Origin of the sequence: Phytohabitans houttuyneae (assembly GCF_011764425.1) — a bacterium.
Lineage (GTDB): Bacteria > Actinomycetota > Actinomycetes > Mycobacteriales > Micromonosporaceae > Phytohabitans > Phytohabitans houttuyneae.
The window spans coordinates 1,088,314-1,145,133 of record NZ_BLPF01000004.1; the positions used below are offsets into that span (position 1 = coordinate 1,088,314).

A 56,820-nucleotide genomic window follows, 5' to 3' on the forward strand; every position below is an offset into this window, starting at 1 on the left:
CCGCCACCGGCGCGGGCGCCACCGCGGTCAAACTCTTCCCGGCGTCGGTGGGCGGCCCGCCGTACCTGAAGGCGCTGCGCGACCCCTTCCCGGACGTGCCGTTCGTCCCGGTCGGCGGCGTCGACGCCGAGCTGGCGCGCGGCTACCTGGCCGCCGGTGCGGTCGCCGTCGGGTGGGCTCGCCCCTGCTGGGTGACGCGCCGCACGGCGGTGACGTGTCCGCGCTGCGCGAGCGGGTCAAGCGTTTCCTCGACGCGATCGGCGCGGCGTGAGCCCGGTCGACGTCCTCACGTTCGGCGAGACGATGGCCGCCCTCCGGGCGGGTGGGCCGCTGCGCCTCGGCGGCCAGCTGTCGCTCTCGATCGCGGGCGCGGAGGCCAACGTCGCCATCGGGCTGTCCCGGCTCGGACACTCGGCCCGCTGGGTGGGCGTGACCGGCGCCGACGAGCTGGGCGCGCTGGTGCTGCGCACGCTGCGGGCCGAGGGCGTGGACGTCTCGGCGTGCGCGGTGTCGCCGGACGCGCCGACCGGCCTGATCATCTTTGAGCCGCGCGTCGCCGACGTGACCCGGGTGACCTACTACCGCTCCGGCTCGGCCGGCGCCCAGCTGTCCGAGGCGGAGGTCGTGGCCGCCTTCGAGGCCGGCACACCGCGGGTGCTCCACATAACCGGCATCACGCCGGCTCTCGGCGACGGCCCGAGCGCCGCGGTGATGCGCGCGGTCGCCCTGGCCAAGGCGGCCGGCGCAAAGGTGTGCCTGGACGTCAACCACCGCGCCCGCCTCTGGAGCGTCGACCGCGCGGCGGCCGCCCTCCGGCCGCTGCTGCCGAGCGTCGACCTCGTGGTCGCCTCCGAGGACGAGCTGCCCGTGCTTGTCGACCCGGGCGCCGACCCGCTGACCACGCTCTTCGGCGCGGGCGTGGGCGAGGTCGTGGTCAAGCGCGGCGGGGACGGCGCCTCGGCGCACACGCCGAACCTGACCATCGACCGGCCGGCCCGCCGGGTGCCGGTGGTGGACACCGTCGGCGCGGGCGACGCGTTCGTCGCCGGCTACCTCTCCGGCCTGCTCGACGGCACCGACCTGACCGGGCGGCTGGACCGGGCGGTGACGACCGGTGCGTTCGCGGTGGCCGCGCGGGGCGACTGGGAAGGGCTGCCCACCCGCACCGAGCTTGCCCTGCTCGACGCGGTGCCCGGCAGCACCGTCAGGTAGACGGCTCCACCAGGTTGAGCGCCAGCTTGATCGTGTCCTGGTCCGGCCAGGTGACCTGCACGTCGCCGCGGGCTATCGCGTATGCGCCGGTGCCGCCGAGGATCGCGCCGACGGACGCGCGAGGGTAGGCGCCGAAGCGGTTGAGCAGCCTCTGGTAGTGGATCTCACCGTCGGCGAGCTGGAGCACGACCTGGCTGAGGATCACCGGCCCTTCCAGCGTGACGTCCACAATGGACGTCGATGCGGCGGCCACGCCGGCGCCCGCGCCGGCCGGGTCGGTCAGGTCGAACGTCGCGATGTACGTCAGGCCCGGAGTGGGCAGGTCGGGCAGGGTGATCTTCTTGCGCTTCGCCACGAGCTCGACGGCGGACCGCGCCCGAGCCGGTGACGGCGCGGCCAGCGCGCCGGCGACGAGGCCGAGCCCGAGGCCGGCCAGATGGTTGCGCCGTGTGTACATCGCCATCTCCTTCCATCACGTCGAACGGCCACGGCTCGCTTCGCTCGCCCGTAGCCGCTCCTAACTGAACTCGTCGAACCTGGCGAGGATCGCCAGGAACGCGTCCGGCCCCAGGCCGGTCGGACCGCTGAACGGGTGGCTCATCTCGTACGTCAGCCAGAGCGTGAACGCGAGCAGCACGGCCATCGCGGTGATCATCAGCAGCTGGGCGCGGAAGCGGCCGTAGCTGAAGAAGAAGGTGAAGCCGATCGTGATCACCGCGCCGGCGAGCAGGCCGATCCACATGACCGGCGGTACCGGCGAGCTGACCGCGCCGGTGCGCTCCCGCCGCGCGTCGACGAGCGCGTTGATGGCGTCGAGCGTCTGCCCCATGAGGATCTCCTCGCGGGCGTCCACCGGCCGCAGGGCGGCGGTCTCCGCGCGCATCCGGGCCACCTGCGCGCGGGCGTCGGCGCTGGTGCCGCCGTCCCGCATCGCCGGCCACTCGTCGTACGCCACGGTGTGCGCGTAGTCGCGGGCGAGCGCGGTGAGCCTGCTGCGCTGCGGCTCGGGCAGCGTGCGGGCGGTGAAGTAGATCTGTGAGACGTCGTTCGCCTCGGCCTGCACGTCGTCGTGCACCTTGCTGGAGAACTCCCAGACCACGATGACGACGAATGCCAGGAGGATCGCGTACAGCACGCCGACCATCGAGAAGACGGCGCCGGTACCGGGCTCGGACTCGGAGCTCATGTACGCCAGACGCGCCGCTGTGACCGGCCATGACGGCGAAACACCCGTTCGAAGTACCTGCAGGTCAGAGCCCTGTACGGGGTCAAATACGCGGTGTTAGCTTCCATCGCAGCGGCCCGTGCGCCGTCTCTTTCTCTCCCCCTTACGCCTTCAGCGATTGGTGGTGTGTGCGCAGTGACCGTGACCGAACCCATCGAGGACGCTCGACAAAACCAGAGCCTGAGCACGGCGGCGGCGCGGAACCTCGCGACGACGACGAAGTCGGTGCCGCAGATGCAGGGCATATCGTCGCGCTGGTTGCTCCGCGTCCTGCCCTGGGTGCAGGCGGCCGGCGGCGTGTACCGGGTCAACCGCCGCATGTCGTACGCGATCGGCGACGGCCGGGTGACGTTTACCAACACCGGCGCGCAGGTGCGCGTGGTGCCACAGGAGCTGCGGGAGCTGCCCGCGCTGCGCGGCCTGGAGGACGACGAGCTGCTGCTCGCGCTCGCGGAGCGCTTCGACCAGCACGAGTACGCGCCCGGCGACGTGATCGTCGAGTTCGGACACGAGGCCGATCACGTGTACCTGATCGCGCACGGCAAGGTGAGCAAGGTCGGCACCGGCCAGTACGGCGACCAGACCGTGCTCGGCACGCTCGCCGACGGTGACTACTTCGGCGACCAGTCCATCGTGGACGCCGCCGGCATCTGGGAGTACACCGTCAGGGCCGTAACCCCCTGCACCGTGCTGTCCCTGCCGCGATCGGACGTCGAACGCCTCGCCGACCAGTCCGAGCAGCTGCGCGCGCACATCGAACAGCTGCGCGCGAGCTCCGGCCTGCCGCAGAACCGGCACGGCGAAGCCGAGATCGAGGTCTCCTCGGGGCACACCGGCGAGCCCGTGCTGCCCGGCACGTTCGTGGATTACGAGCTGTCGCCGAGGGAGTACGAGCTTTCGGTGGCGCAGACGGTGTTGCGGGTGCATTCGCGGGTTGCTGATTTGTACAACCAGCCGATGGATCAGGTGGAGCAGCAGTTGCGGTTGACGGTGGAGGCGTTGCGGGAGCGGCAGGAGAACGAGTTGGTGAACAACCGTGAGTTCGGGTTGTTGCACAACGCGGACCTGAAGCAGCGGATACACACCCGCAACGGCCCACCCACGCCGGACGACATGGACGAGCTGCTCGCCACCGTCTGGAAGGACCCGACCGTCATGCTGGCCCACCCGCGCGCCATCGCGGCGTTCGGCCAGGAGTGCAGCCGTCGCGGCATCTACCCGCAGAGCGTCGACCTCGCCGGCCACCAGGTGCCGGCCTGGCGGGGCATCCCGCTGCTGCCGTGCAACAAGATCCCGATCAGCGACACCCGCACGACGTCCATCATGCTGCTGCGCACCGGCGAGGACCGGCAGGGCGTTATCGGGCTGCACCAGACCGGGCTGCCGGACGAGTACCAGCCGGGGCTGTCCGTGCGCTTCATGGGCATCAGCGACCAGGCGATCATCTCGTACCTGGTCAGCGCCTACTACTCCGCCGCCGTCCTGGTGCCCGACGCGCTCGGCGTCCTGGAGAACGTGGAGATCGGACGAGAGGGCTAACCCCGAACGACCCCGTGGTCCGGCCGTGCCCCCGGCGCGGCCGGACCGTCCCTCGCGTGAATGGTGGTGTGTGGTGACCCTGACCGAGTCCACATCGGACGTACGACCGAACCAGTCCCTGAGCGCGACGGCGGCGCGCAACCTCGCGACGACGACCAAGTCCGTGCCGCAGATGCAGGGCATCTCGCCGCGCTGGCTGCTGCGCATGCTGCCGTGGGAGGAGGCGCCGGGCGGCGCGTACCGCGTCAACCGCCGCCTGACCCTGACCCTCGGCGACGGGCGGGTGAGCTTCACCAACACCGGCGCCCGTGTGCGGGTGGTACCGCAGGAGCTGCGCGAGCTGCCGCTGCTGCGCGGGCTTACCGACGACGGTGTGCTGGCCGCGCTCGCCGACCGCTTCGAGCAGTGCGAGTACGCGCCGGGCGAGGTCATCGTCACCGCGGGACAGCCCGCCGAGCACGTCTACCTCGTGGCGCACGGCAAGCTGAGCCGGCTCGGCGCCGGCCGGTACGGCGACCCGACCGTGCTGGGCACGCTCGCCGGCGGCGACCACTTCGGCGACCAGGTGCTCGCCGGCGGCGAACGGACCTGGGACTTCGGCGTCAAGGCGCTCACGCCCTGCATCCTGCTCGCGCTGCCGCGACGCTCCCTTGTGGAGCTTGAAGAGGTGACCGCGCACGTGCGGAGCGTCCTTGCCCGCCCTCGGCAGCGCCGCAACCGGCAGGGGGAGGCGGCGATCGCGATGTCCGCCGGCCACACGGGCGAGCACCCCCTCCCCGGCGCCTTCGTGGATTACGAGCTGTCGCCGAGGGAGTACGAGCTTTCGGTGGCGCAGACGGTGTTGCGGGTGCATTCGCGGGTTGCTGATTTGTACAACCAGCCGATGGATCAGGTGGAGCAGCAGTTGCGGTTGACGGTGGAGGCGTTGCGGGAGCGGCAGGAGAACGAGTTGGTGAACAACCGTGAGTTCGGGTTGTTGCACAACGCGGACCTGAAGCAGCGGATACACACCCGCAACGGCCCACCCACGCCCGAGGACATGGACGACCTGCTGTGCCGCCGGCGCAGCACGAGGTTCTTCCTCGCCCACCCGCGCGCCATCGCCGCGTTCGGCCGCGAGTGCAGCCGGCGGGGCGTGTACCCGGCGCCGGTCGACGTGGACGGGCGCCAGGTGATGGGCTGGCGCGGCGTACCGGTGCTGCCTTGCGACAAGATCCCGATCGGGCCGGGTGGCATCACCTCGATCATGGCGATGCGCACCGGCAAGGACGAGAGCGGCGTGATCGGCCTGCGCGAGACCGGGCTGCCGGACGAGTACGAGCCCGGCCTGTCCGTGCGCTTCATGGGCATCGACGAGAAGGCGATCCGCTCGTACCTGGTCAGCGCCTACTACTCGGCCGCGGTGCTCGTGCCGGACGCGTTGGGGATCCTCGAGAACGTCGAGATTCAGCCCGGGGCGGCTGCGGGTGGGGAAAGGCAGTGACGGCCGTGTCCGAGACGGAGACGGCCAGCGGCCGGTCCGCGCCCGAGGTCCTCGCCTGGAGCCGTACCTGCGTCGACCCCGCCCTGCGCGCGGCCGTGGACACGCTCCCGGGCGCCCTGCGCCAGATAGCCGGCTACCACTTCGGCTGGTGGGACCGGGACGGGCAGGCGGTCGGCGCGGCCGGCGGCAAGGCGATCCGGCCGGCGCTGGTGCTGCTCAGCGCCGAGGCCGTCGGCGCTGACCCGACCACCGCGCTGCCCGCGGCGGTGGCGGTCGAGCTGGTGCACAACTTCTCGCTGCTGCACGACGACGTGATGGACGGCGACCGCACCCGCCGGCACCGGGACACCGCCTGGACCGTGTACGGGGTCGGCCCGGCGATCCTGGCCGGCGACGCGCTGCTCGCGCTCGCGTTCGACGTGCTTGCCGCGAGCGGTCACCCGGCCACCCACGAGGCCGGCCGGCTGCTGCACGGCGCGGTGCAGGACCTGCTCGACGGGCAGAGCGCCGACCTGGCGTTCGAGGCCCGCTCGGAGGTCGAGCTGCGTGAGTGCCTGGGCATGGCGCGGGGCAAGACCGGCGCGCTGCTCGGCTGCGCGTGCGCGCTCGGCGCGACGTTCGGCGGTGCGACATGGGAGCGGGTCGGCCGGTTCCGGGAGTTCGGCGAGCGGCTGGGGCTCGCGTTCCAGTTCGTCGACGACCTGCTCGGCATCTGGGGTGACCCGTCGGTGACCGGAAAGCCCGTGCACGCCGACCTCCGGCAGCGCAAGAAGTCACTGCCCGTGGTGGCCGCGCTGACCTCGGGCACACCGGCCGGGCGGGAGCTCGCCGCGCTCTACAGTGGAGAGCCGTCCGGCGCCGACCTGGTGCGGGCCGCCGAGCTTGTCGACCAGGCCGGTGGGCGGGACTGGAGCCAGGCACAGGCCGACGATCTGCTCGGCCAGGCGCTGCACCACCTGCGGTCGGCACACCCCGTCGCCGCGCCCGCCGCCGAGCTGGCCGGCCTGGCGGGGCTGGTGACGCGCCGGGATCGCTAGCTAATCGGCGGTTTCGCAGGATGCGCACGCGCGTGAACTGCACGTCCTCGGGGCGCGTGCCCTTGCATTAGGGCACGTTGTCTATGGACGGAGGCAACATGAACGTCAAGAGTGCGCGGCTGCTCGCCGTCGCGATCGTCACCCTCGTCGTCACCACGGCCGGCGGCAGCGCCGCGACCGCGGGCGGAGACGGCCCACGAGGCGGCAACGCCTTCCAGGAACGGCTTTCCGGGTACCAGGAGGATCCGCTCGTGCTGTCGACGACAGGCTCGGGACAGTTCCGCGCCCAGATCAACGACAGGACCGGTGAGATCGCGTACCGGCTCAGCTACACGGCCCTGGAAGGCAACATCACGCAGGCACACATCCACCTTGGGGGGAAAGCGCAAAGTGGCGGTATCAGCGTATTCCTCTGCACGAACCTCGGTAACGGGCCGGCCGGTACCCAGGCCTGCCCCGCCGCACCGGCGACTGTCACCGGCACCATCCGGGCGGCCGACGTGATCGGTCCGGTGGGCCAGGGGATCACGGCCGGGCAGTTCAGTGAACTCGTCGCCGCGATCCGCGCCGGCGCCACCTACGTGAACGTGCACAGCAGCCTCTACCCCGCCGGGGAGATCCGCGCCCAGCTGGGGCACGACCACCACTGACCGCACCGTTCGTGAACAGGGCGTTCATCCGGTCGCCGGCGCGACTTCGGGGGACGCCCTGATCACATCCCGGCACCAACCCGTACCGTAGAGCGATGAGCACGCTGGTCGATGAGGCGCGAGTGGCGGCCAACGGAGCCGCCGACCGCCTCGGGGTACAGGTCCTGGAGCTGTCCGAGGTGGACGACCAGCGGGCGGCCGCGGAGCTCTTACAGCGCGTCTGGGACGCCGACTCACCCGACCAGTTGGTCAACGCGGGCCTCATGCGTGCCTTCTCCCACTCCGGCAACTACGTCGTCGGCGCGTACCGGGGCGGCCAGCTGCTCGGCGCCGCTGTGGGCTTCATCGGCGCCGACCACCTGCACTCGCACATCGCGGGCGTGGAGCCGGGGCGGCAGGGCTCCGGCGTCGGGTACGCGATGAAGCTGCACCAGCGGGCGTGGGCGCTCGACCGGGGCTTTACGACGGTCTGCTGGACGTACGACCCGCTGGTGCGCCGCAACGCGTACTTCAACCTGTGCAAGCTCGGCGCCCGCGCCACGGCGTACCTGCCGGACTTCTACGGGCCGATGGACGTGGGCACCAACGCCGGCGGCCCGAGCGACCGCATGTACGTGCGCTGGGACCTCACCTCGCCCAGCGCGACCGCCGCGGCCAGCGGCGAGTGCCAGGAGGTCGACCCGGCCGGCGGGATCGTGGTGCTCGGGCGCGACGAGGAGGGCGGGCCGGCGCCGGTCGCCGAGGCGGGTGGCCGCCGGCTGCTGGTGGCCGCGCCGTCCGACGTCGAGGCGCTGCGCGGAGCCGACCCGTCGCTCGCCGGCCGTTGGCGGTACGCGCTGCGCGAGGCGGTGACCGTGGCGATGGAGCGCGGCTATAGCGTGGCGGGCGTGACGCGTGACGGCTGGTACGTGCTGGAAGACGCGTGATCGGGCCCGATACGGCGCCGGCCACCACGGCGCCGCCCGCGCGCGCGAAGGAAGGCACGGCATGAAGCTCACCGGGATCGAGCTGCGGCGGGTGGCGATGCCGCTGGTCGCGCCGTTCCGCACCTCGTTCGGCACCGAGTTCGCGCGCGACGTGCTGCTGGTCCGCGCGGTGACCGACGCGGCGGAGGGCTGGGGCGAGTGCGTGGCGATGTCCGAGCCGCGCTACTCCAGCGAGTTCGTGGACGGTGCCGCCGAGGTGGTCCGCCGCTTCCTCGCGCCGGCCGCCGCCGGGCTGCCGAGCGCCGACCCGGTCGCGGTGGAGCCGGTGTTCGCCGGGATCAAGGGCCACCCGATGGCCAAGGCGGCGGTACAGACCGCGCTGCTCGACGCCCAGCTGCGGGCGGCCGGGATCTCGTTCGGCGGCTACCTCGGCGCGGTGCGCGAGCGGGTGCCGGCCGGCGTCTCCGTCGGGATCATGGACTCGATCCCCGCGCTGCTGGACGCCGTCGACGGCTACCTCGGGCAGGGCTACCTGCGGATCAAGCTGAAGATCGAGCCCGGCTGGGACGTCGAGCCGGTGCGCGCGGTCCGCGAGCGCTTCGGCGACGAAGTGCTGCTCCAGGTCGACGCCAACACCGCGTACACGCTGGCGGACGCCCGGCACCTGGCCCGGCTCGACCCCTTCGACCTGCTGCTGATCGAGCAGCCGCTGCCCGAAGACGACGTGCGTGGGCACGCCGCGCTCGCCCGCCAGATCGGTACCCCCGTCTGCCTGGACGAGTCGATCACCTCGGCCCGCGCCGCGGCGGACGCGATCGCGCTCGGCGCCGCGGCGATCGTCAACGTCAAGCCCGGCCGCGTCGGTGGCTACCTGGAGGCCCGCCGGGTGCACGACGTGTGCGACGCGCACGGCGTGCCGGTGTGGTGCGGCGGCATGCTGGAGACCGGCCTCGGCCGCGCGGCCAACGTCGCGCTCGCCGCGCTGCCCAACTTCACGCTGCCCGGCGACACGTCCGCCTCCGACCGGTACTTCGCGCGGGACATCACGGCACCCTTCGTGCTGGAGGAGGGGCACGTGCGCGTGCCCACCGGCCCCGGCCTGGGCGTGGAGCCGGACGAGGACGCACTGCGGGACTGCACGACCGCGGCGGAGTGGCTCAAGCTCTGATCGACCCCTCCACGAAACCTGCTCGCAACATCCCCTTGACCCGGTGATCGATCGACGCCTAGCCTCCTCCAAGACGTAGGACATAGGACGTCCCATGAATGGGCGTGAAGGAGGCACCGTGGGTACCTCGACATACCGGACCATAAGCCGCCGAGACCTGCTGCGCTACAGCGCCATCCTCGGCGCCGCCGCCACCGTCACGGCGACCGTGTCGGCCTGCGAGAGCGGACCCGCCTCCACCGGCTCGGTCGGTGGCGACGGCGACAAGGACCTGGTCACCGCCGTGATCGGGTACGGCAACGACCAGAGCTGGGACCCCACCCAGACCGCGTCCGCGTTTTCGATGGCCGCGATCAACCACATCTACGAGGCGCTTGTCGAGACCGACCCGGTGACCCGCGAGCCCTACCCGGCGCTGGCCACCGCGCTGCCGGCCGACCCCGCGGCCACCACCTGGAAGTTCACGCTCCGGCAGGGCGCCAAGTGGCACGACGGCCAGCCGGTGACCGTCGACGACGTGCTCTTCACGTTTCAGCGGGTGCTCGATCCCGAGGCGAAGCCGCTGGTGGGCAACTTCTTCCGCTCCTGGCTCCAGGAGGTGCGCAAGGTCGACGACACGAGCGTGGAGCTGGTCTTCAAGTTTCCGTTCCCCGACGCGCTCAAGCGGCTCTCCATCGCCAAGATCATGCCAAAGCACGTCTTCGGGCGGCCGGCGGCTGGGACGCGGCCAAGGGTGGCAAGGCGGTCGGCTCCGGGCCGTTCAAGATGACCGCGCACAACCCGAAGTCCAACACCACGTTCGAGGCGTTCGCCGACTACAACGGGCCGCGCCGGGCCGCGTACAAGAAGATGAACTGGCTGTCCATTGTGGACGCGTCGGCCCGGGTGGCGAAGATCTCCGGCGGCCACGCCGAGGCGCAGATCTCGGACAACATCCCCTACGCCAACATCGACCAGCTCAAGAGCGGCGGGCTGACCGTCGAGGGCGCGACCGGGATGAACCACATGTTCCTGATGTTCAACACCGGCAACAAGCCCTTCGACGACGTGCGCGTGCGGCAGGCGCTGCTCTACGCGATCGACACCAAGACGATGATCGACGTCGCGCTCAAGGGGCACGGCACGGCGTCGACGAGCTTCCTCAACGAGCAGAACCCGTCGTACACCCGGGCCGGCACCGTGTACGCGTACGACCCGGACAAGGCCAAGTCGCTGCTCGCCGCGGCGGGCGTCACCGGGCTGTCCGTCACGCTGATGGCGGTCAACGTCAGCTGGATCGCCGACTGCCTCCCCACGATCGCCAACTCGTGGAACGCGATCGGCGTGCGCACCACGCTCCAGCCGCAGGACACCAGCGCGCTCTTCACCAAGATGGACCAGTCGCAGGACTACCAGGTCGTGGCGGCCGCCTCGAACCCCAACCAGTTCGGCATCGACGCCGACCTCATCCTGCGGTACAACTACACGCCCGGCGGCGTGTGGATGAAGTACACCAAGTGGGACGCCAGCCCGGCCGCGAAGGACCTCTTCGCCAAGATGGACAGGGCGACCGAGGAGCCGGACCAGGCCAAGAAGCTGGCCCTCACCCACCAGTACCTGAACGTGATCGCCGAGCAGGCGGTGCTCTACCCGGTCGTGCACACCGAGCTGATGACGGCCTGGGACGGCAAGAAGCTGTCCGGTGTGCGACCGCAGGGGTACCCGGGTATCAACCTGCTCCAGTCCAAGCGGGTCTGACCTCGTGGCCGTCATCGCCCGGATGCTGGCCCGCCGCGTCCTCATCCTCGTCCCGCTGCTGCTGGGCGTGATCCTGTTCGTCTTCATCGTCATGCGGTTTTCGAGCAACAAGCCCGAGTACGCGTACTTCCAGGGCACGAACCCGACGCAGGAGCAGATCCAGCAGTTTCGCGAGGAGAACGGGCTGACCGACCCGCTGCCGGTGCGGTACGTCCGGTTCGTCGGCGACCTGCTACAGGGAGACATGGGTACGAGCGTGCTGACCAGGGCGCCGGTGCTCGACTCGGTGCTCACCGCGCTGCCGCTGACGATGCAGCTGACCTTCCTCGGGCTGGGGATCGCCGTGGTGACCTCGCTGCTGCTGGGCGTCACCGCGGCGATCTTCCGAGATCGGTGGCCGGACCAGCTCATCCGGGTGGTCTCGCTGGGTGGGGTGGCGGCACCGTCGTTCTGGCTGGCACTGCTGATGATCCAGTGGCTGGCCGTGGACCGGGGGTGGTTTCCGACCGGCGGGTACATCAATCCGGCCGACTCGTTCAGCGGGTGGCTGCGCTCCATGGCGCTGCCCGCGCTGGCGCTGTCGCTGCCGGTCGCGGCCCAGCTCACCCGCATCGTCCGCACGTCGATGGTCGAGGAACTGGACAAGGACTACGTGCGCACGGCCATCGGCAGCGGCCTGCCGCCGATCGTCGTGGTCGGCCGCAACGTGCTGCGTAACGCCCTGATCAACCCGTTGACCGTGCTCGGCCTGCGGGTCGGCTACCTGCTCGGCGGTGCCGTGGTGATCGAGACGATCTTCGCGCTCCCGGGCATGGGCAAGCTCATGATCGACGGCGTCACCAACGGCGACCCGGCCGTCGTACAGGGCGTCGTGCTCACGATCGCCACCGGCTTCGTCGTGGTCAACCTCGTCGTCGACATCCTGTACCTGCTGGTCAACCCCCGCCTGCGGAGCTCGACATGAGGCGGCTCTCCGTACCCTCGTGGGTGGCGCTCGGCGTCATCCTCACCATCGCGGTCGTGGCGCTGCTCGCGCCCTGGCTCGCCCCGCACTCGCCGCTCGACCAGGCCAGCGCGAGCGGCGGCCCGTCGGCCGAGCACTGGATGGGCCTGGACAGCGCCAACCGCGACGTGCTCAGCCGCCTGATGCACGGCGCGCGCTGGTCGCTCATCATTGGCCTCGGTGCCACGCTCCTCGCCCTGATCGTCGGCTCGATCGCCGGCGCCACCGCGGCCGCCGCGCCGAAGGCGTGGATCGACGAGGCGCTCATGCGCGGCCTCGACGTCGTGATGGCGTTTCCCGGCATCGCGCTCGCCGCTGTGCTGGTGGCCGTCTTCGGCGGCAGCGTGCCGGTGCTGGTCTGCGCCATCGCCTTCCTCTACATGCCGTCGGTGGCCCGGGTGGTCCGCGCGAACGTCCTCGCCCAGTACGGCGAGGACTATGTCGCCGCCGAGCGGACCATCGGCGCCCGCAGCTGGCACATCCTGGTCAAGCACGTGGCCATCAACTGCGCCGCGCCGGTGCTGGTCTTCTGCACGGTGATGGTGGCGGACGCGATCGTCTTCGAGGCGTCGCTGTCGTTCATCGGCGCCGGAGTGCGGCCGCCCGACCCGTCGTGGGGCAGCGTCATCGCCGACGGCAAGAACATGGTGCTGCTCGGCGGCTGGTGGGCCACGGTCTTCCCGGGCCTGCTGATCCTCGTCACGGTGCTGTCGCTCAACATCCTCTCCGAGGGCGTGTCGGACGCCTGGGCCGCGCCCACCGCCCGGCGCGTACCGAGGTCCACAAAGGAGGGTGACGCCATCGAGGCGGCCCGCCCCGGTTCCGGCGAGGTGGTGCCGCTGCCCGGGCTCGCCGAGGCGGCGCGGCGGCTGGCCGAGCGGGCCCGGCCGCTGCCCGGCGGCGAACCGGTCCTGTCCGTACGCGACCTGGCGATCCGCTTCCCGGGACGGCACGACGACCGGGACATCGTCGACGGCATCTCCTTCGAGGTCCGGCCGGGCGAGGTGCTCGGGCTGGTCGGCGAGTCCGGCTGCGGCAAGTCGCTGACCGCGCTGACGGTGATGGGGCTGGAGCCGCGCGGCGCGCGGGTGCACGGGCGGATCGACTTCGACGGCCGGGACCTGCTCACCACGCCCCGCCGCGCACGCCGCAAGCTGCTCGGCCACGAGATGGCGATGGTCTACCAGGACGCGCTCTCCTCGTTGAACCCGGCGATGACCATCCGCGCCCAGCTCAAGCAGCTCATCCGCCGCGGCGGCAAGCGCAGCGCCACCGAGCTGCTGGAGATGGTGGGGCTCGACCCGGGGCGCACGCTGTCGTCGTACCCGCACGAGCTCTCCGGCGGCCAGCGGCAGCGGGTGCTGATCGCGATGGCGCTGTCCCGCGACCCCAAGCTGATCGTCGCGGACGAGCCGACCACCGCGCTCGACGTGACCGTGCAGGCACAGGTGATCCAGCTGCTGCTGCGCCTGCGTGCCGAGCTCGGGTTCGCGCTGATCCTCGTCTCCCACGACCTCGCGCTGGTCGCCGACGTGACCGACCGGGTCGCCGTGATGTACGGCGGCCAGATCGTCGAGACCGGCGTCACCGCCACGCTCGTCGGCGCGCCCGCGCACCACTACACCCGTGGCCTGCTCGGCTCGGTGCTCTCGCTGGAGGCGGCGGCGCCGCGGCTCACCCAGATCCGGGGCGTGGTGCCGTCACCGGCCGACTTTCCGGCCGGCTGCCGCTTCGCCGACCGCTGCCCGATGGCGACCGACGTGTGCCGGGCGGAGGCACCGCCGCTCGCCGGGGAGGCCGGCCACGAGGTCGCCTGCCACCATCCGGCGACCGTCCTGGCGGGTGTCTCATGAGCGTCCTGCTTGAACTGTCCGATGTGCACGTCGTGCACAAGGCCCGCTCGGGCGGGCTGTTCCACCGCGACCGCGTGTACGCGCTCACCGGCGCCGACCTCACCGTCGCGGCCGGCGAGACCGTGGGAATCGTGGGGGAGTCCGGCTGCGGCAAGACCACGCTGGCCAAGGTGCTCGTTGGCCTGCAGCGCCCGACGTCGGGGCGGGTCACCTTCAAGGGGAACGACCTGGGCAGCATGCCCGACTTCCGCCGTCGCCGCCTGATCGGGGCGGGCGTCGGCATGGTCTTCCAGGACCCGTCGACGGCGCTCAACCGGCGCCTGCCGGTACGCCAGGTGCTGCGCGACCCGCTGGACGTGCACGGCCGGGGCACGCCGCGCCAGCGCGAGGAGCGGGTACGCGAGCTGCTCGCCCAGGTGGGTCTCCCGGCCAGCGCCGCGGACGTGCTGCCCGGCCAGCTCTCCGGCGGGCAGCGGCAGCGGGTCGCCATCGCGCGGGCGCTCGCCCTCGACCCGGACCTGCTGATCGCGGACGAGCCGACCAGCGCACTCGACGTCTCCGTGCGCGCGCAGATCCTCAACCTGCTGCTCGACCTCAAGGAACGGCTGGGGCTCGCGCTCGTCTTCGTCTCGCACGACATACAGACCGTGCGGCGGATGAGCGACCGGGTGGTCACGATGTACCTCGGCCGGATCGTCGAGCAGACCCCGGCGGGTGCGTTGCCGCACGGGGCGCGCCACCCGTACACGCGGGCGCTCTTCTCGGCGACGCCCGGCCTGCTGCACCCGATCGACCCGATCCCGCTCGCCGGCCCCGTGCCGTCGGCCACCCGGCCGCCGAGCGGCTGCCCCTTCCGCACCCGCTGCTGGCGCGCCGCCGACGACTGCGCGGCGGACATGCCGCCGGTGGAGCGCACCTCGGGGCACCTCGTTCGCTGCTTCCACCCGGTACCGGCCGGCGCCACCGACCGCGAGCTGATCAGCCAAGCACAGGAGCGTTCATGACCACGGCACAGGCCCTCACCGGCGTCATCCCACCGGTGTGCACCCCGCTCACCCCGCGGTACGAGGTGGACACCGGCTCACTGACCCGGCTCGTCGACCACCTGCTCGACGGGGGCGTGGACGCGCTCTTCCTGCTCGGGTCCTCGTCGGAGGCGGCGTTCCTGCCGGACCGGCACCGGCGGGTCGTGCTGGAGACCGTCGTCGGCCACGTCGCCGGCCGCGTGCCGGTGCTCGCCGGCGTCATCGACATGACCACGCTGCGGGTGCTCGACCACGTGCGGGCGGCCGTCGACGCCGGCGTGGACGGGATCGTCGCCACCGCGCCCTTCTACGCGCGGACGCACCCGGCTGAGATACGCGCTCACTTCCGGGCGATCGCGGAGGCGGCGGGGCGGCCGCTGTACGCGTACGACCTGCCCGTGTCCGTGCACAGCAAGCTCGCCACCGACCTGGTGCTGGACCTGGCCGCCGAGGGTGTGCTGGCCGGCGTCAAGGACTCCAGCGGCGACGAGGGCGGGCTGCGGTCGGTGATCCTCGGCCGGCGGGACCGCGAGGACATCAGCGGGTTCAGCGTGCTGACCGGCTCGGAGCTGACCGTCGACTCAGCGCTGTGGATGGGCGCGAACGGCGTCGTACCCGGACTGGGCAATGTGGACCCGCACGGCTACGTACGGCTGCTGCGCTCGGCGTGGGCCGGCGAGTGGGACGCGGCGCGGGCGGAGCAGGAGCGGCTGCTGCACCTCTTCGCGCTCATCACGGTGGGAGGCACGCGCATGGGCATCAGCTCGTCCGCACTCGGCGCCTTCAAGGCCGCGCTCTTCCTGCGCGGCGTCATCGACCATCCGACGACCGCGCCGCCGCAGATACCGCTCGACGACGACGAGATCGGCCGGGTCGGCAAGTACCTGGCCGCGGCGGGGCTGGTCTGATGAAGGCGCTCGCGGCACTCCTCCTCCTGGCCGGATCCGTGGTCTCGCCGGCGCCCGAGCCGTTCGTGGACGAGCAGGTCATCTACCGGCAGGGCGACTTCGGGTACGCCTGCTTCCGCATCCCCGCCGCCGTACGGGCGAACGACGGCACCGTCCTCGCCTTCGCCGAGGGGCGCGTCGCGGACTGCGGCGACGACGGCGACATCGACCTCGTGCTGCGCCGCTCCACCGACGGTGGGCGTACCTGGGGACCGCTGCAGGTGGTCTCCGAGGGGAGCGGGAGCACGCACGGCAACCCGGTGCCGATCGTCGACCGGCGCACCGGGCGGGTCGTCGTGATCACCACCCACAATGGACCGGCACCGTGCACGGACGGCTGTGACCGCGACCCGTACGTGCAGGTGAGCGACGACAGCGGAGCCACCTGGACGGCGCCCCGCGAGCTCACCGACGCGAAACGACCCGAGTGGAACCACTGGTACGCCACCGGGCCGATGCACGGCATCCAGCTGGAGCGCGGCCCGCACGCCGGGCGGCTCGTGGTCGGCGCCAGCTTCGAGAGCTGGGATCGGGTCGGCCCGCACGTGTACGGCACGCACCTGCTCTACAGCGACGACGGCGGCGAGACCTGGCACATCGGCGCGGAGACGTCCCGCGACGACGGGCGGGTCATCGCGCAGGAGGTGACGGTCGTCGAGCTGCGCGACGGGCGGATCTACGCGCTGGCCCGCGAGCGGGGCACCGACCCGGGCAGCCGCGCGTACGCGACCAGCGGCGACAGCGGCCACACGTGGGAGGGCCCCTTCCGGACACTGCCGGCGCTGGCGATGCCGGACGTGCAGGGGTCGCTGCTGCGCTTCGACTCCGGGCGGATCCTCTTCTCCGCGCCCGCGCACCCGGCCGCCCGCGAGGTGGCGTCGATCCGCTCGTCGTACGACGAAGGCCGCACGTGGGAGGCGTGGCAGCAGGGCAAGGTCTTCTCGTGGGGCCCGAGCGCGTACTCGGACATGGTGCGGCTCGACGGTGACGAGGCGGCGCTGATGTACGAGGCGGGGGCGTCGACGCCGTACGAGAGCATCCGGTGGGCACGGTTCAACGAGGCGTACCTTGACACGCCGAACGGCACACCGCCCGGTATCCCCGGCCCGCCCGCGCCCGGCCCCACGACCCCGGACGCCTCGCCCGCCCGCAACCCGGCATACGTGCGCGGAGAGGCGAGCCCCGGCGAGGGGCGGTTCGGTGGCGGGCTGGCGCTGGACGGCGTGGACGACCGGGTCGAGGTGCCGTTCGACGCCTCGATCGACCTCGGCGCCGGCGACTTCACGCTCACCGCCTGGCTCCGGTACACGGAGACCGCCAAGCAGGGAGCGATCCTCTGGGCGTACCGGATGGGCAGCGGGACCACCCCGCAGGTCTGGCTGCGCGCGGAGCCGGCCAGCAAGCGGATCCGGGCCTTGATGGCGGTCGACCGCTTCACGGTCAGCGTCGCCTCGACGGCGGCCTACAACGACGGCGCCTGGCACCACGTGGCGCTGCGCCGCGGCGACGGGCGGCTCGCCCTGCTGGTCGACGGCGTCGAGGTGGCGTCCGCGGCGGCCCCGCCCGGCTCGGTCACCGCGGGCAAGGAGTTCGGCGTGCAGGGCATCCACATCGGACAGCGGGTCGACGGCGCGGACCGCCTGCGCGGCACGGTGGACGAGGTCCGCGTCTACCGCCGGGCCCTGTCCGGCACCGAACTGCGCCTGGTCCGCGAGTGGAACGCCCCCATCGGCGGCCAGCTCGGCCTCCGCCTGCCCTTCCACTAGAGGATCAAGTTCCAAGGGGTTTGGGCTACCGCGATGTCCGTGGTGGTCCGGACCGTTGCTCCCGCGGCCTCACCCTCCGCGTCCCGACAGCTCACCCCAAAGGGCACGCTCCCGCGGACCTGGCGCGGCGGTGCTTTGGGGCTTGGCCCACGGACCCGGCAGCGGAGGTCGGGGGTTCGGCGAGCCCTTGCGAGCCGCCGACCGCAGCGGTGCCCGCGGGAGCACGCGGTCCGCAGGTGATGCGGACCGGGGCATCGAAATGCTTGAAGGGTGGTGCCGGTTAGCGGCCGCGCATCTGGCGGAACGCGCCCTTCGAGGGCCGCATGTTCTTGGGGATGGCGCCCTTGGGCAGGTTGGGCCGGGCGGAGAGGGCGGTCAGGCGCTTGTCGAGCGCGTTGACGTCCTTGCCGGTGAGGTTGCGCGGCAGGCGCATGAGCGTGGTCCGCAGCTTGCGGATCGACAGCTCGTCCTCGCCGGTGCCGACGATGTAGTCGTACATCGGGGCGTTGCCGATCACCTTCGCGAGGCGGCGCTTCTCCTGGCCGAGGAGGCTGCGCACCCGCTGCGGGTTGCCCTCCGCGAGCAGGATCACGCCCGGGCGGCCGAGCACCAGGTGCACCATGTCCATCTGCGTGGTGGAGCTCACCGCGGTGGTCACCCGCCAGTCGCCGCGCATGTTTTCCACCAGCTGCGCGGCGGCGCCCGGCTGGCCCTCGGCGGCGGTCATCATCGCCGCGTTGGAGCGCAGGTTGAGCACGATGAGCACGGCGAGCAGGGTGAGCAGGATGCCCACGGGCAGCCACAGCCAGCCCCAGGTGATCACCGCCACCACGGTGAGCGCGAGCGGGATGAGCACCGCGGCGGCGACGAGCGGTGCGAACCACTTGTCGCGTTTGGCGGTGAACGAGAAAACCATCCCGATCTGCTTCAGCCGCTGGCCGAACGTGACCTTCTCCTCGGGCTTTGCCATGCCCAGGAGTCTAAGGGCTGCGCGAGGTAAGTACCTTACGGCCCTGGGCCGCCCTCGCGGCGCCGCGTAAGTACCCCGCCTGCCTGCAACATCAGGCATCGCACCAATGCGGGCACGCCGCCTTCGCGCGGACAGTAATTGTCATGACGATCCTTGACCCACACTCCACGCTGACCCTCCACCGTCACCGTTCCGCCGAGCTGCACGCCGAGGCCGACCGGGTGCGCCTGGCTCGCGCCGTCGTGCGCGGCGGCGGTCCCGAGCGGCCGCACTGGTGGTCCCGCTCCGGCCGGCGCCACCACGGAGCCGCCACGCGGGCGCCCGCGCTGCCTTGAACCCACACCGGGGCCCGGCCCGTCACGGGGGCGGGCCGGCCCCAGCAGTTCGGCCGCACGCTTAATCACTCAGAGATGTCGGAAGGGCGTGGCATGCTCGATCTCGTGACCGCCCGAGCCACAAGTTCCGTCCTCGTGGGTCGCGACGCCGATCTCGCGGCGCTGCGCGACGCGCTCAAGCGTGCCCGCGGCGACGAGTCCACGACGGTGCTGCTCGGCGGCGAAGCGGGGGTCGGCAAGACCCGCCTCGTCGAGGAGTTCCGGCGGCACGCTCTCGACGAGGGCGTCCGCGTGCTCACCGGCCAGTGCCTCGAGCTGGGCGAGGAGGGCCTGCCCTTCGCGCCTTTCGTGGCGGCGCTGCGCGACCTGCTCCGGCGGGACGGGCCGGCCGCGTTCGACGGGCACGAGCACGAGTTCGCCCGGCTGCTGCCGGAGCTCGGCCCGGCCGGGCCCGAGGGCCTTGTCGACGCCAACCGGGGATACCTTTTCGAGCTGGTCGCCGGCCTCTTCGGGCGGCTGGTCCGGGAGCGGCCGCTGGTCCTCATCATCGAGGACCTGCACTGGGCCGACCGGTCCACCCGCGACCTCATCGGCTTTCTGATCCGGTCGGCCCGCACCGCGCAGGCCCTGATGATCTGCACGTTCCGCTCCGACGAGCTGCACCGGGGCCACCCGCTGCGGTCCTTCCTCGCCGAGCTGGACCGGGCCAGGGGCGTCGAGCGCATCGACCTCGACCGCCTCGACCGCGACGGCACGATGGAGATCCTGGCCGACCTACTCGGCGCCGAGCCTCGCCCGGCCCTTGTCGACAACGTCTACAACCGGTCCCAGGGCAACCCGTTCTTCGTGGAGGAGCTGGCGGTCTCCAGCGACCCCGACGGCTGCCGCGACCTGCCCGACACCCTCCGCGATCTGCTGCTGGCCCGCATCGACCGGCTGCCCGACGCGGCGCAGCGGGTGCTCCGGCTGGCCGCCGCCGGTGGCAACAGGATCGGCCACGACCTGCTCGTCCAGGTCGCCGAGGTGCCCGACCACCAGCTCGAAGACGCGCTCCGCACCGCGGTCGCCGCCCAGCTGCTGGTCGCCGGCGCCGACGGGGGATATGAGTTTCGCCACGCGCTGGTCCGCGAGGCCGTCCACGAGGACGCGCTGCCCGGCGAGCGGGCGCGGCTGCACGCGCGGTATGCGGCGGCCATCGAGGGCCGGCCCCAGCTCGTCGGCGCCGACCGCGCGCCGGCCGAGATCGCCCACCACTGGTATGCGGCGCACGACCACCCCCGCGCGCTGACCTCCGCCTTGGCCGCGGCGACGGCGGCCGGCAAGCGGTACGCGTACGCGGAGAAGAGCCGGCTGCTCGAGCGCGTGCTGGAGCTGTGGGAGCAGGTGCCCGACGCCGCCGACCGGCTCGGCATGGACCACCTCGCGCTGCTGGAGGAGACGCTGCTCGCGGCTTCCACCGCGGGTGACTACATGCGCGCGATGAGCCTCACCCGCGCCGCGCTCGCCGAGATCGACCGGGACGCCGAGCCGCTGCGCGCCGCCCGCATGCTGGAGCGTCGCGGCCGCCTGATGCGGGTGCTGGGCAAGAGCGACGGCGCCACCGAGCTGCGCAGTGCGTACGAGCTGGCCCGCGACGTGCCCAATACGCCCGAGCGCGTCAAGATCCTCGCCAACGTCGCCACCCACCTCGGCAAGGTCGGCATCGACGAGGGCGCGCGCATCGCCCGCGAGGCGATGGCCGATGCCGATGTGCTCGGCGAGCCGGCCGCCCAGGTGGCGGCGACACTCGCCTTCGGCCGGGTGTGCACCAACGAGATCTCCGCCGAGGCCGGGCTTGTCCAGCTGCGCAAGGCCGAGGAGCTGGCCCGCCGCACCGGCGACGTGCCGCAGCTCGTCCACGCACTGGTCAACCTCTCCGACGCGCTGTTCGAGATCGGGCAGTACACGGAGTCGGCCCGCAACGCCGCCGACGGCACGGTCGAGGCGAAACGAGTCGGGATCAGCCGCTCGACCGGCGCGTTCCTGCTGTCCAACCACGCCGAGGCGCTCTTCGCGCTGGGCCGGTGGGACGAGGCCGACGCGCTCTGCGCCGAGACCGCGCGGATCGACCCGCCCGGCACGCTCGGCCTGCACTGGCTGCAGATCCGCGCCCAGCTGCGGCTGGCCCGCGCCCACCCGGGCGCCGACGAGCTCGTGACGCGGGCGTTGAGCTTCCTCGGCCGGCCCTACCTGGAGCACCAGCTCGCGATGCCGCTGCACCAGCTGCGGATCGAGTCCGCCCTCCAGCGCGGCGACCTCGCCGGCGCCGTCGAGGCGGCGACGATCGCGACCGCACTGCCGCGCATCGAGGAGTTCCCGCGCTACCTGTGGCCGCTGCTTGCCTCGGCCGCCAAGGCCGCCGTCCTGGGCGCTGACGAGGAGCTGGCCGAGCGGATCCGCGCGGCGACTGTGGGGCTCACCGCGGAGCATCCGGCCCAGCGGGCCAGTGCCGCGCAGCTCCGCGCCACCTTCGCCACCGGGCCCGACGCGCTGCCCGCCTGGCAGGAGGCGGTGGCGGCCTGGCGGGCCGACGGCCAGCCGTACCCGCTGGCGCGCGCCCTGCTCAGCCTCGCCGAGGCCGCCGCGGCGGCGGGCGACCGCGGGCTCGTCGGCGAGGCGGTCGAGGAGGCCTGCTGCATCGCCGAGGACCTCCGCGCCGCCCCGCTACGCGAGGAGCTGGACACCCTCGCCCGGCGCGTCGGGCTGCGGGTGTCCAGCCGCTCTGCGCTCGACGAGCCCGAGCTGTTGACGGTGCGGGAGCAGGAGGTGCTGCGCCTTGTCGCCGAGGGGTTGAGCAACCGGCGGATCGCCGAGCAGCTCTACATCTCGCCGAAGACGGCCAGCGTCCACGTCTCCCGCATCATTGCCAAGCTCGCCGTGGCCAACCGGGTGGAGGCGGCTGCGGTCGCCCACCGGCTGGGGCTGCTGGAGTAGCGCGGTTACTGACCGCGGCTCGCCGGATCCACCCGCGCCCAGCGCAGCAGGTCCGTCATGCCGAAGGTCCCCGCGCGCTGCGCCGGCAGCGTGGGCCGCCAGCCCGCTCCGGCCGCCCGCAGGTACGAGCGCGGGTCGAGCTGGAGCAGCCCGATGAACACCTCGCCGACGATCCGGGCGCCCGCCGGGCCGAGCACGATCCCGTCGCCTATCAGCTCGGCCTCGGCGAGCACGTAGTACCACAGTGGACTGTTGTTCTCCATGCCGTACGGGGCCAGTTCGTTGAGCGTCAGCGCGCCCCAACCCATGGCGTTCGCAACCCGCTGGCCCGACGGAAGGCTCCAGGTGAGGTGGCGCAGGAGGTTGCGCTGCGGGAGCGAGGTCGGCGGCTCACCGCTCGCGATCGCGCCCAACGGAAGGTTGAACAGCGGGGTCGAAATGTTCCGGTCGATGCGCTTGTTCGGCCGCACCTGCCCGTCGCCGAAGTTGAAGAACGTCTGCCAGCCGATGAACCGGCGCCGCGCCCGCCGCCCTCCGCGCAGGTCGACGGGGTCGGCCTGGCCCTCGCCGGCCGGGTCGAAGATGAAGCCGAAGAACGGGCTGCCGTCCGCGTTGCCGGCCAGGTTCACCCGGTAAGAGGGGCGGACCATGCTGTGGCCGAAGCGGTACGCGGCGCCCTGGAACTCCACCGGGATGAACGCCGGTCCCGGCTCCGGGCGGTAGAACCGCCGCCCGTGGGCGAGGATGTCCTGCGTGATGCCGTGGCCGGAGACCTGCGGCAGAAACTCGTTCACGATGATCCACTGGTAGTGCCACGTGATCAGTTGGCGGGCCCGCTCGAAGAGGTTGTTGGACGGCACGCCCTGGCCGCGCAGGAGGTCGACCGCCCGGTTGTGGGCAAGGATGAACGCCGCCTGCAGGCCGGAGATGATGACGTTCTCGTCGTTGCGGGGGTCGGAGATGATCGCGGTGCCGTTAGACGCGCGCGGCACGTCCTCGAACCTGCCGCCCGACTCGATCCGCAGCTTGATCCGGTCCGACTCGTAGAGTGCCGGGCTCACCACCGGGCCCCCGCCGTACACGGAGTCGAGGTCGAGCGCCGGCGTGCGGGTGTTCGTCGTGGACTCGGGAGGCGTCGGTACCGCCAGTCGGGACGTCGTGTCGAAGGTCATGTCGTGGTCGAGGAACTGCCCGAAGAACGTCGTACCCGCGGTGTGGAACGGGTTGTCGCGGTTGCGCGGGCTCAGCTCCGGATTGGTGATGAGCCGGATCGGCCCCTCGTTCAACGGGTCGCGGGCGTCCAGCAGACCGCCCGGCCGGCCGATGTCGGTGAGCGCCGTCCGGCTACGGCTGTCGGCGGCGACGAAGGGAGGTAGGCCCGGGAACATCCGCCCGAACCGGTCAGCCGGCGTGGCCGCGGCGGCGGGCTGCTCGGCGAGTGTGGCCCCACCGGCAACCGCGCCCGCCGCGGTCGCGCCGACGCCTGAGATGAACGTGCGTCGAGAGAGTGTGCTGCCCATGGCTGCAGATCGTGGAACAGTTCAAGCCTGCGGGAGCCCACCCCCAAGGGCATTTTTTAGGAAAGTTTCTTATCCGAAAACTTGCGATAGCTGTCAGCTCGCGACGCTGCGCTCCAGGTAGTACCGGCGGCACGCCACCGCCTCGCCGTCCGCACGCGCCGCCTGGGGCACCACGTCGGGCACGGAGATGTTCGCGTCCACGTGCGCGAGGCTCACCCGCCAGCCCTGCTGCCCGGCCCAGTTGAAGGCTGCGATGTCCGACGGCACCGGCGTGCGGATGGTGTCGGTGTTGACCGGGACGATGACCGCGACGAGCGAGTGCTCGACGGTCACCTTGTCCTCCCGGAAGATGCGCGACTCACGCACCTCCTTCTTGAGCTTCACCAGGTACAGGGCCGCGTACTCCCACTTCTCCATCGCCTACCTCCCGGCCGCGGTGCCCTCATTCTCGCTTCGCGACGGGTCGTTTCTTGAAACAGGGCCTACTCCAAGGGGTGGCCGCGACGGGCTCTCGACCTGGGCGCTGTGTTTGGCCGGATGGTCGGTTCGGCGTTGGTCGCGCGCGGGCTGGACGATCTGTTTTCAGGGCGATGCGCCACCCGAGTCCTTGATCCTGCGCAGCCGGTCCGTCCGCACTCCGACCCCAGCCAACCCGCACCGATTAAGGCCGCAGTCTGGATGCTTTGCCTGCTTCCAGATCTGGAGAGCTTTTGGGGTCGAGGTGGGCGAATCCGTCCACAACCGAGCGGGGTGTCGCCGTGCCGATGCCGATCTGGGAAACGCGGGGATAAACAACGGTCTGGACCACACTGGTTCCTTGATCGGTGTCAACAAGGCCTCCACAGAGCAGATCGTGGTCGTTTGCTGCCCCTGTCCTGTCTCCCGCCCGTGCTTCTGCAGATCTTTCGAGGCGGGAGTGCCCCAGTCCGTCCACAGTTCGGCGCCGTCGTCGCGGTGTGTGACTGTCGATCAGGTGCAGGCGGTGTGAGCTTGGAATCTTGGTGAGTTTGCGCGCCATTTCGACGCTAACTTGCCAAGATCTGCGGGAGCGGGCTCCTGGGTTGAGCTGGGCGACCGCGGAGGGTGAGGCGGCAACCGGGGGCACAGCGGCAGCTCACATCAAGGCTCACCCTGACCGCGAAAGCACTCCAGACGACGAAAACTCCGAAAGTCGAGAGCACAAACTTCCCCTAGATCTGCGGAGCAGGCTCTTGGGGTGAGCTGGGCGACAGCGGAGGGTGAGGCCGCGGGAGCAACGGTCTGGACCACCGCGGACATCGCGGTAGCCCAAATCCATTGGATTAGATCCTTTAGGTCCCGAGGGCCTCGCTGGCCAGCGCGGTGCCTTCGATCCGCGCGCGCACCTTGGCGAAGGCGACGTCCCGGGACGTGGAGGTGTCGTCGCCGAACGGGGCGAACCCGCAGTCGTCGCAGGTGCCCAGCCGGTCCGGCGGAAGGTGCTCGGCGGCCCGGAGCACGCGGTCGCGCACCAGCGCCGGCGACTCCACGACAGGGTCGATCGGGTCGGTCACGCCGACGAAGACGCGCTGGTCCGGCCGCAGGTGGGTGGCGATGGCGGCGAGCACCCGGTCGGGGTCGGGCTCGCTGGCGAGCTGCACGTAGAAGACGCCCGCGTGGATGGCGAACAGGTGGGGCAGCAGGGCGGTGTAGTCCACGTCGAGGCTGTGCGTGGAGTCCTGGTCGCCGCCGGGGCAGGTGTGTACGCCGATGCGGGCGCGTTCGACCTCGGTGAAGCGGTCGAGCACCCGGTTGTTGAGCGCGACGAAGGACTCCAGCACGCCGCCGGACGGGTCGAGCTTGATGGAGAGCCGCCCCTCGGTGAAGTCGAGCTGGACGGTGTGGGCGCCCGCGTCGAGCGCGCCGCGGATGTCGGCCTCCGCCTCGTCGACGAGGTCGTCGAGGAACTCGTCCCGGCTGTAGCCGGCGATGCCGTCCTGCGGGTAGAGCAGGCTCAGTGCCGACGGCGCGATGACCGCCTGCTTCACCGGCACCGTGGCGTGCCTGCGCGCGGCCCGCAGGTAGTCGCCGCAGTGTGCCGCGTAGCGGAAGGGGCCCGCGGCCAGCCTGGGCAGCTGGCGGGTGTGTCCGTCGGCGAAGGGGATGACGGCGCCGTCCGGTGCCAGGTTGTCGAGCCCGGCGAGGGGGTAGGTCACGAAGGACGGCTTGGTCTGCTCGCCATCCGTGACAACCGGGGAGCCGAGGGACTCCAGTGTCCCGATGGTGTCGCGCAGCGCCTCGTCGTACAGGCCGTCCAGCGAGCTTTTGTCGATGCGGCCGGCCGCGTGGTCGGCGATGCCGGCGAGGAGGGCGGGGGATCGAGGGATGCTTCCGATGGGTTCCGTCGGGAGGCTCATGGCCGCGAATCTAGGGGACGGATGGGAATCGATCAATGCATTCCGTCCGCGATTCACTCCTGACGGTTACCGCCGGACGCGGCTCAGGCGGCGCGGGCGTCCAGTGCCTGCTGGTAGAGGCGACCGGCGCGGTACGAGGAGCGGACCAGCGGACCGCTCATGACGCCGGCGAAGCCGATCTGCTCGGCCTCCTCCTTCAGCTCCACGAACTCCTCCGGCTTGACCCACCGCTCCACCGGGTGGTGGCGGGGCGTGGGCCGCAGGTACTGCGTGATGGTCACCAGCTCGCAACCGGCGGCGTGGAGGTCGCGCAGGGCCTGGGAGATCTCGTGGCGCTCCTCGCCGAGGCCGAGGATCAGGTTGGACTTCGTCACCAGGCCGTCGGCGCGGGCGCGGGTGAGCACGTCGAGCGAACGCTCGTAGCGGAAGGCCGGGCGGATCCGCTTGAAGATGCGCGGCACCGTCTCGACGTTGTGCGCGAGCACCTCGGGCCGGGCGTCGAAGACCTCGCCGAGCTGGACGGGGTCGCCGTTGAAGTCGGGGATCAGCAGCTCGACGCCGCAGCCGGGCTGGAGCTTGTGGATCTGGCGGACCGTCTCCGCGTAGAGCCAGGCGCCGCCGTCCGGAAGGTCGTCGCGCGCCACGCCGGTGACCGTCGCGTAGCGCAGGCCCATCGTGGCGACCGACTCGCCGACGCGGCGCGGCTCGTCGGCGTCGAACTCAGCCGGCTTGCCCGTGTCGATCTGGCAGAAGTCGCACCGCCGGGTGCACTGATCGCCGCCGATGAGGAAGGTGGCCTCGCGGTCTTCCCAACACTCGTAGATGTTGGGGCAGCCGGCCTCCTGACAGACGGTGTGCAAGCCTTCACGCTGAACCAGGCCACGAAGCTCGGTGTACTCCGGGCCCATCTTGGCCTTGACCTTGATCCACGGCGGCTTGCGCTCGATCGGCGTCTCGGCGTTGCGCGCCTCGATGCGCAGCAGGCGCCGTCCCTCTGGAGCGATGGTCACAGATCTGAGCCTACGCTCGCTGTGGTCGCGCATGAACATTAGGCGACGAGCCTCACCCTCCCTTAATGTGATGCCTACCACCGGTTTGTCCTGCTAGCGTGGCCGCAGCGACGACGACGGAACCAAGTACCGCCCCGATTCCGCCGGCCGAGAGAGCCACCAGCGGCTGTGACGGTGGCCCGGCGCCGGGGTGCGAAGACACTCCCGAGTCGCTGACGAATGAGGCCCCTCCCGGGGGCGAAGGCGCGGTGGCACCGCGAGTTCCCGACTCGCCCGCGCCCCATCGGGATCGCGTTGCGCGATGACGAGGAGGTGCCCGATGCAACGCATCCTTTCCACCCAGCTCCCCGCCCGGATCGGCGAGCCCGTGCGGCTCGCCGGGTGGGTGCACCGCCGCCGGCTGCTGAAGTCGGTGGCGTTCCTGATCCTGCGGGACCGCGCCGGGCTCAGCCAGGTCGTGGTCACCGACCCCGGTGTCCGCGCCGAGGTCGAGGCCGTCGGGGAGGAGACCGCCGTCGAGGTCACCGGCAAGGCCGTAGCGAACCCGGCGGCGCCCGCCGGGGTCGAGGTGGTCGAGCCTTTGGTACGGGTACTCGGCGCGCCTGCCCAGCCGCCACCGTTCGACCTCTTCCGGCCCGAACTCGGTGCGACCCTGCCGACGCAGCTCGACCACGCGTCACTGTCGTTGCGCCACGCCACTCGCGCCACCGCGCTGCGCCACTCGGCGGCGGCCGCGGCCGGCTTCCGGTCCACACTGGACGGCCTGGGCTTCGTGGAGGTGCACACCCCGAAGATCGTGGCCAGCTCCACCGAGAGCGGGGCCAACGTGTTCTCGATCGACTACTTTGGACGCCCTGCGTTTCTGGCCCAGTCGCCGCAGTTCTACAAGCAGATGATGGTGGGCGTTTTCGAGCGCGTGTACGAGGTGGGGCCGGTCTTCCGCGCCGAGCCGCACGAGACCGGGCGGCACCTGGCCCAGTACACGTCGCTCGACGCCGAACTCGGCTTCGTCGAGGACCACCGGGACGTCATGGCCGTACTGACCGAGGTGATCCGCGGCATGGTCGGCGCGACCGGCCTGCCCGCCGCGATGCCGGCCGAGTTTCCCGCCGTGCACTTCACCGAGGCGCTGAAGATCGCCGGCGCCGCGCAGGACTCGGGCTCCGGCCCGGCCGACCTGGCGCCCGCGGACGAGCGTGCGGTCGGGGAGTGGGCCTTACGCGAGCACGGTTCGGACTTCGTGTTCGTCACCGGCTACCCGATGGCGAAGCGCCCCTTCTACACGCACCCGGACCCGGCGCGTCCCGGCTACACGAACGGTTTCGACCTGCTCTTCCGCGGCGTCGAGCTGGTCACCGGCGGGCAGCGGCTGCACCGGTACGAGGACTACGTGGCGGCGCTGGCCGCGCGGGGCGAGCCGCTCGCGCCGTACGAGTCCTATGTGGAAACCTTCCGCCACGGGATGCCGCCGCACGGCGGGTTTGCGATAGGGCTGGAGCGCTTTGTGGCCCGGCTCACCGGCGCGACGAACGTGCGTGAGGTGACGGCGTTTCCGCGCGACCGCCATCGGCTGGCGCCGTAGCGGCTCGCGTCAGGGCAGCAGGTCGCTGTCGTGGGCGGCGTACACAGCGGCCACCTCGGCCGGATCGGGTGCACCGCCCGGCGGGATGAGCGCGCCGACGTCCGCCATGAACGCGAGGCCGGCCGGCCCGGGTGACCACAGTCCGAGCACCTGGGCCGGCTCGTCGGTCGGGTTGGCGAACGTGTGACGCACGCCACGCGGGGTGAGGCAGAACGCCCCCGCCGTCGCCTCGACCGGGTCGTCGGTGCCATACGTCAGCAGGAGCGTGCCGCTGAGCACGTGGATGCCCTCGTCGAAGCCGTGGTGCCGGTGCGGCACCGGCCCGGCGAAGCGCGGCGGCACGGTCATCTCCACGACCGCGAAGCCCTGTGTCTCGGCGAGCACCCGCATCGGCTGCCCCGCGTACGCGAACGTGCGCCCCTCGCCGGGCCGCACCACCACCCCGTGAACGCTCACTCGGCGAGCAGGGTGTCGAGGTGGCGCTCCACCACCGGGAAGACGTCGGCGACAGTGATCTGCCGGCCGAGCTCGGCGCTGAGCGAGCTGACGCCCGCGTCGCGGATGCCGCACGGCACGATGCGGTCGAAGACGGACAGGTCACAGTCGCAGTTGAGCGCGAAGCCGTGCTGGGTCACGCCCTGCGACACCCGGATGCCGATCGCGCCGACCTTGCGGTCAGGCCCTTTGTCGTCGGCCCGCACCCACGCGCCGCTGCGCCCCTCGATCCGCGTCGTCGCCAGTCCGAACTCGGCGCACACGTCGATCAGCAACTGCTCGGTGCGGCGCACGTAGGCCACCACGTCGATGGGGTCGGGCAGCTTGAGGATCGGGTAACCGACCACCTGCCCCGGCCCGTGCCACGTGATCTTGCCGCCGCGGTCGACGTCGATGACCGGCGTCCCGTCCACCGGGCGGTCGAACGGCTCGGTGCGCTTGCCGGCCGTATACACGCTGGGGTGCTCGAGCAGGAGCACGGTGCCCGGCTCCGCACCGGAGGCGACGGCCTCGTGCAGCCGCCGCTGCTCGTCCCACGCCGCCAGATAGTCGATCCGGCCGAGATTCCGGTGCCGCAGCCCGGTGAGTGCGCTAGTCACCCCACCAGCCTAAACCCGCTCAGGCGCCCCATCACCGCGTGTCGCTGCTCACGTCACGCTAGGCCGCGCGCCAGAGCCACACGTCGTCGACGCGCTGTGGCGGGCCCAGCAGCTCGGTCGTGGCGCGCAGCAAGGCTTCCGGATGGGCGGGAAACTTCGCGCCGTGTACCCGGTCGGCGAGCACCACGGCCTCCGCGCCCCAGTAGCGCAGGTCTTCGCGGGCCGCCGCGCGGTCGGCGTCCGTGATGGGCGGCACGACGCCGGTGCGGGCCACCTCGAAGAGCAGCTCGGCGGAGGGACGGGGGACCGGTCCGATCCGGCCCTTGCCGTCCGGGCCGCCGGGGCCGAGGAAGAAGCCGGCCGGGATGCGGAACTCGCCCTGCCGGTGCGCCAGCGCGTAGGTCTGCCAGCGCTGCCCGTCCGGCAGCACGTCCGACGTGGGCGGGACGGGGGCGAGCACTCCGCCGTCGCTGACGTACTCGCGCCAGGTGCCGGACGTGATGAAACGGGGGACCGGCTCGTACACCGAGGTGTGCAGCGGCACCGGCACGAGCGGCAGCAGCGCGACGGCGAAGGCGCCCAGCCAGGCCGGCGCCGGCCGTGGCCCCAGGGCGGCCAGCGCGTACGCGAGCACGAGCCCGACCAGCGGGATCGCCACGAGCGCGAGCCGCGCCGGCAGCGCGGCGTTGAAGATGGGCATGGCGCCGAGCGCGGCGTACGGCAGCGGGATCCCGGTCAGCCGCTCGTCGACCTTGAGCTCCGGTCCGAGGGACAGCACGGAGAACACCCCGGCGGTGACGGCCAGCGCGCGCAGCATCGCCCGGCGGCCGTGGTCCGCGCGGCGCCACAGCAGCACGAAGCAGGCGACCGTGAGCAGGAGCAGCGGCAGGCCGAAGAACGAGTTTTCCTCGGTCGGGTTGGGTGCGAGGCCGGTGTCCAGCCCGGCCACGCCGGCCAGCGACCGCTCCGGAAACGCCGCGAACGCGGCCAGGTCCTCGTTGTGCACCTTCGGGTCGAAGCCGGTGCCGTGAAAGCGCTGCGGGCCGAAGAAGTGCAGCCACAGCGGGTACGAGAGCAGCACGACGGCCGCGCCCGCGGTGACGGCCAGCCCGCGCAGGAACTGCGGCAGGGCGGCGCGCGCCTCGGCACGCTGGGACAGCCCCCACACGCCGAGGAACACCCCGCACGCCAGCGCGGTGAAGAAGAGCCCTTCGGCGGCGATCGAGAACGCGACCGCCACGAGCACGCCGAGGATCAGCCCGTTGCGCCGCCACCGGTCCGGCTCGCGGAGTGCGAACACCCGCCACACGATCAGCGGCACCAGCCAGCCGGCGGTCCAGTTGAGGTGGGCGTTGGCGTGCGAGACCATGCCGGGCGCGAAGCCGCAGAAGAGGCCGCCGACCGCCGCGGCGAGCACCGGCAGCCGGAAGGAGCGGGAGAGCAGCAGGTACCAGGCGAACGCGGTCGCGGCCAGGTTGAGCGTGAGGATCACGACGAACGACCACTGTGGCCCGGCCAGCAGCGTGAGCGGTGCGAACACGACCGCGTACACGGTGATCGAGGTGTTGACCGCGAGGTTTACCCCGTCGGGGACGTTCATCAGGTGGGTGAAGAGCGGGTTTTCGGCGTGGGTGAGCGCGTGCGCGCCGTAGGCCAGCAGCCACTCGAACAGCGCCTGGTCGCTGGAGTTGACCTTGATGGTGCGGTGGTTGGGATCCGCCCACAGGCCCGCGGTGACCAGCACGGCGAGCCCGAGCGCGAGGGTCGCGACGACAAGGTCCGGGCGGCGTCGCGAGGCGGCCGGCGGGTCGGCGGGCGCGGCCACGGGCTCGGTCAGCGTCACGGCCCGTAACCCTACCAATTTGGGCCCGACACACCCGAAGTGCTTGCATGGTTATTGGAAATGACATCCAATACGAGCAAGAGACGAGAGAGCCCAAGGAGCCCAGTACCGTGAAAATCGCCCTGGTCGGGAAGGGCGGCAGCGGCAAGACCACGCTGGCCGCCCTCTTCGCCCGCCATCTGGCTGGCGGTGGTGCGCCGCTGCTCGCCATCGACGCGGACATCAACCAGCACCTGGCCGCCGCGCTCGGCGCCGCCGAGGACGAGGCGGTGCTGCTGCCCGCGCTCGGCGACCACCTGCCCGACATCAAGGAATACCTGCGCGGGACCAACCCCCGCATCTCCTCGGCCGCGGCCATGGTCAAGACCACGCCGCCCGGCCCGGGCTCCCGGCTGCTGTCGATCACCGGTGACAACCCGATCTACGACGCGCTGGTCCGCGAGGTGGGCGGCATCCGGCTGGCGGTGACCGGCCCGTTCGCGACCGAGGATCTTGGCGTGGCCTGCTACCACTCCAAGGTCGGCGCGGTCGAGCTGCTGCTCAACCACCTTGTCGACGGCGCCGGGGAGTACGTCGTGGTGGACATGACCGCCGGCGCCGACTCGTTCGCGTCCGGGCTGTTCACCCGCTTCGACGCCACGTTCCTGGTGTGTGAGCCGACGCTGCGCAGCGTCGGGGTGTACCGGCAGTACGTCGGCTACGCGCGGGACTTCGGCGTACGTGTCCACGTGGTGGGCAACAAGGTCGACGACGAGTCCGATGTGGACTTCCTTCGCGCGCACGTCGGCGACGACCTGCTGACCTGGGTGGGGCGCTCGGCGTACGTCAAGGCGGCCGAGCGGGGCCGCCCGCAGCCGCTCTCCGCGCTGGAGATCGCTAACCGTGACGCTCTGGACACGATGCGTGAATCAGTCGATGCTTGTCCGAAGGACTGGGCCACCTACACCCGGCAGGCGGTGGAGTTCCATCTGCGCAACGCGACCGCCTGGGCCAACGACAAAGTGGGCGAGGATCTCGCCGACCAGGTCGATCCGGAGTTCGTGCTCGGGCCACACGCGATGGCCCGCTGAGTTGTGGCGCTGCTGCTCGCGAAGCGAGCGACACCGCCCGGAAACGTAAGGAGAGAGCATGTCCCTCGACGTACCCGCCGCCCTGCTGGAGCGCGCCGAGAGCGGCCAGGTCGACGACGCCGAGTTCGTCGCGTGCGTGCGCGAGTCACTGCCGTACGCCTGGGCGGTCGTCTCCGACGTCGCCGCCCGCTCGGCCACGACGACCGCGGAGTTCGCCGACCACGCCGTGCCGCCGCCGAGCGAAAAGGAGCGCGGCCAGCTGCTGCGCGCCCTCGCCAGCGACGCGATCCGGGGCGGGCTGGAGCGGCACTTCGGCGTGAAGCTCGCGTTCCAGAACTGCCACCGGGTGGCCGCGTTCAGGCTGTCCGCGGTCGGCGGCGAGACGTACCAGGACTTCATCTCGCCGGTGGCCCAGCTCCGCAACCAGTCGCCCGAGCTGCGTGACTGCTGATCTCTTCCTGCTCAGCGCGCATGGCGCCGCGGCGACCGTGGATTACGCGGTCGCCGCGGAGGCCGCCGGCTTCGCCGGGGTCTGGCTCGCCGAGCACCACTTCATCGAGTACGGGCGCTGCCCTTCCGCCACCGCGCTGGCCGGCGTGATCCTGGGCCGCACCAGCCGCCTTGTCGTGGGCACCGCCGCGTGCGTGCTCTCCAACCGCCATCCGGTCGCGCTCGGCGAGGAGGCGGTGCTGCTGGACGAGGCGTCCGGCGGCCGCTTCCGGCTCGGCGTCGGCCGCGGCGGACCCTGGGCCGACCTGGAGGTGTTCGGCACCGGCCTGTCCCGGTACGAGCACGGCTTCGCCGAGTCGCTGGACGTCCTGCTCGACTGGGTGTCCGGCCGCGCCACCGTGAGCGCCACGGGACGCCACTTCACCTTCCGCGAGGTGGCCGTCGTACCCAGGCCGCCCCGCCCGCTGCCGGTGTGGGTCGCCGCCACCTCACCGTCGACGGTGGACATCGCGGCCGCGCGCGGGCTGCCGCTGCTGCTCGGCGTGCACGACGACCCGGCCGCGCTGCTCGACCGATATGGACCGTCTGATGTGGAGCACGCCGTGGCGCGGCTCGTGGCGCTGGGGGAGAGCCAGGCCGCCGCCGAGGGCCGGCTCCGCCGCACGTTGCGGCCGTGGTTGGCCACCACGCGGGGGTACCTGCGGCTCGACGGCGCGCCGCCCCGCGACACCGACGCGTACGCCGAGCACCTGATCCGCACCAGCCCGATCGGCACGCCCGCCGCGGTCGCCGAAGGGCTGCTGGCCACCGGTGCGGCGCGGGTGCTGCTGATGGTCGAGGCGGCCGGCGACCGGGCCGCCACCCTGGACCTGATCGCGACCCTGGGTGCGGAGGTCCTGCCGCTGCTCAGCGGTCGTGGAGCGCGGCTTCCAGCGCGTCTCGTACGGCCGGCTGCCGAAACGTGAAGCCGGCGTCGAGCAGCACACCTGGGCGGGCGCGCACGCTGGCGAGGGTCTCCGGCGCCATCTCACCCAGCGCGATCCGCAGCGCGGGCGTGGGGAGCGGCATGATCACCGGCCGGTGCAGCGCCGCGCCGAGCTCCTTCGTGAACTCCGAGTTTCGCACCGGCTCCGGGGAGACCACGTTGACCGGACCGGCGATGTCGTCCCGCTCCAGCACGAACGCGACCGCAAGCAGCCAGTCGACCATCGACACCCACGGCATCCACTGCCGCCCGCTGCCCAGCTTGCCGCCGATCCCCAGGCGGAAGGGGAGCATCTGCGGCTTGAGGTAGCCGCCTTCGCGGTGCAGCGGCGTGCCACTGCGCAGCCGCACGACCCGCACCCCCGCCTCCTCGGCCGGGGCGGTGGCCGCCTCCCACACCTTGCAGAGGTCGGCGAGGAAGCCGGTGCCCGCGGCCGACTGCTCGTCGACGGTGGTGTCGCCGGTGTCGCCGTACCAGTTGATGCCGCCGACGTTGACAAGAGTGGCCGGCCGCCCGCCGGCGGGCAGGGCCGCGAGGGTGCGGGCGAGCGTGCCGGTGCTGTCGACCCGGCTGGCGATCAGCACCCGCTTGTACCGCTCGGTCCACCGGTGGTCACCGATGTGCGCGCCGGAGAGGTTGACCACGGCGTCGTGCGGCGCGAGCGCGGCGGGGTCGAGCGTGCCGGCGGCCGGGTCCCAGGGGATCTCACCGGCGCCCGCGTCCCTGCGCCGCACCAGCCGCGTGACCTGGTGACCGCTCTCGCCGAGCCACTGCGCCAACCGCTGCCCGAGAAACCCGGACGCGCCCGAGATCACAACCCGCATCCGCCCATCCTCTCCCGCCAGCGGCCCCTGGGGGTTGATCAGGGACTTGGTGGGTGGACACGCCGGCCGGCGCGCCCGCCAACTCCCTGATCAACCGCACGCAGTGGGGTGTGAGCTAGGCGAGACCAAGGTCGGCCTCGAAGTGGCCGCCCTCCAGCCGCTCCTTCATGGCGGAGAGGAAGCGGGCGGCGTCGGCGCCGTCGATGATGCGGTGGTCGTAGGACAGCGCGAGGTAGCACATCGAGCGCGGCGTGATGACCTCGCCGAGGTCGGGGTCGTCGACCACGACCGCGCGCTTGACCACCGCGCCGGTGCCGAGGATCGCGGACTGCGGCTTCGGCACGATCGGGGTGTCGAAGAGCGCGCCGCGGCTGCCCGTGTTGGTGAGCGTGAAGGTGGCGCCGGAGATCTCGTCCGGGCTGATCTTGTTGGTGCGGGTGCGCTCGGCCAGGTCGGCGATGCGGCGGGCCAGGCCGGCGAGGTTGAGGTCGCCGGCGTCGCGGATGACGGGCACGAGCAGGCCGCGCTCGGTGTCGACGGCGATGCCCAGGTGCTCGCCGTCCGGGTACGTGACCGTGCCGCCGTCGAGGTCGATCGAGGCGTTGACGATCGGGAACCGGCCGAGCGCCTCGACCGCCGCCACCGCGAAGAACGGCAGGAACGACAGCTTGACGCCGTGCTGCTGCTGGAAGTTGCCCTTGGCCTGCTGGCGCAGCCGGGCGATCTTCGTGACGTCGACCTCGACCACGGTGGTGAGCTGTGCCGAGGACTGCAGCGACTCGTACATCCGCTTGGCGATCGAGATGCGCGTGCGGGTCAGCTTTTCGGTGCGGCCGCGCAGCGGGCTCGGCTCGGACTTGGCCGGGGCCGCCGCCGGGGCGGCCTTCTGCGCGGGCTGGGCGGGTGCGGGCGCCGCCGCGGCGGCCTTCGCCTTTTCCGCCGCCTCCAGCACGTCCTGCTTGCGGATGCGGCCGCCGACACCGGTGCCGTTGAGCGTGGCGAGGTCGACGTTGTGCTCGCTGGCGAGCTTGCGGACAAGCGGCGTCACGTACGCCGTGTCGCCGCCGTTTGCCTGCGCGGAGCGGGCGCCCACGCCACTCGGCTGCGGCTGGGCGGGAGCCGCCTGCGCCTTGGCCGGCTCGGGCTGGGAGGGGCGCGGCGCGGGCTCGGGTGCGCGCTGCGGCTCGGCGGCGGGTGCGCCCTGCGCCTTCGTCGACTCGACGGCCGGTGCCGGCGCGGACTCGGTCACGTGGCCCTCGGACGGCGTGCCCGCGGAGCCGATCACGGCCAGGTCGGCGCCGACGTCCGCGGTCTCGTCCTGCTGGACCTTGATCTCGAGCAGCGTGCCGGCGGCCGGCGAGGGGATCTCGGTGTCGACCTTGTCGGTGGAGACCTCGAGCAGCGGCTCGTCCAGGTCGACGTTTTCGCCGACCTGCTTGAGCCAGCGGGTCACGGTGCCCTCGGTGACGCTCTCGCCGAGCGCCGGCATCTTCACGACAGTGGTGCCACCGCTCGCGCCGGGCGTGCCGCCACCACCCTGCTGCGGCGTCTCGTCCTGGTCGCTGGGCTGCTGCTCCGGCGGGGCGGCCGCGGCCTGCGCCGGTGCCGGCTCCTCCTGTGCGGGTGCCTCCGCGGCCGGCTGCGACTGCTGTGCGGGTGCCTCCGCGGCCGGCTGCGACTCCTGCGGGGTCTCCGCCGGCGCCGCGCCCTGGCCCTCGTCGTCGCCGGAGATGACGGCCAGCTCGGCGCCGACCTCGGCGGTCTCGTCCTCCTGCACGACGATCCGGGTCAGCACACCGGCGGCGGGCGACGGGATCTCGGTGTCGACCTTGTCGGTGGAGACCTCGAGCAACGGCTCGTCGACCTCGACGCGGTCGCCCTCCTGCTTAAGCCAGCGAGTGACGGTGCCCTCGGTGACGCTCTCGCCCAAGCGGGGCATGGGGACGGATACCGGCATCTTTCCAGACTCCTTCAAAGGCTCCGCGGGAAAACTCTAATCAGGCGTGTGCGTGCAACGGCTTGCCCGCGAGCGCGAGGTGGGCTTCGCCCAGCGCCTCGTTCTGCGTCGGGTGTGCGTGCACGAGCTGGGCGACCTCGGCCGGGTAGGCCTCCCAGTTGTAGATGAGCTGCGCCTCGCCGACCAGCTCACCGACCCGCGCGCCGACCATGTGCACGCCGACGACGGGACCGTCGACGAGCCGGACCAGCTTGACGAAGCCCTGGGTGCGCAGGATCTGGCTCTTGCCGTTGCCGCCGAGGTTGTAGTTGTACGCCTGCACCTTGTCGGCGCCGTACTTCTCCTTGGCCTTCGCCTCGGTCAGCCCCATGGACGCGACCTCGGGGTCCGAGTACGTCACGCGCGGGATGCCGGCCTCGTCGATCGGCGCCGGGTTTTTACCCGCGATCTCCTCGGCCACGAAGATGCCCTGCTGGAAGCCGCGGTGCGCGAGCTGGAGGCCGGGCACGATGTCGCCGACGGCGAACACGTTGGGCACGTTGGTGCGCAGGCGCTCGTCGGTGAGGACGAAGCCGCGGTCCATCTTGACGCCCTGCTCCTCGTAGCCGAGGTTGGCCGTGGTCGGGCCGCGGCCGACGGCGACGAGCAGCAGCTCGGCCTCGAGCGTCTCGCCGCCGGCGATCGTCACCCGGATGCCGCTCTCGGTCTGCTCGACCTTTTCGAACGGCTTGCCGGTCTTGAAGCCGATGCCGCGCTTGCGGAACGCCCGCTCAACCGTCTTCGACGCTTCCTCGTCCTCGGCGGCGAGCAGGCGGGGGAGGGCCTCGACGATCGTGACCTCGCTGCCGAGCGAGCGCCACGCGCTGGCGAACTCCACGCCGATCACTCCGCCACCCAGCACGATCGCCGAGCTGGGGACGCGGTCGAGGTTGAGCGCGTGCTCGCTGGAGATGACCCGCTTGCCGTCGAGCTCGAGGCCGGGGAGCGTGCGCGAGTACGACCCGGTGGCCAGCACGACGTTGCGACCGGTGTAGCGCGTGCCGTCGACCTCCACGGTGTCCGGCGCGACGAGGCGGCCGGTGCCCTCGACATACGTGATCTTGGCGGACTTGACCAGACCCTGCAGGCCCTTGTAGAGCTTGGCGACGACGCCGTCCTTGTACGCGTTGACCCCCGCCATGTCGACGCCGATGAGCTCGGCCTTGATGCCGAATGCGTCGGATTCGCGGGTCTGGTCGGCGACCTCGCCCGCGTGGAGCAGCGCCTTTGTCGGGATGCAGCCGCGGTGCAGGCAGGTGCCGCCGAGCTTGTCCTTTTCAATAAGAACGACCGATAGGTCCAGTTGTGCGGCTCGCAGGGCTGTGGCATAACCGCCGCTGCCGCCTCCGAGAATTACTACGTCGAAGGTCTCGCCGCTCATATTCAACTCCCAGGTCGCATCGTTGCTACGCGGGTCTACGCTGTGAAATCCCTCGGCCATCTTGTCACTTGAGAAGGCATCACGCGTCACCGAGGTGCCCAACGACACGTCCGCGGACCTGCTGGCGGCTCGCTGCGTGGGTTCGCCGGGCCGGACGTGGGCGGCCCGCGGGACGTACGCTTGCCGCATTCATCGATAGGGCGCGGAAGGAGAGAGCCGGTGGCCTGGTTTCGTCGGCGCAAGGATTCGGGCGGCGCGCCGGGTCAGCGCGTGGCGAATCGTGCCGATCTGGAGCACCTTGAGGAGTTTGTCCGGTCCCGCCGCGGCGTCGAGGCGTTCATCGAGCCCCGCACCACGGTGACCCAGACGACCGTCCTCCTCATCGCCCACGACGGCGAGTGGACGCGGCGGCGTATCGACAGCCCCGAGGGTGCGCGGCGCTTCGCCCACCGGCTGGCGATCCCGATCTACGACGTGGCGCTGGTCGGCTATCCGCAGCGCATGCGCGACTTCAACGAGCGCCGCAAGAAAGCGGCCGGCGGCGCCGTCTGACGCTTTCCGCGGGCGAGCCCAACCCCCGCGGCGGGTGAGGCCGCGGGAACGCACCCCAAGAAAACGCTCCGCTGCGCTCCACGTTTCCCCGGGGGCCCCGCGCAACGGTCCGGACCACGACGGACGTCGCGGTAGCTCAGATCTTCTTCGGTTTTGCGGGTTTTCAGCCGGCGGTGGCGATGTCGTCGATCAGCGCGAGCAGCGTGCGCACCGGGACGCCGGTGCCGCCCTTGGCCCAGTAGCCGGTCGGCTCGCCCGAGTGGTAGCTCGGGCCGGCGATGTCGATGTGCGCCCACGGCACGTCGTCGGCCACGAACTCGCGCAGGAACACGCCGCCCTGCAGCATGTGACCGGCCCGGTCCATGCCGGCGTTGACCTGGGAGATGTCGGCGACCTCGGAGTCCATTCCCTTGCGCACGTCTTCGGGCAGCGGCATCGGCCACGCTGGCTCGCCGACCTGGTCGCCGGCCGCCTTGACGCGGTCGCACAGCTCGGGCGTACCCATCACGCCGGCCACCCGCTTACCCAGCGCTACCACCTGGCCGCCGGTGAGGGTGGAGGTCTCGAAGAGGTAGTCGCAGGCGTCTTCGCAGGCCCGGGCCATCGCGTCGCCCAGGATCATGCGGCCCTCGGCGTCGGTGTTGAGCACCTCGACCCGCTTGCCGTTGCGCATGGTCACCACGTCACCCGGGCGGTACGCGGTGGCGGAGGCCATGTTTTCGGCCATCGGCACGTACGCGGTGACGGCCACGGACGGCTTGAGCGCGGCGACCGCGAGCATCACGGCGGTGACCGCGGCGGCGCCCGCCATGTCGGACTTCATCTCCCACATGCCCTGTGCCGGCTTGATGGAGAAACCGCCGGTGTCGAACGTGATGCCCTTGCCCACCAGCGCCACGCGCTTGTCGAAGGTCTCCGGCGTGTACGACAGCCGCACCATGCGTGGCGGCGCCGAGGAGCCGAGGCCGACGGCGAGGATCCCGCCGTACCCACCCTCGCGCAGCGCCTCCTCGTCGAGCACCTCGACGTCGAGCCCCGCCTTGCGGCCGGCGTCGGCCACCGCGTCGGCGAACTCGGGCGGGCGCAGTTCGTTCGGCGGGGTGTTCACCCAGTCGCGGGTCTGCGCGACCGCCCGCGCCACCACCTCGGCCCGGGTCACCTCCGCCTCGGCGGCCGCCTCGGCCGCGTCCGGCACGTGCACCACCACCGCGCCCACCGGCGCGCGGCGGCCGGGCTGCGGCTTCGTCTTGTACCCGCTGAACCGGTAAGCACCCAGCAGCGCGCCCTCGGAGACGGCCCGGAGCGCCGCGGGCGCGTCCTCGTCGTCGGGGAGCGGGAGGCTCAGCGCGACCGTGCCGGCGCCGGCGAGCGCGCGGATGGCGGCACCGCCGGCCCGGCGCAGCGTCTCGGGCGGCGGCGCGGCACCGGTCGGCTCGGGGCCGAGGCCCACGGCCGCCACGACCGGCGCCGTGATGGTGCCGAGCGTGGCGAGCTTGGTCACCTCGCCGGGCGCGCCGGTGGCGCCGAGCAGCGCGAGCGTGCCGGTGAGGCGCCCGTCGAAGGCCGCGACGATGCTCTCCGCGCCGCTGGCCAGCAGCAGAGTGCCACCGTCCCCGTCGGCCGCGTCCCCGTTCACGCTGTGCACGCCGATCACGATGGCATCGACGGCGAGCTCGGCGGGATCGGTGTCGACCAGGCTCAGGGTCGGGATGGGGGAGGTCACTCGGCGGCTCCGGCGGGTCTCGCGCTGGCTGGTGTCCCGCCGATGCTAACCACACGGTGAACCTTGGGTAAGTTGCCACCCATGATCGAGCGCAGCGAGGGAATCATTTTGCGAGGTCCGCTTGCGGATTCGCGCGATCTGCGGGCACCTTTGCGGCCGTCCGCAGGAAAGCGGGGACGGTCATGAGCGCAGATTTGCGGCGTTCGGCCCTGCACGAGCGGCACGCGGCGCTGGGCGCGAAGTTCGCCCCGTTCGGCGGCTGGGAGATGCCCCTCGAGTACGCGGGCGGCGGCGTCCTGCGCGAGCACGCGGCAGTGCGCGAGTCGGTCGGCGTCTTCGACGTCTCCCACCTGGGCAAGGCGCGGGTGACCGGTCCGGGCGCGGCCGACTTCGTCAACTCCTGCCTCACCAACGACCTGGGCCGCATCGGGCCGGGCCGCGCGCAGTACACGCTCTGCTGCGACGACGCGACCGGCGGCACGATCGACGACATCATCGCGTACCTGCACGCCGACGACCACGTCTTCCTCATCCCGAACGCGGCCAACACCGCCGAGGTCGTCCGCCGCCTCCAGGCCGCGGCACCGCCGCAGCTCACGGTCACAAACGAGCACGAGGGGTACGCGGTGCTCGCCGTGCAGGGCCCCCGCTCGACCGAGGCCGTCGCCGCACTGGGGCTGCCCACCGACCACGACTACATGAGCTTCGCGACGGTGGACAAGCTGGTGGTATGCCGCACGGGGTACACGGGCGAGCACGGCTACGAGCTGGTGGTGCCCGCCGCGCGCGCCGTCGAGGTGTGGGACCGCCTCTTCGCGGCCACCCCAGACCTGCGGCCGTGCGGCCTCGGCGCGCGGGACACGCTGCGCACCGAGATGGGGTACGCGCTGCACGGACAGGACCTCACCCCGGACATCACGCCGGTACAGGGCCGGGTCGGCTGGGCGGTGGGCTGGGACAAGCCCGCGTTCTGGGGCCGCGACGCGCTGCTCGCCGAGAAGGCGGCCGGCCCGCGCCGCACGCTGCGCGGCCTGGAGGCACTGGACCGCGGCATCCCGCGCGCCCAGATGCGCGTACTGGTCGGCGACGACGAGGTGGGCGAGGTGACCAGCGGGACGTTCTCGCCGACGCGAAAGGTGGGCATCGGACTCGCGCTCCTGGACACGGCGGCCGGCTTGGCCGACGGGGCCGAGGTGGAGGTGGACGTCCGCGGGCGGCGCGCCAGGATGCGCGTGGTCAAGCCACCGTTCGTGCAGCCCCAGGTGCGCTGACGTCCGCGCTGGTCCGGACCAGGGTCTCGGTGCTTTGTGATCGTGGACGCCCGTGGCCCCCGGAGGGACTCAACAGCCCCGGAGGGGCAGCTGACGTCCATGATCTGCATGTGGGATTGGTGCCGGGTGGCGCGGAGGGTGACGGCGGTCGTCGGTCCGTGAAGGCGCGGCGGAAGCGCTGGGTGGTTGCGGGCCGGTACCCCAACGCTTTCCAGGCGGCCCAGAACCCCGGATCGAGGGTCGGTCCACGGGGTGCGCCTGTCGGTGGTCGTCGGGTCGCGGTGGCTCCTGAGCTGGGCGCACCCCGAGGGCGGCCTCGCGTGATCATGGGCTCAGCAGTGACACTCGACTTTCGGCGTCTTCGTGGTCTGGAGTCCTTTCGCGGTCGGGGTGAGCCTTCTTGAGTCCGACCCCGATTGCCGGCCTCACCCTCCGCGGTCGCCGAGCTCAGTCCAGGAGCCCGCACCGGCAGATCTTGGCAAGTTAGCGTCGAAATAACCCGCAAAACTCACCAAGCTTTCGAAGCTCACACCGCCTGCACCTGATCGACAGTCACAGACCGCGATGAGGGACCGCACGTCAGGGCGGGGGCGCTGATCGACTAGCGGACCGGGTCGCCGAAGAGGGTGGCGCACACGCGCGTGTAGTAGGTGCCGGGCGGGCCCTGGTAGTGCTCGGGCGGCCCGACCGTCAGGAACGAGTCGGCGTCCGGGTTGGGGCTCGGGTCCAGCGTCAGCGACAGCTCGGCCGCGCGGTCGGAGCCCTTCTCGGGCGGCGCGCCGTACGCCACGGCGATGTCGTGCCCCGTCACCGTCACCGTGGCGGGGAAGGGCAGGAAGGCAGGCTCGCCGGGTGGCTCCAGCGCGTCGCTCCACGTGCGCAGCAGGCGGCGGGCCACGCCGGTCAGCGTCGCGCCCCAGCCGCGGGTCAGCTGGGCTGGCACGTCGTGTGTCTGCAGCTCCAGCAGCCCGAAGCGGCCCAGCCCCTTGGTCGTGAACCACATGCCTTCGCCGGGTGTGTCGCCCGGCGAGTACGGAATCAGGATCCAGTCGGTGAGTCGCACGCGGCCCTCGGCGTCGGGCAGCGACCGCAGCGCCGTGTCGGCGCTGAGCACCTGGGTCTGGAAGGCGTCGATCAGGTCGGTGCCCAGCGCCTGGGCGAGCGCGGCCGCGACCGCGCGGGCGCTCCACTCGTGTGCCGGCGGCCAGCCGGGGCGGAAGCCGGCGCTGACCGTGATCACGTGCGTGGCGTCGGCGACGCGGTCCACCTGGCCCTCGTCCGCGCCGAAGGCGGACAGCAGATCGAGCGGCAGCGGCGGCAGGTCGTCGACCTCGCGGGTCTCGATCGTCATCAGGGGACCGGCGAGCATCTGCTTGGCCAGGTCTCGGGCGGGCCCGGACACCACGCGGTCGACCGCGCGCGCGGCCAGGTCGGCCACGGCGCCCGGCTCGTCGGGCGGGATCGCGACGGGCACCAGGTAGGTGGCCGACACCGCCTCGGGCACGGGCAGGACCAGCGCGTCGTCGGGCTCTCCCACGCCCATGAACGTTACCCGCTACCGCAGCCGCCGACAGTCCCCCGCACCGTCACCCGAGTGCCAGTCCCACGTATGTGAGCGTTGTGGTGACTTCGATCGCGGCCCCCAGGACATCGCCGGTGATACCACCCAGGCGGCGTACCACGTGGCGGGTGACGACGAGTGCGACGGCGAGGGCGGTGGCGACGGCGACCGGCCCCTGCCAGGGGCGGCCCGGCACCGCGGCGGCGGCCGTGGCCACGACGGCGGCCGTGCCGACCGCGAGCGCGAGCGGTCCCACCGTGCCGGCGACGAGCGCGCCGAGCCCTTCCGGGCGCGCCGCCGGCACCCCGCGTCGGCAGGCCCAGGCGGCGGCGAGGCGACCGGCCGCGGTGGCGGCGACCACGGCGGCCAGCGTGGCGGCCCACGGGCGGGCTGGGAGCGCGGCCAGCGCCGCGGCCTGGACGAGCAGCGCGAGCACGAGCGTGACCACGCCGAACGGGCCGACGTCGGGCTTCTTCATGATGTCGAGCGCCGCCGCACCCGAGCGGTACGAGCCGAGCGCGTCGGCGGTATCCGCCAGCCCGTCCAGATGCAGGCCGCGGGTGAGCAGCGCGCCGAGCGCGACGGTGACCGCGCCGGCGACCAGCGGTGGCGCGCCGGCCCGGTCAAGCGCGAGGAGCGCGCCGGCCAGCGCGGCGCCGAGTGCCGCACCCACAACGGCCGCGAGCGACATCGCCGCGCCGGCCGCCTCCCGATCCACCCGGCCGGCCCGCACCGGCAGCACCGTGAACGTGGTGACCGCCAGCCGCGCGCCGGCCCCCACGCCGTCAGGAGGCGGCCACCTCGGGCTCGGGGGCGGCCGGGTGCGCGGGCAGTGACGCGGACAGGCGGAGCGCCGCGCGCAGCAGCGGGAGCGCCGCCAGCGACGTGACACCCTCGCCGAGGTCGAGGCGGAGGTCGAGCAGCGGCTTGAGGCCCAGAACGTCGGCGGCGTGCTTGACCGCCGGGTTGCCGCCGTGGTCCGGCAGCAGGCACCAGTGGCGCGCCTGGCCGGCGAGGTCGCGGCTGACGATGGCGGCGGCCACGCCGACCGGGCCGTCGAGCAGCACCGGCGTGCGGCGGGCGGTCGCGCCCAGCAGCACGCCCGTGGCGATCGCGATGTCGCCGCCACCCACCTCGGCCAGGATGTCCTTGGCGCCGCGCGGGCTCTGGCGGGAGCGGTGCATCGCGTCCCGTACCGCCGCGCAGCGGGCCATCCACGCCGCGTCGTCGATCCGCCCGCCCGCCGTGACGACCCGACCCAGCACCGTGACCGGCTCGGCGCCGGCGCCCGCCGCCAGCACCGCCGCCGCCGCGGCCTCCGTGCCGATGCCGCAGGCGGCCAGCACTATCAGGTCGACTCCCGAGTCGGCGGCCTCTTCGGCGAGCCGCCAGCCGTACCGCAGCGCCGCCTCCACCTCGTCCGCCGCGAGCGCCGGGCCGTCCTCCATCGGCGCCGCCCGCAGCGCCGGCACCACCTGCAGGCTCGCGCCGGCCTCCGCGGCGAGGCGGGCGAGTGCACCCTCACCGGCCCGGGCAGCTTCGACCCGCCGCGCCGACTCACCCGACGTCGTGCCGGCGGCGGCACCGCCGTCGTGGTCACCATGAAGCAGGAGTACGCGCACCGACTCCCACGCCGCGGGTACAGCGACTCCCTGCGTCCCCGCCGCGAACGACACCACCTCGGCCAGCGCACCGAGTCCCGAGCCGGCGAAGTCGAGCGTGGCGAGTCGGTCGGTCGCCTGCGGACCCGCGTACTCGTCCGGCATCGGCAGGTCCATGCCCGGCTGGATGACCAGGCCGGTGGAGACCATCGGCAGCGTCATCGTCGGCGCGGAGAGCGCGTCAGCCACCGGGGGCGGTGGCGTAGCGCCGTTCGTGGGAGGAGGCGTGGGCACCACCACCGGCGCCGCGGCCACGGGTGCGGGAGTGGCCGGCGCGATCACGTCGGGCAGTGCCACCGGCCGCGCGGAGGCGTCGTTGAGCTTGAGCCAGCTCGGCTGGCCGGCCACGACCAGCGCGACCGCGTCACTCGCCTCCGCGACCGCCCGGTTGGCCTCGCCCAGCGCGTCGGCGAACGCCCGCCCCACCTTGGTCGTCGGCACCAGCGCGAGCCCCACCTCGGGGCTGACCACGACCAGCCGGGCACGGCAGCCACGCACCGCGTCGGCGAGCGCGTCGGGCCGGCCGCCCTCCGGCAGCCGCCCGGTCACCCAGCCGCCGAGGTCGTCGACGAGCAGCGTCTCCTCCGCGCCCGCGGCCGTGATCAGCTCGACGAGCTGAGCGGGGTCGGAGCCGATCTCCTCCGTTACCCACGAACCCGGCCGCCGCTCGCGGTGCGCCTCGATGCGCGCGGCCCACTCGGGGTCGTCGCCATTGGACGTACCGGTCGCCACATAACGGACAACAGGCGCCTTGCTCACCAGCGACTCGGCAAACTCCGACTTGCCGGACCGGATGCCACCGAGCACCAGTGCGGTACGCCACCCCTCAACGGACATGCTCGTACCTTAGATCGGTCCGCTGGACGCCATGGGCGGGGCACTAGGCTGGCGGGGGTCGTCGGGTGGATGGGGGTTCGAAAATGCCGTGGAGCTGGCGGTACGAGGGCACGGACGGGCGGGCGGTGGCCGGGCCGGCCGAGCAGTTCGGCAGCCAGGCCGACGCCGAGTCCTGGATCGGGCAGAGCTGGCGTGAGCTGGCCACGGCCGGCGTGACCTCGGTGGTCCTGGTCGAGGACGACCGGGTTGAGTACAAGATGAGTCTCATGCCGAGCGCGGAGTGAGCCTCGGCCCCCGGCGGGACACGGTGGCGGGCATTCCGCGGGAGGCGTTCCGGCCGAGTGTCGTCTTTCTCTGCCTGGTGGCGCTCTTCCTCACCAGCGGCTGGATGACATGGGCCGAATTCGGCAACGTGCGGCTCGACGTCTTCCTCTTCGTGGTCTCCGGGTGGCTCGTCTCGCTCTGCATCCACGAGTACGCGCACGCGGTTGTCGCCTTCGCGGCCGGCGACCGCAACGTCGCGCACCGTGGCTACCTCACGCTCAACCCGCTCAAGTACAGCCACCCGTTGCTGTCGATCGTGCTGCCCGTGGTCGTGGTGCTCCTCGGCGGCATCGGTCTGCCCGGCGGCGCGGTGTGGATCGACCGGCACGAGATACCGGGACGGCTGCGGCACACGCTGGTCAGCCTCGCCGGCCCCGCGACAAACGTCGTTTTCGCGCTGCTGCTGGTGATCCCGTTCGCGGTCGGCGTGGACGCGATGGCACACCACGACTTCTGGGCCGCGGTGGCGCTGCTCTGCTTCCTCCAGCTCACCGCCAGCGTGCTCAACCTGCTACCGGTTCCGGGCCTCGACGGCGGCAACATCATCCAGCCGTGGCTCTCGCCGCAGTGGAAGCGCGGCTACGACATCCTCGCGCCCTACGGCTTCATCCTGCTCTTCGCCCTGCTCTGGAACCCGCGCATCGCCGGCTGGTTCTTCGGCGGCGTCGACGCCGTCGGCAACGCCTTCGGCCTCCCGGAGTGGCTGAGAGACGACGGCTTCGACCTGATCCGCTTCTGGTCCTGAGGCGGGTTGTCGCTCTGGGTTCTGGGCAGGGCGACCCGCTCCGGGCGGTCAGGCTTGATCCCTGCGCGGCTCACCCTGCCCCAGAACCTCTGCGGTCGCTCACCGTGCGCCTGTCACGGCTTTGCGCCGTTATGCCCAGCGGTGAGTTCTCGGGTTACGGGCGCTGGGCGACCTGGGCGGTTTTATCGGGGTCGCGCTCGACGATCGGGTTGACCACCTCGTCGATCGCCTTGAGCACGTCGGCCTCCAGCTTGACGCCGGCCGCCTTCGCGTTGTCGTGCACCTGCTCGGGCGGGTGGCGCCGACGATCGCGGACGAGACGTTCGGGTTTTGCAGGACCCACGCGATCGCGAGCTGCGCCATCGTGAGGCCGGTACCCTCGGCGATGGGCTTGAGGCGCTGCACGGTGGCGAGCACCTCGTCGCTCATGAAGCGCGCGATGAACCCGGCGCCCGACTTTTCGTCCGTGGCACGCGATCCGGCCGGCGGCGGCTGGCCCGGCAGGTACTTGCCGGTGAGCACGCCCTGCGCGATCGGCGACCACACGATCTGGCCGATGCCCAGCTCCTCGCAGGTGGGCACGACCTCGGCCTCGATGACCCGCCACAGGATCGAGTACTGCGGCTGGCTCGACACAAGGTGAATCTTCAGCTCGCGGGCCAGCTCGTGCCCGCGGCGGATCTGGTCGGCGCTCCACTCCGAGACGCCGATGTAGTGGGCCTTGCCCGCGTGCACGATGTCGGCGAACGCCTCCATCGTCTCCTCCAGCGGCGTGCTCACGTCGAACCGGTGCGCCTGGTAGAGGTCGACGTAGTCGGTCTGCAGGCGGCGCAGCGAGCCGTTGATGGACTCCATGATGTGCTTGCGGGAGAGGCTGCGGTCGTTCGGGCCGGGCCCGGTCGGCCAGTAGACCTTCGTGAAGACCTCCAGCCCTTCGCGGCGCTCACCTTTGAGCGCGCGGCCGAGCACCGACTCGGCGCGGGTGCCCGCGTACACGTCGGCGGTGTCGAACGTGGTGATGCCCACGTCGAGGGCGGCGCGCACGCACGAGAGCGCGGCCTCCTCCTCGACCTGGGAGCCGTGGGTGATCCAGTTGCCGTACGAGATCTCGCTGACGAGCATGCCGGAACGGCCAAGGTGACGGAACTCCATGGCCCCTAACCTACTCAGAGGACCGGCTTGGTATCCGCGAGGAGTCGATCTATCTCGTCCATCACATCGCCGCGGCTGGGGTGGACCGGGTCGATCAGCGGTTCGCCGCGGCGGTCGAGGGCGCCCCACTTGCCGTTGCCGTTGCCGATGAGGAAGGCCACCGGGTGGATGACCACCGCCGGGTGTACGGGCGGCACGATAAGCCGCCCCGCCTTGTCCACGACGCCCTTGCGGCCACCACCGTCCACAATGGCCAGACCCTCGTCGGTGAAGCCGTCCACGTACCGCCCGTCGGTCAGCGCGGTCGCGAAGCCGGAGAAGCGGGTGGGCAGTACCACCTTGCCGGTCTTGTCCACCGCGCCCCAGCCGCCCTTGCGCACCGCGGCGATGCCGCGCCGGAACGGGCGTACGTCGTCGAAGCCCTCGGAGATGACGATGCGGCCGCTCTTGTCGATCGCGATCCAGCTGCCGTTGCCGTCGCGGGACACCCAGGCCAGGCCGTCGGAGAACGAGCCGACCCCGAGGTACCCGGCCGACGCCGTGATCAGCTGCTGCCCCTCCTCGTCGATCAGCTCCCAGGTCTGCGCCTCGGGGCGGCGCACCCAGGCCACCTGGTCGCGGAAGGGCTGCACGTCCGCGTACTCCGGCGGCACGACGAACTCACTCTCCGCGTTCGTGTACCCCCAGCGCTGCACCCGGTCGTGGAAGGCCGGCGCCGGCGGCCGGTGGATCTGCAGGATCTCGTCCTTGGAACGCGGGTACGGCCCCCACCCGTTTTCGGCCACCTTGTTGAAGACCGCGTCCAATGCGAGCTCGGTGCGCGCGATGAGCCCTGGGTCCTCGACCTTGCGCAGCTCGAGGGCCCGTTCGAAGTGGTTGCACGCCTCGATGTACCGGCCCTGGTCGTAGCTGGAGCGCCCGGCGTGCTCGTGCATGGTGGCGCGGAGGCGGTCGGGCAGCTCGGAGGAGTTTGCCTCCTCGAAGAGCTGGTCGGCCTCGGCGAAGTCGCCCCGCCACTGCAGCACGTGCGCCAGCCGCGCCTGTGCGATCGCGATCCGCCGCAGCTCGCCGGTCGCCTCGGCGTGCGCCAGGGCCAGCTTGCCGTCGGACAGCGCCTTGCCGAGGTCACCGAGGATGCGGGAGACCACGGCGCGGAGGCTGAGCAGGCGCGCGCGGGCGCGGTTGTCGGTGGCCGGCTCCAGCTTTTCGCTCAGCCTGTCGCGGATCTCGCGCAGCTCCTCGGGGTTTTCCACGAGCTCGCGCAGCGTCTCGTGGTGGAAGCGCCACTCGTACGCCGCGAGCACCTGCTCCGGATCGGGCAGGTTGTCGGCGGGTTCGGCCGCGCTCTCGGCGGCCTCGCTTCCCGGCGGCGGTCCGCCGGCGCCCGGCACACCGCCGGCGGCCGGCTTCGCGGCGCCGTCGCGGGGCACGATCGGCGCGAGCATCGTCGGCGCCCGCAGCGCGGTCGCCGCACCGGCGGCCGGTCCGGCGGGCGCGGGCAGGACGGTGTCGGGGCTGGCCTCCGCGACCGGCCCATCGGTGTCGGCGGCGTCCGCGGACGGGTCCTCGCCGCCCGGCACGCCTTCCGGGCCGCCGGAATCGGCCGCACCGGGCTCGCCGCCACCATCGTCAGGCGCGTCGATCCGCGTGTCCGGGTCGGCGCCGCTCCAGGCCTCCTCAGCGCCCGCCCGAGCACCAGCGCCGTCGCCGCCCCACGAGTCGCCGTCGGGCGCGGCGGTGCCGGGTGGCGCCGTACCGATGCGGGCGGTCGCCTCCCCGCTAGGCGGCGCGGACACCGGGCTGGCGAGCGCGGCGGCCGGAGAGACAGGTACGGCGGACACGGGCGCCGGCGACACTGGCCCGGCCGGGGACACCGGTGGCGCCGTGGCGAGGTCCGAGCGATCCATCGACACCTCTCCCGTGGGCTCCGGCGACGTCGGGGCCGGGGAGCGGGGGTGAACCAGCCGGCCCCGTCGGAGGACGAAGGCTTTTGGCGCGATGCGGCCTCGGCGGGCGGCGACTCGCTCCCGGCCGGCGGCACATCGCGGTCGGTGGGCGCGCCAGGCTGCCCGTGCTTCGCCGGCGGCAAGCCCTCACGCTCGCCCGGCGGGCGGTCCCTGTCGGCCGGTGACCGGTCGCGGTCGGCCGCGGGCTGACCACCGCCCGGCGGACGGTCTCTTTCGGCTGGTGACCGGTCGCGGTCTGCCGGCGGCTGACCACCGCGCTCCGGCGGCACCCAGCGCATCGGTCGGGCCGGCTCGGGGAACGGTGCCACCGCCGGCCGCGACGACTCGACGATCGGCGCCGCGGCACTCGCGGCCGCGGGTGGGACGCGGTCCGGAGGCTGGGCACGTCCCGTCTGGGCGCGACCGCTCGCCGGCTGCGCCCGGTCGTCCACCCGCTGTCCGCGGCCCTCGGCCGTCTGGGCGCGGCCTTCCACCGGCCGTCCCCGGCCATCAGCCGGCTGCCCATGACCGGGACCAGGCTGCGCCGCCCGGCTGTCCCCGGCCTGTCCGTGCCCAGGACCGGGCTGCCCGTGGCCAGGACCGGGCTGCCCGTGGCCCGCAGCGGGTTGTCCACGGCCGGGACCGGGCTGTTCGTGCGCCGGGCCAGGCTGCCCGCCGCCCGGAGCTGGCGCCTGACCTCGGCCGGGTGGCGTGGCTCGGCCCGCCGCCGCGCCGCCTTCCCAGCCGGGCCGTCCGCCGCCGGCCTCGAACCGCTCGTCCGGGCGGCCGTCACGACCCGCCCACGCCTCGTCTCGTGGCCCGCCGCGGCGGTCGCCGCTGCCCGCACCCGGGCCGGCCCACCGCTCGCCGCCTGAGTCGACCCTCGCGCGGCCTTCGCGCGGGCCAGGCGCCGCACGCCCGCCGGTCGGCTCCGTGGCCCAGCCCTCGCGCGCCGCGGGCTGGCGGCGCTCTCCGCCCCAACGCTCGTCCGGCCCGCCACGCCCACCCGGCCCGGCCGCGGACCCGCCCCAGGGGCCGTCCAGAGGCGTGCCGCGGCCGGCTCCGGACTCGCCCCGACGGTCGTCCGGCGGTGCGCCGCGTCCGGCTCCCGAATTGCCCCAGCGCTCGTCCGGCCCACCACGGCCGCCCGACCCCGCTCCGGCGCCACCCCAACGCTCGTCCGGCGGCGCGCCACGGCCCGCTGCCGAGTCATTCCAGCGCTCGCCCGGCCCGGCGGCCGGTTCAGCCCAGCGTTCGTCAGGCGCACCTCGCCCACCCGGCGGGCTGCCGCGGTGCCGCTCGTGCCCGCCTGGACCGGATGCGGCGCCGGACCAGCGCTCGTCGACCCGGCCTCGGCCGCCGGGACCGCCGCTCGGATCCGCCCATCCGTCGCCCGGCCCACCAGGACCGGCCGCGGGACGCCGGTCACCCTGTCCGGAGGCCGCGGGACGCCGGTCACCGGGCCCGTCCGACCAAGGCTCGTCCCGACCACCGCGCCCACCGGGGCCGGGGGCCACACCGCGACCGCCACCGTGGCTGCCCGGCACCTGCGCGCTGCCCCGACTGCCACGGCCGTCGCGGGCGGGGGAAACCGGTCGCGGATCCTGGCCCCGGCTGTCCTCGCCGGCCCAGCCGTCGCGGCCGTCCGCCGGCCAGCGGTCGTCGTGGCGGCCCGGCGCGTACCGAGGGTCCTGCTCAGGTGCGCCACGGCCACGCTGGTCGCGCCCCTGGTCGGGGCCGACGGGCTGGCTGCTGCCACGTGCGGCGGCCGGGCGGCGACCCGGTGCGGGCGGCGGCGTCCACCGGATGCCGCCACCGCTCGGCGGCGGCACGGGCAGACCACGATCCGCCGCGGGCGACAGAGGCTTGGCCACCGGCTGGTCGGCAGGGCGGGCGCTCGCCGGGCGCACACCGGCGCCGGAGTGTGGCACGGAGGCGGACCCGCGGCCCGAGGTGCCCGTGCGGCGCGGGCCGAGGTCGTCGGCCTCGTCGGGCGGCAGCTGGTCGCGGCCGGTGTCACCGGGATAGCGCAGGCTGGGGTGCAGAGCCTGCCACTCGTCGGTGCTCTCGTGCACCCACGAGGGCTCGTCCGGGCCCCGCCGGTAGCCGAGGAAGTCCTCGCTCACATCGCCTCCCGAGGGAGGTGAAGGCCGGGTTTGGTGGTCGCGCTCGGCCGCGAGCCCGTCGTGGCTTCGCTCACGGCCGATCTCACCTCGTCGGAAAAATGTGTCGCTGTGCCCTCGCATGCACCGGATAGAGTCTCTCGGCTCGGGTGCTGTGCGGTCGTGAAAGAGGGTATCGGCGTGGATTCGGTCAACGCCACTAGCGCCCGGTGGGTACATCAAAACGTTGTCGTGTCCTTTCGGACATTTGCCGCCATAACCGGATCGGGGTTCCGCCGGTATTCCACCTACCGACAGGCAACCGTCGCCGGCGCGTTCACAAACACGGTCTTCGGCTTCCTCCGCTGTTACGTGCTTCTGGCCGTCGCGGACGCGACGGCCCAAGGCCTCGCGGGTGGTTACGACCGCGCGCAACTGGCCACGTTCGTCTGGGTCGGGCAGGGACTGCTTGCCGTGGTACTGCTGTGGGGCTGGACCGAGCTCGCCGACCGCATCCGCACCGGTGACGTGGCCGGCGACCTGCTGCGTCCGGTCAGCCCGGTGCTCAGCTACCTGGCTACCGACGTCGGCCGGGCCGGCCACGCCGTGGTCACCCGGCTCGTCCCGCCGGTGGTGACCGGCCTGATCTTCTTCGACATGTACCTCCCGCGCCGCTGGGCCACCGTGCCGCTCTTCGTGGTCTCCATGGCACTCGCGGTGGTGGCCTGCTTCGGCTGCCGGTACCTGGTCAACGCCTCCGCCTACTGGCTGCAGGACGTGCGCGGGCCGATGATCGCCTGGACGCTCGGCTCGGGCGTGCTCGCCGGCCTGTACTTCCCGCTGCGCTTCCTCCCCGACTGGGCGGCGGTGGCGCTGTGGGTGGGCACCCCGTTCCCCAGCCTGCTCCAGACGCCGCTCGACGTGATCGTGGAGCGCGACCCACCCGCACTGCAGGCCGGCCTCGTGGCGCTCCAGGCGGTGTGGGTGGTGCTGCTGCTCGCCCTGTGCCGCTGGGTGCAGCGCCGCGCCGAGCGGAAGCTGGTGATCCAAGGTGGTTGACCTGCGGCCGTACGTGGCGCTTTTCCGTGGCCAGGCGCGCTCACTCGCGTCGTACCGTGCGTCGTTCGTCTTGGAGCTCAGCACAAACGTCTTCGCCACCGTGATGGATGTGCTGACCGTGCTGGTGCTGTTCCGCGTCAGCCGTACCCTCGGCGGCTTCACGCTCCACGAAGCGCTGCTGATGGTGGGCCTCTCGTCGTGCGCGTTCGCCACGGCGGACCTTGCGGTCGGCAACATCGAGCGGATCAAGTTCTACGTGCGCACCGGGCTGCTGGACGCGGTGCTGGTACGCCCGCTCGGCGCCCTGCCCCAGCTGCTGCTCATGGACCTGCCGCTGCGCAAGCTCTCCCGCTGCGCCTTCGGCACGGGCGTGCTCGCCTTCGCGGCGGCCACGGCCGGCGTCGACTGGACGGCGGGACGGGTGGTGCTGGTGGTGGCGGCGCCACTGGCGGGTGCGGTGTTCTTCGCCGCCATCTTCGTGGTGAGTGCGGCGGTGGCGTTCTGGTGGGTGGAGACCGGCGAGATCGGCAACGCGTTCACCTACGGCGGGCGCGACTTCACGTCGTACCCAATAACTGTCTACAGTGGATGGTTTCGGCGCCTCTTCGCGTACGGCGTCGGCTTCGCGTTCGTCGCCTACTACCCGGCGCTGGCCCTCCTGGGCCGGACCGACCCGCTTGGCCTGCCGGGGTGGGTGGGGTACGCGGCGCCGTTGGTCGCCGTGGTCGCGGCCACGGCCGCCACCGCCGTGTGGCGGGTCGGCATCAGGCACTACCGGAGTACGGGGTCATGACGGTGGTCATCGAAGCACGCGGCCTGCGCAAGGAGTTCACGGTGCGGGTCAAGGCCGGTCGGCTGCGCCGCGAGAAACGGGTCGTCGCCGCGGTCGCCGGTGTGGACCTGCGCGTGGAGCGCGGCGAGATGCTCGGCTACATCGGGCCGAACGGGGCCGGCAAGTCCACCACCCTCAAGATGCTGACCGGCATCCTCACGCCGTCGGCGGGCGAGGCGCGGGTGTGCGGGCTGGTACCCGTCCCGCAGCGCACACGCCTGGCGCGGCGGATCGGCGTGGTGTTCGGCCAGCGCTCGCAGCTGTGGTGGGACCTGCCGCTGCGCGACTCGTTCGACCTGCTGCGCCACATCTACCGGGTACCGGCCGCCGACCATGCCGCCCGCCTGCGCCGCTGCCGGGGGCTGCTCGACCTGGACGAGTTCATGGACACGCCGGTGCGGCAGCTGTCGCTCGGCCAGCGGATGCGCGGCGAGCTGACCGCGGCGCTGCTGCACGGGCCGGAGGTGCTCTTCCTGGACGAGCCGACGATCGGGCTCGATGTGGTGAGCAAGCAGGCGGTGCGTTCGTTCCTGTCCGACCTGGGCGCGGGTGGCGACGTCACACTGGTGCTCACCACGCACGACCTGGCCGACATCGAGCGGCTGTGCCGGCGGCTCGTCGTGATCGACCACGGGCGGGTGGTGCACGATGGGAGCATCGAGGCGCTGCACGCCCGGTACGGCTCGCGGCGCCGGGTCGTCGCCGACCTTGACGAGCCGGTCGCCGCACCGCCGGAGGGCGCGGTGGTGGAGGCGGACGGGCGGCGGCTGGTGTTCACAGTGGACGGTCCGGCCGCGCCGGTGATCGCCCGCCTGGCCGCCCTGCCGGCGCTGCGCGACCTCACGATCGAGGAGCCGGACATCGAAGAGGTGGTGACCCGCCTCTACCTCAGTCAGGGTGCTCCATGACCAGCACGACGAGCGTGTCCGGCTCCAGCGCCTCGTACACGTGCTCCACGTCGCCGGGAAACGCGGCGTAGTCGCCCGGTCGGAGCTCGACCGGCTCGGCGGCCGGGCCGGTGCGCACCCGCCCGCGGGCCACGATCATGTGCTCGACGCTGCCCGGGATGTGCGCCTCCGCCTTGCGCAGCGCGCCGGGGTCGAGCTCGACGAGGTAGATGTCCCGCCGCGCGTGGCGCGAGCCGACCGAGAGCAGGATGCCGGTGAAGTCGGCCTGTTCCGAGCGGACGCCGGGCGCCTCGCCGGCGCGGATGACCCGCACGGCCGGCGTGGGCGGCTCCACCAGCCGGCTGAACGGCACGCCGAGCGCGACCCCCAGTGACCAGAGCGTCTCCACGCTGGGGTTGCCGGTGCCCGCCTCCAGCTGGGAGAGCGTCGACTTGGCGATCCCCGCCCGCCGCGCCAGCTCGGTGAGGGAGATGCCGGCCTTGTCCCGCTCGCGGCGCAGGGCGGCGGCGATCGTGGCGAGCGGAGGTGCTGTTCGGTCCATCGTCCGATCCGTTCGACTTGACGAACACGGGGTTGTGTGTTCACTATTTTGTACTATGCGTACGGCAGAGCGAACAGTCGACCGCTCCCTCGCCCGGGATGTCGGGGCGATCGGGCTCGCGGTGTTCGCGGTCGGCATGTCCTTCGGCGCCATCGCGGTGGCCGCGGGGCTACCGGCGTGGGCGGTCATCGCCATGTCGATCGTCGTCTTCGCGGGCGGTTCGCAGTTCATGGCGGTGGGGCTGGTGGCGGCCGGCAACCCGTTCGCCGCGGTCTTCGCCGGCCTGCTGCTGAACGCCCGCCACCTCCCCTTCGGCCTGGCCGTCGCGGACGCGGTCGGCACCGGGTGGCGGCGCCGGCTGATCGGCAGCCACATCCTGATCGACGAGTCGGTCGCGTTCACGATGGCCCAGTCCGACCCGGCCAGCCGCCGCCGGGCCTACTGGCTGACCGGCGCCACGCTCTTCGTGAGCTGGAACGTGGGCGGGGTGCTCGGCGTCATGCTGGGCGGGGCGGTCGGCGACACGGACGCGCTGGGCCTGGACGCCGCGTTCCCGGCCGGCCTGATCGCGCTGCTGCTGCCCTCGCTGCGCGACCCCGAGACCCGCAACGTCGCGCTGGCCGGCACGCTGGTCGCCGTCGTCACGACCCCACTGCTGCCGGCCGGGCTGCCCGTGCTGCTCGCGCTGAGCGGCCTGCTGCTGATGCGCCGCAACGGTGGAGGACTCTGATGCTGATCGCCGTGATCGTTGCCCTCGCCGTCGGGACATACGCCTTCCGCCTGGCCGGCGTCATCCTGCACGACCGCCTCGAACTGCCCGCCCCACTGCGCCGCATGCTGCCCCTGGCCGCCGCGGCACTGCTGGCCGCACTGGCCGGTACCGCCGCACTGACCGACTCCGGCGCCTTCGCCGGCATCGCCCGGCCGGCCGGGGTAGCGGTGGGCGCCCTGCTCGCCTGGCGCAAGGCACCCTTCGTCGTGGTGGTGGTCTCGGCCGCCGCCACCGCCGCCCTCCTCCGCCTGGCCGGCGTGCCCTAAGCCCTGGTCCCCACCGCGCGTTGATCAGGGACTTGGTGGGCGTGTCGTGCGGCGCGCCGCTCCATCAAGTCCCTGATCAACGCGTGCTGGCGGCGCTCTAGGTCCCGAAAGTCGCGGGACGTTCGTCAGGCGTGCGCGGGACGGTACGCGCCGGAGTCTCCTCTCGACGGTTCTCACCGAGCGGGAGGAGCGCACCATGACGAGCCCGAAGCAAAACAGCGGCGGCCCTGTTTTCGTAGTGGCCACCAACAACACGATGGTGCACGTCTACCGGGATGTGCAGAGCCTCGTGGATACCCGGGAGATCAAGCCCGACCAGCTGAGGTCGATTGAGTTCTTCGATGTCCAGGGGCGCACGCTCGTGCCGGTGCTCAGCGACACGGGGGCGCTGACCGGGCTCAAGGACTCCGGCAACCCGCCGAACACGGCGGGCGTCCAGCAGCGGCTCTACACCACCCGGGCCAACCTCGCCAGCAGCGTCGATGCCCGCATCGCGCGGCACGAGCCGAAGGTGACCAGGGACGAGGCGCTGAGCCACCTCGCGGTGATCGACGGGCGGAGCCTGCCCGATTGCTACGTGCTACTCGAA

Annotated in this window: 49 protein-coding genes and 3 pseudogenes (2 of these 52 cut by a window edge); 32 read left to right on the plus strand and 20 right to left on the minus strand. The window is 72.4% G+C overall.

Annotation, left to right across the window (positions count from 1 at the left end; genetic code table 11):
- Positions 1–113: pseudogene (locus Phou_RS47080) on the plus strand (bifunctional 4-hydroxy-2-oxoglutarate aldolase/2-dehydro-3-deoxy-phosphogluconate aldolase); its annotated part reaches 352 nt to the left of the window's first position; the annotation flags it as partial.
- Between the two features lie 154 nt (positions 114–267).
- Complete coding sequence (locus Phou_RS47085) at positions 268–1,212, plus strand: sugar kinase (protein ID WP_246274710.1); 945 nt, start codon at positions 268–270, stop codon at positions 1,210–1,212.
- On the opposite strand, the gene Phou_RS47090 is transcribed toward Phou_RS47085, so the two are convergent.
- Together Phou_RS47090 and Phou_RS47095 are read right to left on the minus strand one after the other, a co-directional pair.
- On the minus strand, positions 1,205–1,669 hold the full coding sequence (locus tag Phou_RS47090) for a hypothetical protein (RefSeq protein ID WP_173070788.1): 465 nt from the start codon (positions 1,667–1,669) through the stop codon (positions 1,205–1,207). The genes Phou_RS47085 and Phou_RS47090 overlap by 8 nt on opposite strands.
- Positions 1,670–1,729: 60 nt before the next feature.
- Positions 1,730–2,398 (minus strand): bestrophin-like domain, encoded by a 669-nt coding sequence (locus Phou_RS47095; protein WP_173070790.1) that lies wholly within the window; start codon positions 2,396–2,398, stop codon positions 1,730–1,732.
- Between the two features lie 180 nt (positions 2,399–2,578).
- Between Phou_RS47095 and Phou_RS47100 the strand changes: the two genes are divergently transcribed.
- The 13 genes from Phou_RS47100 to Phou_RS47155 all read left to right on the plus strand — a co-directional run bounded on the left by Phou_RS47100 (position 2,579) and on the right by Phou_RS47155 (position 17,571).
- Positions 2,579–3,976 (plus strand): family 2B encapsulin nanocompartment shell protein, encoded by a 1,398-nt coding sequence (locus tag Phou_RS47100; protein WP_246274712.1) that lies wholly within the window; start codon positions 2,579–2,581, stop codon positions 3,974–3,976.
- Positions 3,977–4,049: 73 nt separating this feature from the next.
- Positions 4,050–5,459: a family 2B encapsulin nanocompartment shell protein gene (locus Phou_RS47105; protein WP_246274714.1), complete on the plus strand. Its 1,410-nt coding sequence runs from the start codon at positions 4,050–4,052 to the stop codon at positions 5,457–5,459.
- A gap of 5 nt (positions 5,460–5,464) precedes the next feature.
- Positions 5,465–6,496 (plus strand): family 2 encapsulin nanocompartment cargo protein polyprenyl transferase, encoded by a 1,032-nt coding sequence (locus Phou_RS47110; protein WP_173070794.1) that lies wholly within the window; start codon positions 5,465–5,467, stop codon positions 6,494–6,496.
- Between the two features lie 98 nt (positions 6,497–6,594).
- Positions 6,595–7,146, plus strand: coding sequence for a CHRD domain-containing protein (locus Phou_RS47115; RefSeq protein WP_173070796.1), 552 nt, complete (start codon positions 6,595–6,597; stop codon positions 7,144–7,146).
- A 95-nt stretch (positions 7,147–7,241) separates the two neighbouring features.
- Positions 7,242–8,072 (plus strand): GNAT family N-acetyltransferase, encoded by an 831-nt coding sequence (locus tag Phou_RS47120; protein ID WP_173070798.1) that lies wholly within the window; start codon positions 7,242–7,244, stop codon positions 8,070–8,072.
- A gap of 61 nt (positions 8,073–8,133) precedes the next feature.
- Positions 8,134–9,240: an o-succinylbenzoate synthase gene (gene menC / locus Phou_RS47125; protein ID WP_173070800.1), complete on the plus strand. Its 1,107-nt coding sequence runs from the start codon at positions 8,134–8,136 to the stop codon at positions 9,238–9,240.
- Between the two features lie 118 nt (positions 9,241–9,358).
- Positions 9,359–10,009: an ABC transporter substrate-binding protein gene (locus Phou_RS54825; protein WP_218579617.1), complete on the plus strand. Its 651-nt coding sequence runs from the start codon at positions 9,359–9,361 to the stop codon at positions 10,007–10,009.
- Positions 10,006–10,977 carry an ABC transporter substrate-binding protein gene (locus Phou_RS54830; RefSeq protein WP_218579659.1) on the plus strand — a complete coding sequence of 324 codons (972 nt, stop codon included), beginning with the start codon at positions 10,006–10,008 and terminating at the stop codon, positions 10,975–10,977. The genes Phou_RS54825 and Phou_RS54830 overlap by 4 nt, the downstream gene beginning before the upstream one ends.
- Positions 10,978–10,981: 4 nt before the next feature.
- Positions 10,982–11,941, plus strand: a complete 960-nt coding sequence (locus tag Phou_RS47135) for an ABC transporter permease (protein WP_173070802.1) — start codon at positions 10,982–10,984, stop codon at positions 11,939–11,941.
- The gene (locus Phou_RS47140) at positions 11,938–13,833 is read left to right on the plus strand and encodes a dipeptide/oligopeptide/nickel ABC transporter permease/ATP-binding protein (protein ID WP_173070804.1); all 1,896 of its coding nucleotides are present in this window, start codon (positions 11,938–11,940) and stop codon (positions 13,831–13,833) included. Before Phou_RS47135 ends, Phou_RS47140 begins: the two co-directional genes overlap by 4 nt.
- Positions 13,830–14,837: an oligopeptide/dipeptide ABC transporter ATP-binding protein gene (locus Phou_RS47145; protein ID WP_173070806.1), complete on the plus strand. Its 1,008-nt coding sequence runs from the start codon at positions 13,830–13,832 to the stop codon at positions 14,835–14,837. The genes Phou_RS47140 and Phou_RS47145 overlap by 4 nt, the downstream gene beginning before the upstream one ends.
- Complete coding sequence (locus tag Phou_RS47150; RefSeq protein ID WP_173070808.1) at positions 14,834–15,766, plus strand: dihydrodipicolinate synthase family protein; 933 nt, start codon at positions 14,834–14,836, stop codon at positions 15,764–15,766. The genes Phou_RS47145 and Phou_RS47150 overlap by 4 nt, the downstream gene beginning before the upstream one ends.
- Positions 15,766–17,571, plus strand: coding sequence for a sialidase family protein (locus tag Phou_RS47155; protein WP_173070810.1), 1,806 nt, complete (start codon positions 15,766–15,768; stop codon positions 17,569–17,571). The genes Phou_RS47150 and Phou_RS47155 overlap by 1 nt, the downstream gene beginning before the upstream one ends.
- Positions 17,572–17,851: 280 nt before the next feature.
- Here the strand turns inward: Phou_RS47155 and Phou_RS47160 are convergent, their stop codons facing one another.
- A complete protein-coding gene (locus Phou_RS47160; protein ID WP_173070812.1) occupies positions 17,852–18,541 on the minus strand; it encodes a DUF4191 domain-containing protein in 690 nt (229 codons plus the stop codon).
- A 143-nt stretch (positions 18,542–18,684) separates the two neighbouring features.
- On the opposite strand from Phou_RS47160, the gene Phou_RS47165 reads away from it, so the two are divergent.
- Entirely contained in the window at positions 18,685–18,876 is a 192-nt protein-coding gene (locus Phou_RS47165; protein WP_173070814.1) for a hypothetical protein, read from the plus strand.
- A 105-nt stretch (positions 18,877–18,981) separates the two neighbouring features.
- The gene (locus tag Phou_RS47170) at positions 18,982–21,849 is read left to right on the plus strand and encodes a helix-turn-helix transcriptional regulator (protein WP_246274716.1); all 2,868 of its coding nucleotides are present in this window, start codon (positions 18,982–18,984) and stop codon (positions 21,847–21,849) included.
- Positions 21,850–21,854: 5 nt separating this feature from the next.
- Here the strand turns inward: Phou_RS47170 and Phou_RS47175 are convergent, their stop codons facing one another.
- The 4 genes from Phou_RS47175 to lipA form a co-directional block, all read right to left on the minus strand.
- A complete protein-coding gene (locus tag Phou_RS47175; RefSeq protein WP_173070818.1) occupies positions 21,855–23,369 on the minus strand; it encodes a peroxidase family protein in 1,515 nt (504 codons plus the stop codon).
- Between the two features lie 93 nt (positions 23,370–23,462).
- A complete protein-coding gene (locus tag Phou_RS47180) occupies positions 23,463–23,786 on the minus strand; it encodes a hypothetical protein (protein WP_173070820.1) in 324 nt (107 codons plus the stop codon).
- Positions 23,787–24,679: 893 nt separating this feature from the next.
- Positions 24,680–25,744: a cobalamin-independent methionine synthase II family protein gene (locus Phou_RS47185; protein WP_173070822.1), complete on the minus strand. Its 1,065-nt coding sequence runs from the start codon at positions 25,742–25,744 to the stop codon at positions 24,680–24,682.
- A gap of 83 nt (positions 25,745–25,827) precedes the next feature.
- Complete coding sequence (lipA, locus tag Phou_RS47190; protein WP_173070824.1) at positions 25,828–26,787, minus strand: lipoyl synthase; 960 nt, start codon at positions 26,785–26,787, stop codon at positions 25,828–25,830.
- A gap of 286 nt (positions 26,788–27,073) precedes the next feature.
- Here lipA and aspS point away from each other — a divergent pair, with 286 nt between their 5' ends.
- Positions 27,074–28,336: an aspartate--tRNA(Asn) ligase gene (aspS, locus tag Phou_RS47195; RefSeq protein ID WP_173070826.1), complete on the plus strand. Its 1,263-nt coding sequence runs from the start codon at positions 27,074–27,076 to the stop codon at positions 28,334–28,336.
- A gap of 9 nt (positions 28,337–28,345) precedes the next feature.
- Here the strand turns inward: aspS and Phou_RS47200 are convergent, their stop codons facing one another.
- Genes Phou_RS47200 through Phou_RS47210 form a run of 3 tightly spaced genes read right to left on the minus strand, consistent with a single transcriptional unit; the run spans position 28,346 to position 31,273 of the window.
- Positions 28,346–28,792, minus strand: a complete 447-nt coding sequence (locus tag Phou_RS47200; RefSeq protein WP_173070828.1) for a cupin domain-containing protein — start codon at positions 28,790–28,792, stop codon at positions 28,346–28,348.
- Positions 28,789–29,430 carry a lipoyl(octanoyl) transferase LipB gene (gene lipB, locus Phou_RS47205; protein ID WP_173070830.1) on the minus strand — a complete coding sequence of 214 codons (642 nt, stop codon included), beginning with the start codon at positions 29,428–29,430 and terminating at the stop codon, positions 28,789–28,791. The genes Phou_RS47200 and lipB overlap by 4 nt, the downstream gene beginning before the upstream one ends.
- 58 nt (positions 29,431–29,488) lie before the next feature.
- Entirely contained in the window at positions 29,489–31,273 is a 1,785-nt protein-coding gene (locus Phou_RS47210; RefSeq protein WP_371872275.1) for a DUF6311 domain-containing protein, read from the minus strand.
- Positions 31,274–31,383: 110 nt separating this feature from the next.
- On the opposite strand from Phou_RS47210, the gene Phou_RS47215 reads away from it, so the two are divergent.
- The 3 genes from Phou_RS47215 to Phou_RS47225 are packed head-to-tail and all read left to right on the plus strand — an operon-like array spanning position 31,384 to position 33,758.
- Positions 31,384–32,343, plus strand: a complete 960-nt coding sequence (locus Phou_RS47215; protein WP_173070832.1) for an ATP-binding protein — start codon at positions 31,384–31,386, stop codon at positions 32,341–32,343.
- A 58-nt stretch (positions 32,344–32,401) separates the two neighbouring features.
- The gene (locus Phou_RS47220; protein WP_173070834.1) at positions 32,402–32,794 is read left to right on the plus strand and encodes an SCO5389 family protein; all 393 of its coding nucleotides are present in this window, start codon (positions 32,402–32,404) and stop codon (positions 32,792–32,794) included.
- A complete protein-coding gene (locus Phou_RS47225) occupies positions 32,784–33,758 on the plus strand; it encodes an LLM class flavin-dependent oxidoreductase (protein WP_173070836.1) in 975 nt (324 codons plus the stop codon). The genes Phou_RS47220 and Phou_RS47225 overlap by 11 nt, the downstream gene beginning before the upstream one ends.
- Here Phou_RS47225 and Phou_RS47230 read toward each other — a convergent pair.
- The 3 genes from Phou_RS47230 to lpdA form a co-directional block, all read right to left on the minus strand.
- Positions 33,700–34,602, minus strand: a complete 903-nt coding sequence (locus Phou_RS47230; protein ID WP_173070838.1) for a TIGR01777 family oxidoreductase — start codon at positions 34,600–34,602, stop codon at positions 33,700–33,702. The genes Phou_RS47225 and Phou_RS47230 overlap by 59 nt on opposite strands.
- Before the next feature lie 115 nt (positions 34,603–34,717).
- Positions 34,718–36,559 (minus strand): 2-oxoglutarate dehydrogenase, E2 component, dihydrolipoamide succinyltransferase, encoded by a 1,842-nt coding sequence (sucB, locus tag Phou_RS47235; protein WP_173070840.1) that lies wholly within the window; start codon positions 36,557–36,559, stop codon positions 34,718–34,720.
- A gap of 40 nt (positions 36,560–36,599) precedes the next feature.
- Complete coding sequence (lpdA, locus tag Phou_RS47240) at positions 36,600–37,979, minus strand: dihydrolipoyl dehydrogenase (RefSeq protein WP_246274718.1); 1,380 nt, start codon at positions 37,977–37,979, stop codon at positions 36,600–36,602.
- A 219-nt stretch (positions 37,980–38,198) separates the two neighbouring features.
- Between lpdA and Phou_RS47245 the strand changes: the two genes are divergently transcribed.
- Positions 38,199–38,531 (plus strand): hypothetical protein, encoded by a 333-nt coding sequence (locus tag Phou_RS47245; protein WP_173070844.1) that lies wholly within the window; start codon positions 38,199–38,201, stop codon positions 38,529–38,531.
- A gap of 163 nt (positions 38,532–38,694) precedes the next feature.
- On the opposite strand, the gene Phou_RS47250 is transcribed toward Phou_RS47245, so the two are convergent.
- Positions 38,695–40,254: a leucyl aminopeptidase gene (locus tag Phou_RS47250; protein WP_173070846.1), complete on the minus strand. Its 1,560-nt coding sequence runs from the start codon at positions 40,252–40,254 to the stop codon at positions 38,695–38,697.
- A 182-nt stretch (positions 40,255–40,436) separates the two neighbouring features.
- Here Phou_RS47250 and gcvT point away from each other — a divergent pair, with 182 nt between their 5' ends.
- Positions 40,437–41,525, plus strand: coding sequence for a glycine cleavage system aminomethyltransferase GcvT (gene gcvT / locus Phou_RS47255; RefSeq protein ID WP_173070848.1), 1,089 nt, complete (start codon positions 40,437–40,439; stop codon positions 41,523–41,525).
- A 601-nt stretch (positions 41,526–42,126) separates the two neighbouring features.
- On the opposite strand, the gene Phou_RS47260 is transcribed toward gcvT, so the two are convergent.
- The 3 genes and pseudogenes from Phou_RS47260 to Phou_RS47270 form a co-directional block, all read right to left on the minus strand.
- The gene (locus Phou_RS47260) at positions 42,127–43,062 is read right to left on the minus strand and encodes a hypothetical protein (protein WP_173070850.1); all 936 of its coding nucleotides are present in this window, start codon (positions 43,060–43,062) and stop codon (positions 42,127–42,129) included.
- A gap of 49 nt (positions 43,063–43,111) precedes the next feature.
- Complete coding sequence (locus Phou_RS47265; protein ID WP_173070852.1) at positions 43,112–43,867, minus strand: adenosylcobinamide-GDP ribazoletransferase; 756 nt, start codon at positions 43,865–43,867, stop codon at positions 43,112–43,114.
- Between the two features lie 13 nt (positions 43,868–43,880).
- Positions 43,881–45,584, minus strand: a pseudogene (locus tag Phou_RS47270) (bifunctional adenosylcobinamide kinase/adenosylcobinamide-phosphate guanylyltransferase); the annotation flags it as partial.
- Positions 45,585–45,667: 83 nt separating this feature from the next.
- Between Phou_RS47270 and Phou_RS47275 the strand changes: the two are divergent.
- A complete protein-coding gene (locus tag Phou_RS47275; protein WP_173070856.1) occupies positions 45,668–45,868 on the plus strand; it encodes a hypothetical protein in 201 nt (66 codons plus the stop codon).
- On the plus strand, positions 45,865–46,653 hold the full coding sequence (locus Phou_RS47280) for a site-2 protease family protein (protein ID WP_246274720.1): 789 nt from the start codon (positions 45,865–45,867) through the stop codon (positions 46,651–46,653). The genes Phou_RS47275 and Phou_RS47280 overlap by 4 nt, the downstream gene beginning before the upstream one ends.
- 154 nt (positions 46,654–46,807) lie before the next feature.
- On the opposite strand, the pseudogene Phou_RS47285 reads toward Phou_RS47280, so the two are convergent.
- Together Phou_RS47285 and Phou_RS47290 are read right to left on the minus strand one after the other, a co-directional pair.
- Positions 46,808–47,805: pseudogene (locus tag Phou_RS47285) on the minus strand (aldo/keto reductase family protein).
- Between the two features lie 14 nt (positions 47,806–47,819).
- The gene (locus Phou_RS47290; RefSeq protein WP_246274722.1) at positions 47,820–49,712 is read right to left on the minus strand and encodes a WG repeat-containing protein; all 1,893 of its coding nucleotides are present in this window, start codon (positions 49,710–49,712) and stop codon (positions 47,820–47,822) included.
- Positions 49,713–50,275: 563 nt separating this feature from the next.
- On the opposite strand from Phou_RS47290, the gene Phou_RS47295 reads away from it, so the two are divergent.
- From Phou_RS47295 to Phou_RS47310, 4 genes are all read left to right on the plus strand, one after another.
- Positions 50,276–50,626 carry a hypothetical protein gene (locus Phou_RS47295; RefSeq protein WP_173070858.1) on the plus strand — a complete coding sequence of 117 codons (351 nt, stop codon included), beginning with the start codon at positions 50,276–50,278 and terminating at the stop codon, positions 50,624–50,626.
- A 1,428-nt stretch (positions 50,627–52,054) separates the two neighbouring features.
- Positions 52,055–52,912, plus strand: a complete 858-nt coding sequence (locus tag Phou_RS47300; RefSeq protein ID WP_173071541.1) for an ABC transporter permease — start codon at positions 52,055–52,057, stop codon at positions 52,910–52,912.
- The gene (locus Phou_RS47305; RefSeq protein ID WP_173070860.1) at positions 52,905–53,705 is read left to right on the plus strand and encodes an ABC transporter permease; all 801 of its coding nucleotides are present in this window, start codon (positions 52,905–52,907) and stop codon (positions 53,703–53,705) included. Before Phou_RS47300 ends, Phou_RS47305 begins: the two co-directional genes overlap by 8 nt.
- Complete coding sequence (locus Phou_RS47310) at positions 53,702–54,652, plus strand: ABC transporter ATP-binding protein (RefSeq protein WP_173070862.1); 951 nt, start codon at positions 53,702–53,704, stop codon at positions 54,650–54,652. Before Phou_RS47305 ends, Phou_RS47310 begins: the two co-directional genes overlap by 4 nt.
- Here Phou_RS47310 and Phou_RS47315 read toward each other — a convergent pair.
- Positions 54,633–55,193: a helix-turn-helix domain-containing protein gene (locus Phou_RS47315; protein WP_173070864.1), complete on the minus strand. Its 561-nt coding sequence runs from the start codon at positions 55,191–55,193 to the stop codon at positions 54,633–54,635. The two genes, Phou_RS47310 and Phou_RS47315, sit on opposite strands and share 20 nt — an antisense overlap.
- A 55-nt stretch (positions 55,194–55,248) precedes the next feature.
- On the opposite strand from Phou_RS47315, the gene Phou_RS47320 reads away from it, so the two are divergent.
- The 3 genes from Phou_RS47320 to Phou_RS47330 form a co-directional block, all read left to right on the plus strand.
- Positions 55,249–55,923, plus strand: a complete 675-nt coding sequence (locus tag Phou_RS47320; protein ID WP_173070866.1) for an AzlC family ABC transporter permease — start codon at positions 55,249–55,251, stop codon at positions 55,921–55,923.
- Positions 55,923–56,231: an AzlD domain-containing protein gene (locus Phou_RS47325; protein WP_173070867.1), complete on the plus strand. Its 309-nt coding sequence runs from the start codon at positions 55,923–55,925 to the stop codon at positions 56,229–56,231. The genes Phou_RS47320 and Phou_RS47325 overlap by 1 nt, the downstream gene beginning before the upstream one ends.
- Positions 56,232–56,427: 196 nt before the next feature.
- Positions 56,428–56,820 carry the 5' portion of a hypothetical protein gene (locus Phou_RS47330; RefSeq protein ID WP_173070869.1) on the plus strand. 87 nt of this gene lie beyond the right edge of the window, so 393 of the gene's 480 nt are visible here — the first part of the coding sequence; its start codon is at positions 56,428–56,430; its stop codon lies off the right edge, out of view.

Excerpts from the sequence above, each read along its gene's own strand:
- Phou_RS47090 (WP_173070788.1), bottom strand. The coding sequence starts at position 1,669 with ATGTACACACGGCGCAACCATCTGGCCGGCCTCGGGCTCGGCCTCGTC.
- Phou_RS47095 (WP_173070790.1), bottom strand. The coding sequence starts at position 2,398 with ATGAGCTCCGAGTCCGAGCCCGGTACCGGCGCCGTCTTCTCGATGGTC.
- Phou_RS47115 (WP_173070796.1), top strand. The coding sequence starts at position 6,595 with ATGAACGTCAAGAGTGCGCGGCTGCTCGCCGTCGCGATCGTCACCCTC.
- Phou_RS47120 (WP_173070798.1), top strand. The coding sequence starts at position 7,242 with ATGAGCACGCTGGTCGATGAGGCGCGAGTGGCGGCCAACGGAGCCGCC.
- menC (WP_173070800.1), top strand. The coding sequence starts at position 8,134 with ATGAAGCTCACCGGGATCGAGCTGCGGCGGGTGGCGATGCCGCTGGTC.
- Phou_RS54830 (WP_218579659.1), top strand. The coding sequence starts at position 10,006 with ATGACCGCGCACAACCCGAAGTCCAACACCACGTTCGAGGCGTTCGCC.
- Phou_RS47140 (WP_173070804.1), top strand. The coding sequence starts at position 11,938 with ATGAGGCGGCTCTCCGTACCCTCGTGGGTGGCGCTCGGCGTCATCCTC.
- Phou_RS47145 (WP_173070806.1), top strand. The coding sequence starts at position 13,830 with ATGAGCGTCCTGCTTGAACTGTCCGATGTGCACGTCGTGCACAAGGCC.
- Phou_RS47150 (WP_173070808.1), top strand. The coding sequence starts at position 14,834 with ATGACCACGGCACAGGCCCTCACCGGCGTCATCCCACCGGTGTGCACC.
- Phou_RS47155 (WP_173070810.1), top strand. The coding sequence starts at position 15,766 with ATGAAGGCGCTCGCGGCACTCCTCCTCCTGGCCGGATCCGTGGTCTCG.
- Phou_RS47160 (WP_173070812.1), bottom strand. The coding sequence starts at position 18,541 with ATGGCAAAGCCCGAGGAGAAGGTCACGTTCGGCCAGCGGCTGAAGCAG.
- Phou_RS47165 (WP_173070814.1), top strand. The coding sequence starts at position 18,685 with ATGACGATCCTTGACCCACACTCCACGCTGACCCTCCACCGTCACCGT.
- Phou_RS47175 (WP_173070818.1), bottom strand. The coding sequence starts at position 23,369 with ATGGGCAGCACACTCTCTCGACGCACGTTCATCTCAGGCGTCGGCGCG.
- Phou_RS47180 (WP_173070820.1), bottom strand. The coding sequence starts at position 23,786 with ATGGAGAAGTGGGAGTACGCGGCCCTGTACCTGGTGAAGCTCAAGAAG.
- Phou_RS47185 (WP_173070822.1), bottom strand. The coding sequence starts at position 25,744 with ATGAGCCTCCCGACGGAACCCATCGGAAGCATCCCTCGATCCCCCGCC.
- lipA (WP_173070824.1), bottom strand. The coding sequence starts at position 26,787 with ATGCGCGACCACAGCGAGCGTAGGCTCAGATCTGTGACCATCGCTCCA.
- aspS (WP_173070826.1), top strand. The coding sequence starts at position 27,074 with ATGCAACGCATCCTTTCCACCCAGCTCCCCGCCCGGATCGGCGAGCCC.
- Phou_RS47220 (WP_173070834.1), top strand. The coding sequence starts at position 32,402 with ATGTCCCTCGACGTACCCGCCGCCCTGCTGGAGCGCGCCGAGAGCGGC.
- Phou_RS47230 (WP_173070838.1), bottom strand. The coding sequence starts at position 34,602 with ATGCGGGTTGTGATCTCGGGCGCGTCCGGGTTTCTCGGGCAGCGGTTG.
- sucB (WP_173070840.1), bottom strand. The coding sequence starts at position 36,559 with ATGCCGGTATCCGTCCCCATGCCCCGCTTGGGCGAGAGCGTCACCGAG.
- lpdA (WP_246274718.1), bottom strand. The coding sequence starts at position 37,979 with ATGAGCGGCGAGACCTTCGACGTAGTAATTCTCGGAGGCGGCAGCGGC.
- gcvT (WP_173070848.1), top strand. The coding sequence starts at position 40,437 with ATGAGCGCAGATTTGCGGCGTTCGGCCCTGCACGAGCGGCACGCGGCG.
- Phou_RS47275 (WP_173070856.1), top strand. The coding sequence starts at position 45,668 with ATGCCGTGGAGCTGGCGGTACGAGGGCACGGACGGGCGGGCGGTGGCC.
- Phou_RS47290 (WP_246274722.1), bottom strand. The coding sequence starts at position 49,712 with ATGGATCGCTCGGACCTCGCCACGGCGCCACCGGTGTCCCCGGCCGGG.
- Phou_RS47295 (WP_173070858.1), top strand. The coding sequence starts at position 50,276 with ATGACCGGGACCAGGCTGCGCCGCCCGGCTGTCCCCGGCCTGTCCGTG.
- Phou_RS47310 (WP_173070862.1), top strand. The coding sequence starts at position 53,702 with ATGACGGTGGTCATCGAAGCACGCGGCCTGCGCAAGGAGTTCACGGTG.
- Phou_RS47315 (WP_173070864.1), bottom strand. The coding sequence starts at position 55,193 with ATGGACCGAACAGCACCTCCGCTCGCCACGATCGCCGCCGCCCTGCGC.
- Phou_RS47320 (WP_173070866.1), top strand. The coding sequence starts at position 55,249 with ATGCGTACGGCAGAGCGAACAGTCGACCGCTCCCTCGCCCGGGATGTC.
- Phou_RS47325 (WP_173070867.1), top strand. The coding sequence starts at position 55,923 with ATGCTGATCGCCGTGATCGTTGCCCTCGCCGTCGGGACATACGCCTTC.